Source organism: Deinococcus puniceus (assembly GCF_001644565.1).
Taxonomy (GTDB): domain Bacteria; phylum Deinococcota; class Deinococci; order Deinococcales; family Deinococcaceae; genus Deinococcus; species Deinococcus puniceus.
In genome coordinates this window covers 2,817,038-2,874,150 of sequence record NZ_CP011387.1, presented here as the reverse complement: position 1 = coordinate 2,874,150, position 57,113 = coordinate 2,817,038, and the positions used below count along the sequence as shown (strand labels likewise).

52 protein-coding genes and 1 tRNA gene (1 of these 53 cut by a window edge) are annotated in these 57,113 nt (G+C 64.7%); 28 read left to right on the top strand and 25 right to left on the bottom strand.

All coding sequences use genetic code 11. The features are described from left to right. From SU48_RS13345 to SU48_RS13335, 3 genes are all read left to right on the top strand, one after another. Positions 1–107, top strand: partial view of a manganese-dependent inorganic pyrophosphatase gene (locus SU48_RS13345; RefSeq protein WP_064015671.1) — the final stretch only. Its footprint begins 856 nt before the window's first position; only the last 107 of its 963 coding nucleotides appear in the window; its start codon lies beyond the left edge, outside the window; it ends in the stop codon at positions 105–107. Then, the gene (locus SU48_RS13340) at positions 82–1,374 is read left to right on the top strand and encodes a bifunctional folylpolyglutamate synthase/dihydrofolate synthase (RefSeq protein ID WP_407919262.1); all 1,293 of its coding nucleotides are present in this window, start codon (positions 82–84) and stop codon (positions 1,372–1,374) included. The genes SU48_RS13345 and SU48_RS13340 overlap by 26 nt, the downstream gene beginning before the upstream one ends. 209 nt (positions 1,375–1,583) lie before the next feature. After that, complete coding sequence (locus SU48_RS13335; protein ID WP_064015670.1) at positions 1,584–3,125, top strand: carboxypeptidase M32; 1,542 nt, start codon at positions 1,584–1,586, stop codon at positions 3,123–3,125. A 71-nt stretch (positions 3,126–3,196) separates the two neighbouring features. On the opposite strand, the gene SU48_RS13330 is transcribed toward SU48_RS13335, so the two are convergent. Further along, a complete protein-coding gene (locus tag SU48_RS13330; RefSeq protein ID WP_064015669.1) occupies positions 3,197–3,448 on the bottom strand; it encodes a hypothetical protein in 252 nt (83 codons plus the stop codon). 313 nt (positions 3,449–3,761) lie between these two features. Between SU48_RS13330 and SU48_RS13325 the strand changes: the two genes are divergently transcribed. Further along, positions 3,762–4,151 (top strand): helix-turn-helix domain-containing protein, encoded by a 390-nt coding sequence (locus tag SU48_RS13325; RefSeq protein WP_019010554.1) that lies wholly within the window; start codon positions 3,762–3,764, stop codon positions 4,149–4,151. Positions 4,152–4,519: 368 nt separating this feature from the next. Here SU48_RS13325 and SU48_RS13320 read toward each other — a convergent pair whose 3' ends face one another. The 9 genes from SU48_RS13320 to SU48_RS13280 form a co-directional block, all read right to left on the bottom strand. Next, positions 4,520–6,241 carry a bactofilin family protein gene (locus tag SU48_RS13320; RefSeq protein ID WP_064015668.1) on the bottom strand — a complete coding sequence of 574 codons (1,722 nt, stop codon included), beginning with the start codon at positions 6,239–6,241 and terminating at the stop codon, positions 4,520–4,522. Positions 6,242–6,315: 74 nt separating this feature from the next. Continuing rightward, a complete protein-coding gene (moaC, locus tag SU48_RS13315; protein WP_064015667.1) occupies positions 6,316–6,825 on the bottom strand; it encodes a cyclic pyranopterin monophosphate synthase MoaC in 510 nt (169 codons plus the stop codon). Beyond that, the gene (locus tag SU48_RS13310) at positions 6,825–7,427 is read right to left on the bottom strand and encodes a YceD family protein (protein ID WP_064015666.1); all 603 of its coding nucleotides are present in this window, start codon (positions 7,425–7,427) and stop codon (positions 6,825–6,827) included. Before SU48_RS13310 ends, moaC begins: the two co-directional genes overlap by 1 nt. Before the next feature lie 77 nt (positions 7,428–7,504). Further along, the gene (locus tag SU48_RS13305) at positions 7,505–8,065 is read right to left on the bottom strand and encodes a peroxiredoxin (protein WP_064015665.1); all 561 of its coding nucleotides are present in this window, start codon (positions 8,063–8,065) and stop codon (positions 7,505–7,507) included. Positions 8,066–8,474: 409 nt separating this feature from the next. Then, the gene (locus SU48_RS13300) at positions 8,475–9,536 is read right to left on the bottom strand and encodes a glucose-1-phosphate thymidylyltransferase (protein ID WP_064015664.1); all 1,062 of its coding nucleotides are present in this window, start codon (positions 9,534–9,536) and stop codon (positions 8,475–8,477) included. Between the two features lie 126 nt (positions 9,537–9,662). Continuing rightward, positions 9,663–9,737 (bottom strand) — tRNA-Glu (locus SU48_RS13295). Between the two features lie 229 nt (positions 9,738–9,966). Then, positions 9,967–11,373, bottom strand: a complete 1,407-nt coding sequence (gene lpdA, locus SU48_RS13290; RefSeq protein WP_064015663.1) for a dihydrolipoyl dehydrogenase — start codon at positions 11,371–11,373, stop codon at positions 9,967–9,969. Between the two features lie 192 nt (positions 11,374–11,565). Further along, positions 11,566–12,588, bottom strand: a complete 1,023-nt coding sequence (locus SU48_RS13285) for a FecCD family ABC transporter permease (RefSeq protein WP_064016058.1) — start codon at positions 12,586–12,588, stop codon at positions 11,566–11,568. Positions 12,589–12,656: 68 nt separating this feature from the next. Further along, positions 12,657–13,532: an ABC transporter substrate-binding protein gene (locus tag SU48_RS13280; protein WP_064015662.1), complete on the bottom strand. Its 876-nt coding sequence runs from the start codon at positions 13,530–13,532 to the stop codon at positions 12,657–12,659. 555 nt (positions 13,533–14,087) lie between these two features. Here SU48_RS13280 and SU48_RS13275 point away from each other — a divergent pair. Continuing rightward, positions 14,088–14,915: an ABC transporter ATP-binding protein gene (locus SU48_RS13275; protein WP_407919261.1), complete on the top strand. Its 828-nt coding sequence runs from the start codon at positions 14,088–14,090 to the stop codon at positions 14,913–14,915. A gap of 360 nt (positions 14,916–15,275) precedes the next feature. On the opposite strand, the gene SU48_RS13270 is transcribed toward SU48_RS13275, so the two are convergent. Next, on the bottom strand, positions 15,276–16,160 hold the full coding sequence (locus SU48_RS13270) for an EamA family transporter (protein WP_064015661.1): 885 nt from the start codon (positions 16,158–16,160) through the stop codon (positions 15,276–15,278). A gap of 43 nt (positions 16,161–16,203) precedes the next feature. Between SU48_RS13270 and SU48_RS13265 the strand changes: the two genes are divergently transcribed. The 5 genes from SU48_RS13265 (at position 16,204) to SU48_RS13245 (ending at position 21,008) form a co-directional block, all read left to right on the top strand. Further along, the gene (locus tag SU48_RS13265) at positions 16,204–16,545 is read left to right on the top strand and encodes an NAD(P)H-dependent oxidoreductase subunit E (RefSeq protein WP_064015660.1); all 342 of its coding nucleotides are present in this window, start codon (positions 16,204–16,206) and stop codon (positions 16,543–16,545) included. Positions 16,546–17,137: 592 nt separating this feature from the next. After that, positions 17,138–17,827, top strand: coding sequence for a winged helix-turn-helix domain-containing protein (locus SU48_RS13260; protein WP_064015659.1), 690 nt, complete (start codon positions 17,138–17,140; stop codon positions 17,825–17,827). Continuing rightward, on the top strand, positions 17,824–18,804 hold the full coding sequence (locus SU48_RS13255; RefSeq protein WP_064015658.1) for a sensor histidine kinase: 981 nt from the start codon (positions 17,824–17,826) through the stop codon (positions 18,802–18,804). The genes SU48_RS13260 and SU48_RS13255 overlap by 4 nt, the downstream gene beginning before the upstream one ends. A 139-nt stretch (positions 18,805–18,943) precedes the next feature. Next, positions 18,944–19,588 (top strand): phosphate signaling complex protein PhoU, encoded by a 645-nt coding sequence (phoU, locus tag SU48_RS13250; protein WP_064015657.1) that lies wholly within the window; start codon positions 18,944–18,946, stop codon positions 19,586–19,588. 85 nt (positions 19,589–19,673) lie between these two features. Further along, on the top strand, positions 19,674–21,008 hold the full coding sequence (locus SU48_RS13245; RefSeq protein WP_064015656.1) for a GH1 family beta-glucosidase: 1,335 nt from the start codon (positions 19,674–19,676) through the stop codon (positions 21,006–21,008). A gap of 13 nt (positions 21,009–21,021) precedes the next feature. Here the strand turns inward: SU48_RS13245 and SU48_RS13240 are convergent, their stop codons facing one another. Continuing rightward, positions 21,022–21,522, bottom strand: a complete 501-nt coding sequence (locus SU48_RS13240; protein ID WP_231881635.1) for a YbaY family lipoprotein — start codon at positions 21,520–21,522, stop codon at positions 21,022–21,024. A gap of 109 nt (positions 21,523–21,631) precedes the next feature. Here SU48_RS13240 and SU48_RS13235 point away from each other — a divergent pair, with 109 nt between their 5' ends. After that, the gene (locus tag SU48_RS13235; RefSeq protein WP_064015654.1) at positions 21,632–22,303 is read left to right on the top strand and encodes a DNA-3-methyladenine glycosylase family protein; all 672 of its coding nucleotides are present in this window, start codon (positions 21,632–21,634) and stop codon (positions 22,301–22,303) included. Positions 22,304–22,403: 100 nt separating this feature from the next. Here the strand turns inward: SU48_RS13235 and SU48_RS13230 are convergent, their stop codons facing one another. Then, on the bottom strand, positions 22,404–23,393 hold the full coding sequence (locus tag SU48_RS13230) for a carbohydrate kinase family protein (RefSeq protein WP_231881634.1): 990 nt from the start codon (positions 23,391–23,393) through the stop codon (positions 22,404–22,406). Further along, the gene (locus SU48_RS13225) at positions 23,357–24,202 is read right to left on the bottom strand and encodes an HpcH/HpaI aldolase/citrate lyase family protein (protein ID WP_064015653.1); all 846 of its coding nucleotides are present in this window, start codon (positions 24,200–24,202) and stop codon (positions 23,357–23,359) included. The genes SU48_RS13230 and SU48_RS13225 overlap by 37 nt, the downstream gene beginning before the upstream one ends. 323 nt (positions 24,203–24,525) lie before the next feature. Here SU48_RS13225 and SU48_RS13220 point away from each other — a divergent pair, with 323 nt between their 5' ends. Beyond that, positions 24,526–25,686 (top strand): prepilin peptidase, encoded by a 1,161-nt coding sequence (locus SU48_RS13220; protein WP_064015652.1) that lies wholly within the window; start codon positions 24,526–24,528, stop codon positions 25,684–25,686. Positions 25,687–25,777: 91 nt separating this feature from the next. Here the strand turns inward: SU48_RS13220 and SU48_RS13215 are convergent, their stop codons facing one another. Then, entirely contained in the window at positions 25,778–26,332 is a 555-nt protein-coding gene (locus SU48_RS13215) for a VUT family protein (RefSeq protein WP_231881633.1), read from the bottom strand. Positions 26,333–26,691: 359 nt separating this feature from the next. On the opposite strand from SU48_RS13215, the gene SU48_RS13210 reads away from it, so the two are divergent. The 4 genes from SU48_RS13210 to SU48_RS13195 all read left to right on the top strand — a co-directional run bounded on the left by SU48_RS13210 (position 26,692) and on the right by SU48_RS13195 (position 29,440). Further along, on the top strand, positions 26,692–27,096 hold the full coding sequence (locus SU48_RS13210; RefSeq protein ID WP_064015650.1) for a Fur family transcriptional regulator: 405 nt from the start codon (positions 26,692–26,694) through the stop codon (positions 27,094–27,096). Positions 27,097–27,323: 227 nt separating this feature from the next. Beyond that, positions 27,324–28,013 (top strand): hypothetical protein, encoded by a 690-nt coding sequence (locus SU48_RS13205; RefSeq protein ID WP_064015649.1) that lies wholly within the window; start codon positions 27,324–27,326, stop codon positions 28,011–28,013. A gap of 66 nt (positions 28,014–28,079) precedes the next feature. After that, entirely contained in the window at positions 28,080–28,757 is a 678-nt protein-coding gene (locus tag SU48_RS13200) for a MarC family protein (RefSeq protein ID WP_082869778.1), read from the top strand. Positions 28,758–28,849: 92 nt separating this feature from the next. Continuing rightward, positions 28,850–29,440, top strand: a complete 591-nt coding sequence (locus tag SU48_RS13195; RefSeq protein WP_231881632.1) for an HNH endonuclease — start codon at positions 28,850–28,852, stop codon at positions 29,438–29,440. A gap of 106 nt (positions 29,441–29,546) precedes the next feature. Here SU48_RS13195 and rdgB read toward each other — a convergent pair whose 3' ends face one another. From rdgB to SU48_RS13170, 5 genes are all read right to left on the bottom strand, one after another. Then, positions 29,547–30,185: an RdgB/HAM1 family non-canonical purine NTP pyrophosphatase gene (rdgB, locus tag SU48_RS13190; protein WP_064016053.1), complete on the bottom strand. Its 639-nt coding sequence runs from the start codon at positions 30,183–30,185 to the stop codon at positions 29,547–29,549. 917 nt (positions 30,186–31,102) lie between these two features. Next, positions 31,103–33,673, bottom strand: coding sequence for a polynucleotide kinase-phosphatase (locus SU48_RS13185; protein ID WP_064015648.1), 2,571 nt, complete (start codon positions 33,671–33,673; stop codon positions 31,103–31,105). Positions 33,674–34,068: 395 nt separating this feature from the next. Beyond that, positions 34,069–34,812 (bottom strand): bifunctional demethylmenaquinone methyltransferase/2-methoxy-6-polyprenyl-1,4-benzoquinol methylase UbiE, encoded by a 744-nt coding sequence (ubiE, locus tag SU48_RS13180; RefSeq protein ID WP_064015647.1) that lies wholly within the window; start codon positions 34,810–34,812, stop codon positions 34,069–34,071. 257 nt (positions 34,813–35,069) lie between these two features. After that, a complete protein-coding gene (locus SU48_RS13175) occupies positions 35,070–35,501 on the bottom strand; it encodes a GNAT family N-acetyltransferase (protein WP_064015646.1) in 432 nt (143 codons plus the stop codon). Continuing rightward, a complete protein-coding gene (locus tag SU48_RS13170) occupies positions 35,498–36,688 on the bottom strand; it encodes a BioF/Kbl family PLP-dependent acyltransferase (protein ID WP_064015645.1) in 1,191 nt (396 codons plus the stop codon). The genes SU48_RS13175 and SU48_RS13170 overlap by 4 nt, the downstream gene beginning before the upstream one ends. Positions 36,689–37,039: 351 nt before the next feature. Here SU48_RS13170 and SU48_RS13165 point away from each other — a divergent pair, with 351 nt between their 5' ends. The 3 genes from SU48_RS13165 to SU48_RS13155 all read left to right on the top strand — a co-directional run bounded on the left by SU48_RS13165 (position 37,040) and on the right by SU48_RS13155 (position 41,521). Continuing rightward, a complete protein-coding gene (locus tag SU48_RS13165; protein WP_064015644.1) occupies positions 37,040–37,774 on the top strand; it encodes a roadblock/LC7 domain-containing protein in 735 nt (244 codons plus the stop codon). Next, on the top strand, positions 37,771–39,438 hold the full coding sequence (locus SU48_RS13160) for a hypothetical protein (protein WP_231881631.1): 1,668 nt from the start codon (positions 37,771–37,773) through the stop codon (positions 39,436–39,438). Before SU48_RS13165 ends, SU48_RS13160 begins: the two co-directional genes overlap by 4 nt. 133 nt (positions 39,439–39,571) lie before the next feature. Further along, on the top strand, positions 39,572–41,521 hold the full coding sequence (locus tag SU48_RS13155) for a coiled-coil domain-containing protein (RefSeq protein WP_064015643.1): 1,950 nt from the start codon (positions 39,572–39,574) through the stop codon (positions 41,519–41,521). A gap of 74 nt (positions 41,522–41,595) precedes the next feature. Here SU48_RS13155 and mutY read toward each other — a convergent pair whose 3' ends face one another. Beyond that, on the bottom strand, positions 41,596–42,645 hold the full coding sequence (gene mutY, locus SU48_RS13150; protein WP_064015642.1) for an A/G-specific adenine glycosylase: 1,050 nt from the start codon (positions 42,643–42,645) through the stop codon (positions 41,596–41,598). 200 nt (positions 42,646–42,845) lie between these two features. Here mutY and SU48_RS14235 point away from each other — a divergent pair, with 200 nt between their 5' ends. Both SU48_RS14235 and dnaX read left to right on the top strand, forming a co-directional pair. Beyond that, positions 42,846–43,052: a hypothetical protein gene (locus SU48_RS14235; RefSeq protein ID WP_157451175.1), complete on the top strand. Its 207-nt coding sequence runs from the start codon at positions 42,846–42,848 to the stop codon at positions 43,050–43,052. Next, positions 43,049–45,466, top strand: coding sequence for a DNA polymerase III subunit gamma/tau (gene dnaX / locus SU48_RS13145; protein ID WP_064015641.1), 2,418 nt, complete (start codon positions 43,049–43,051; stop codon positions 45,464–45,466). The genes SU48_RS14235 and dnaX overlap by 4 nt, the downstream gene beginning before the upstream one ends. A gap of 222 nt (positions 45,467–45,688) precedes the next feature. Here the strand turns inward: dnaX and SU48_RS13140 are convergent, their stop codons facing one another. Next, positions 45,689–46,144, bottom strand: a complete 456-nt coding sequence (locus tag SU48_RS13140; protein WP_064015640.1) for a hypothetical protein — start codon at positions 46,142–46,144, stop codon at positions 45,689–45,691. A 153-nt stretch (positions 46,145–46,297) separates the two neighbouring features. Here SU48_RS13140 and SU48_RS13135 point away from each other — a divergent pair, with 153 nt between their 5' ends. Both SU48_RS13135 and SU48_RS13130 read left to right on the top strand, forming a co-directional pair. Beyond that, positions 46,298–47,974 (top strand): family 10 glycosylhydrolase, encoded by a 1,677-nt coding sequence (locus tag SU48_RS13135; protein ID WP_064015639.1) that lies wholly within the window; start codon positions 46,298–46,300, stop codon positions 47,972–47,974. A 45-nt stretch (positions 47,975–48,019) separates the two neighbouring features. Then, entirely contained in the window at positions 48,020–48,517 is a 498-nt protein-coding gene (locus SU48_RS13130; RefSeq protein ID WP_064015638.1) for a flavin reductase family protein, read from the top strand. A 75-nt stretch (positions 48,518–48,592) separates the two neighbouring features. Here the strand turns inward: SU48_RS13130 and SU48_RS13125 are convergent, their stop codons facing one another. Further along, entirely contained in the window at positions 48,593–50,014 is a 1,422-nt protein-coding gene (locus tag SU48_RS13125; protein ID WP_064015637.1) for a DR2241 family protein, read from the bottom strand. 272 nt (positions 50,015–50,286) lie between these two features. On the opposite strand from SU48_RS13125, the gene SU48_RS13120 reads away from it, so the two are divergent. The 5 genes from SU48_RS13120 to SU48_RS13100 all read left to right on the top strand — a co-directional run bounded on the left by SU48_RS13120 (position 50,287) and on the right by SU48_RS13100 (position 55,393). Next, positions 50,287–50,712, top strand: coding sequence for a hypothetical protein (locus SU48_RS13120; protein ID WP_064015636.1), 426 nt, complete (start codon positions 50,287–50,289; stop codon positions 50,710–50,712). 315 nt (positions 50,713–51,027) lie between these two features. Continuing rightward, the gene (locus SU48_RS13115) at positions 51,028–52,113 is read left to right on the top strand and encodes a M20/M25/M40 family metallo-hydrolase (RefSeq protein ID WP_064015635.1); all 1,086 of its coding nucleotides are present in this window, start codon (positions 51,028–51,030) and stop codon (positions 52,111–52,113) included. Positions 52,114–52,267: 154 nt separating this feature from the next. After that, positions 52,268–53,650 carry a S41 family peptidase gene (locus SU48_RS13110; RefSeq protein WP_064015634.1) on the top strand — a complete coding sequence of 461 codons (1,383 nt, stop codon included), beginning with the start codon at positions 52,268–52,270 and terminating at the stop codon, positions 53,648–53,650. A gap of 275 nt (positions 53,651–53,925) precedes the next feature. After that, a complete protein-coding gene (locus SU48_RS13105; RefSeq protein ID WP_157451174.1) occupies positions 53,926–54,333 on the top strand; it encodes a hypothetical protein in 408 nt (135 codons plus the stop codon). A gap of 241 nt (positions 54,334–54,574) precedes the next feature. After that, entirely contained in the window at positions 54,575–55,393 is an 819-nt protein-coding gene (locus SU48_RS13100; RefSeq protein ID WP_064015632.1) for a VC0807 family protein, read from the top strand. A gap of 66 nt (positions 55,394–55,459) precedes the next feature. Here the strand turns inward: SU48_RS13100 and SU48_RS13095 are convergent, their stop codons facing one another. Next, positions 55,460–55,987: a hypothetical protein gene (locus tag SU48_RS13095; protein ID WP_157451173.1), complete on the bottom strand. Its 528-nt coding sequence runs from the start codon at positions 55,985–55,987 to the stop codon at positions 55,460–55,462. Between the two features lie 49 nt (positions 55,988–56,036). After that, entirely contained in the window at positions 56,037–56,771 is a 735-nt protein-coding gene (locus SU48_RS13090) for a metallophosphoesterase family protein (RefSeq protein WP_064015630.1), read from the bottom strand. Positions 56,772–57,113: the final 342 nt, after the last annotated feature.

Genomic DNA, 57,113 nt, shown 5'->3' with positions numbered 1-57,113 from the left:
TGGAAACTGTGGGGCAGGTGGCCGACCTCGGCGCACGCATCAGCCGTAAAAAGCAGGTTGTGCCCGCGCTGGAAGCCTATTTTGCCCCCGGAACTCCGTCTGTCTGAGCCAGCCATAACCGGACTAGATTGGCTGTTTGCCCGCCAGCGGTTCGGCATTCATCCCGGCTTGGGGCGGGTGCGGGCACTTTTGGCGCTGCTAGGCGATCCACAGCAGGCTTACCGCGTGGTGTTGGTGGGTGGTACCAACGGCAAGGGCAGCACCGCTGCGACGTTGGCCGCCATCTTAGAAACGTCCGGCGAGCGCGTGGGCCTCTTTACCAGCCCGCACCTGACCCACTTTGCCGAGCGCTTCCGGGTGGCGGGTGAGGACTTGCCCAACCAGACAGTGGCCGAAGCTCTGGCACGGGTGCGGCCCCACGCCGAGGCTGTAGAAGCGTCTTTCTTTGAGATCGTGACCACCTTGGGTTGCCTGCTGTTTGCCGAAGCAGGCGTTACGCTGGCCGTGATGGAAGTGGGCCTCGGCGGGCGGCTGGACGCCACCAACGCACTTGACCCGGCCCTGAGCGTCATCACCAATGTGGCGCTGGATCATACCGAGATTCTGGGCGATACACTGGCCGCCATTGCCGCCGAGAAAGCTGGGATTCTGCGTGCTGGGCGGCCCGCTGTGAGTGATGTGGCTGCCGGGTTGCGGCCCATTTTGGAAGAAGAAGGTGCAGATTTGTGGGCGCTGGGTGACGTGCAAACGCAGTCTGTAGGCTGGGAGGGTTGGGCAGTGACTTTGCCGTTGCCACAAGGCCAGAGCCTGCGCTTCCGTACGCCGCTGCTGGGCGCACATGGGGCCAGAAACGCGGCTCTGGCTGCCTTGGCCGCCCTCCGTTTGGGTGTAACTGAGTCGGTCATTCGGCAGGGGACGGAAGCAGTGGAGTGGCCGGGGCGCATGGAGGTCATCCCGACTGTTGCGGGCGGGCGCGTGCTGCTGGACGGCGCACACAATCCGGCGGGGGCGGAGGCGTTGGCTGCCGCTCTGAGCGACTTGTTGCCCCAACTGGGCTTACAGCGCGTGCCGTTTATCTTCGGGGCCGCTGCCGATAAGGATCTGGGAGGGGTGGCAGAAGTTCTGCGTCCACTGGCCTCGCGGGTCATCCTGACGCGGGCGGTGCTGAGTCCCCGCGCCACCCACCCCGCTGCTCTCGCCCCGCTGTTTGAGGGCTTGCCCGTTCACCTCACCGACTCTCCCGCCGAAGCTTTAGCTTTACTGGAAAGCCTGCAACAACCATTGGCGGTGGTGTGCGGCAGCCTCTATCTGATCGGAGAAGTGCGGCCCTTGCTGCTGGGCGGGGCAGGCGAGGAGCGGGAGCGGTGGCAATGAGCACGCGCCACAGCATACGGATTCCGATTGAACAGTTATGAAATAACTGCGAAATCCGACTGGAAGGAGAAGGAAAAGTACGGATTCCAGAATGGAGTTAGCTTTCGGTGCTGTCCCGGAAGATAACGGAATGACCGGGATCCGTAGCAGAAGCCGAACTGTCCGCCATTTGGCCTAACTGCCGCCCGGACACGCTACCCTGAGAAGCCATGACAACCTCATCCCACACGGCTGATGTGACCACTCCCCCTACCGACTCACCGGAACTGGCCTTGCCCGAACTGAAACGCCGCCTTGGGCAAATCAGTGACCTCGGCGCGGCGGCGGGCCTGATGTCTTGGGATCAGGAAACGCAGATGCCGGACGAGGCGGCGCGGGTGCGCGGGCAGCAGATGGCGACGCTGGAAGGGCTGGCGCACGAGATTTTTACCGACGCCCGCACTGCCGAACTGCTGGCTGCGGCAGGCGAACCCGCTGACCCCACCGACGCGGCCATCGTGCAGATCACGCGCCGGGATCACGGCAAGGCCACCAAACTGCCCACCGAGTTTGTGGAGGAAATGTCCCGCGCCCGCAACGAGGCGCACCATGCGTGGGTGGACGCCCGCAAGAACAGCGAGTTTTCCACCTTCGCTCCGCACTTGACCACCATGATCGATCTGGCGCGGCGGCAGGCCGACTTTCTGGGCTACGAGGCCCACCCCTACGACGCCCTGATGGACAACTACGAGCCGGGCATGCGGGCCGCACACGTCAAGACCGTGTTTGCCGACCTGCGTGACCGCACGTTGCCGCTGCTGCGCCGCATCGTGGCCGCGCCCGACGCCGCCGATTACAGCGTGCTGACGCGCCCTTTTGCCCCCGAAGCCCAGAAGGCGTTCGCATGGCGCATGGCGGGCGAGGCCTTCGGCCTGAAGTCCGACTTTGCGCGGCAAGATGAGAGCGCCCACCCGTTCCAGACCAACTTCAGTCGCAGCGACATCAGAATCACGACCCGCGTGGAACCCTACTGGCCCGCCTGCCTGTTCGGCACGTGGCACGAAACCGGGCACGCCATGTACGAGCGCGGCGTAGGCCAGCGCTGGGAGCGCACTCCGGTGTCTAGTGGCACCAGTTTGGGCGTCCACGAGAGCCAGTCGCGCATGTTCGAAAATCTGCTGGCCCGCTCGCGTCCGTTCTGGAACCGCCATTTTGCGGCGTTGGCCGAGGCGGCTCCCGAAGTCACGGCGGGCCTAGACCCCGAAACGCTGTACCGGGCCGTCAACCGCGTGAATCCCAGCCTGATCCGTGTGGAAGCCGACGAAGTGACCTACAACTTTCATGTGATGTTGCGCTTCGAGCTGGAATTGGCCTTGCTGGAAGGCAGCCTGAACGTGGCCGACTTGCCGGAAGCGTGGAACGCCAAAATGGGCGAGTATCTGGGCCTGACACCGCCCAACGACGCTGAGGGTGTGCTGCAAGACGTGCACTGGTCTGCTGGACTGATCGGGTATTTCCCCACCTACACGCTGGGCAACCTGCTGAGCGTGCAACTGCTGGAAGCCGCCCGCCAGACGCCCGAGATCGCAGCGGGCATAGATCAGGCCGAGTATGGGCCGCTGCTGGCGTGGCTGGCCGAGAACGTGCATCAGCATGGCCGCAGCCTCTCGCCCGAGCAAATTACGGTGGCTGCGACGGGCCGCCCACTGACCGCCGACCCGTATGTGGCCTACTTGCACGAGAAATACGAGGGGATTTACGGGCTGAGCTAACTTTGGGATCAAGCGAAAGGCCAGAGCCGGGACTGTCCCACGCTCTGGCCTTCCGCTTATTTCCGTTTGAGTCAAACGGCGTGCTTGCGTTCGACTTGTGTGATCAGGTAAGCGCGGCTGGCACTCAGCCACGTTTGGGCCAGCGCGGTATGCGGGTGCTGACGCTCGCGCAGGGCGTTGGTGCCGAGGCTCAGTTGGCGCTCGATGCGGCGCACGGCGCTCAGGCCACCCTCGTTCTCAGCCTCGATCAGGGTGTTTTTAACGGTGGTGGGATGCACAAAACCGACGCGAATGCTTTCAGCAATGGTATCAAGGGCACGCATAGAGGTACTCCTTCCAGCGGTATGGACGCTGCGAGGCAATCGGGTGATGCAGATGGGGCAGAAATGGGGAGCGGCGAATCCTGTTCTTAATTACGATAATAGCAGAGCGGCTCCGAGCTGGCAAGAAGCATGAGGCCACATTCTGTATTGACCGTAGCGGGAAGCGGTGTTACACTCCGATCAAGGATGCCTGATTCTGCTCACAGGCAAATGCTCTCGCCGCGCCTTTTCAAGCGACCGCATCCCCAGGCAACCCGTGCTGTACGGCTCGAAAGGCCCACCAGCACGCACGCCGCAGCCTAGGAGGTGACATATGAAACTGCACGAACGACTACGTGAACTCCGCAGTGAACGCGGGCTGCGGCTCAAGGACATTGCCGAGACCGCCGGAATCAGCGTTCCGTACCTCAGCGATCTGGAGCGCGGGCGCACCAACCCCAGCCTAGAAACCCTGCAAACGCTGGCCGGAGCCTACGCCATCACGGTTCACGACCTGCTGGAAGGCGTCGAATTTTACGGCGCGTCCACCGAAGGAGCCTTGCCCAAAGGTCTGTCTGACTTGGTGGCCGACCCCACGCTGGGGCCGCAAATCACGCCCGATTGGGTTCGCACCCTCTCGCGCATCGAACTGCGTGGCAAGCGCCCCCGCGATAAGCAGGACTGGTACGAAATCTACCTGCACCTGAAACGCATCCTGAACTGATCCAGCCGGATTGGTGTTGGGATTCCGAAAAATGAAGAAGGGCCAGACGCTCAACGCTTCTGGCCCTTCTCGTGTTGGGGTCTGGTATCTGGCATATGGGGGCTTGGTCTAAGGGTCAAGGGTCTGAGGGAGGGCAATCGCTGCGCTCACTACCCCTCACCCCGCTGTTTCACAGCGCCCCTCTCCCACAATGGGCGAGGGCAACAGACAAGAGCTTGGTGTTACTCCCTCTCCCTTGAGGGGGGACTCGCAGAGCTGCGCAGCAGTGGGTTGGGGAGGGGGTGAATGAACAACGCGATTGCCCTTACGCCCTTGCTTAGACCCTCAGACCCTTGACCCTTAGACTGCCTCCCACTCAAAGCTGAGACTTACGCCGCCTCTACCCACCCACCTTCCGGCTTGGCGACTCCCTGCCCCCGTGTCAGCAGGAGGGTTCCCGCGCCCCACGTCCCGCCAATCAGCGCTAACACGAAAGCCAACGTGGGGGCGCTGAGGCAGGCGGCAAAGCTGCTGAGGCCAACGAGTGCCCCAACCGCGTCGGGAACAGGCAGGCGCACCCGGTAGGCCACCGCACGGCCCAAGTCGTACACGCTGACGCTGAGGCCGGTGGCAATCAGCAGGGCCGCGAGGGCGGTGGCGATCAGGGCGGGGCCAAGCATTCCGGCCAGCGCTAGGCCGAACGCGGGGCCAATGAGGGCCGCCAAGGCCAATACACCTAGGGCCAGCGTGCGAACCGGGGCGTGACGCTGCCGCCGCGCCAATGCCGGAGCCATGCCGCCCACGAACAGCAGCAGCAGCACGCTGCCAGTGAGCGTGAGGAACACTTGCGGCCACGCGGCAGCGCCCAGCCAGCCCAGCACCGGGCGGAAGGCGGCGGCAGTGGCCATGCCGAGGCCCACTGGGGGCGGCGTTTGCAGGGCGCTGCGGTCTCCGGGGGCGCGGCCCAGCAGGGCGTTCACGCGGCCCGTGACCTGTGCGCCGGGATCGCGCTGCACGTCGCCCAACAGGGTTACGACTTCACCGCGCACCACCGCGTTGGCGGTCAGGGTAATCTGGCCGCCCACCGCGATCACGTTCCCGGCAACTGGCCCATTCACGGTCACATTCTGACCAAAGGTGACGCCGCTGCGCCCCGCCATACCGAACATGGCAGGCACAGTCAGCACGGCAGACAGGGCAAACGCCGCCGCCCCGAACCGCTGCACGGTGGGCCGGGGCCGCCACGTCACCAGCGCACTGGTGACCAACAGCAGCGCCAGCCCCACGCCCGCCAGTGGTGACACCTGCGCCAACAAGGTTTGCAGCACCAGCGCCCCCGCCGCCAAATTGGGCCAAGCCGAGGTGATCGCCAGTAGAAGGAGGCCCACCAGCAAGGCCGACACGAGCAGTAAGGGCGCGGGATTGCTGGCCTGCGGTTGCGAGATGAACGCGGCGGCGGAAGGGGCAGGTTGAATGGCTGGTGCTGGAGCAGGTGCAGCTTGAAGAGGCGGTGCAGCAATCCGGGCCGTCACTGGTGCAGCCACGGACGGCGCGGCGGGCGGCAAGCTCTGGCCCAGGCGTGCCGACGCTGCCACATCCGAAGCAATGTCGGCGGCGAGGCTACGGGGCAACGTGGCCGGAGTGAGCCAGCGCGAAGCCTGAATGTCCTGCATCACGTCGGCAGCGATGCTGCGGGGCAAGGATGGCGGAGTGTCAAGCACCGCACTGACGCGCACGGCAGACGCCACCGCCGCTGCCACCGATTGGGGCAGGGGAGGGGGAGCCAGTTGGCGCGAGGAGGCGATGTCGCTGGCGACTTGTGCGGCCACCGAATGGGGGAGGGCAGAAGGCTGTAAGCGCAGGCTCCAGCCGATGTCCTGCGCGACTGCTGGGGCCACGCTGCCGGGAATGTCCGGCGGGTCAAGCGTAGACAGCAGGCCCGTGATGTGGGCCAGTGCCGCCCGCGCCGCCTGCACGTCAGGATTGTTGGCGAGGGCGTCCAGTTGTGCGCGGTCTTGCGGGGCCAGTTCGCCCTCTGCTTCAAGGTGCAGCAAGTCCAGCCACGCTGGAAAGCTGGCCGCCAAGAGTGGGTTAAGATGCTCCGCGCCCATACGTTCCCTCTACGTTAAAAGACCGGTGAAGGTTCCCAAGTCGGTTCGGCAAGCTGTCCCCTCTAACCGGACAATCAGCCGCCGAGGTCTGCCGCCCTATAGTCGCCGCTCTTGCCGCCCGTTTTGGTCAGAAGTCGCACGCCCGTAATTTCGATGGCTTTGCTGGCCGCCTTCAGCATGTCGTAGACATTCAGGGCGGCCACCGTCACGGCGGTCAGGGCTTCCATCTCTACTCCGGTGGGCGCAGTGGTTTTCACCGTTGCCACGATTCGCACGCCACCCTCTTCCAGAGTGACCCGCACATCGGCCCCCGTGACCGGAATGGGATGACACAGCGTAATCAGGTCGGCGGTGCGCTTGCTGCCGCTGAGGCCTGCCAACCGCGCCACCGTCAGGGGATCGCCTTTGGGATTGGTTCCCGCCTCTAGCGCGGCGCGGGCCTCGGCGGGCAGACGCACCCAGCCCTCGGCGGTGGCCGTGCGGGTGGTGGCCACCTTGTCCGACACGTCCACCATGCGCGGCAGGCCGTCTCGGAAGTGTGTGAGTTCAGGGGGTGTCAGTTCATGGGAGCTGGAATCGGCCATCAATCGTCGGACAACTTCAGGTCGCGCAGGGCCGCGAACGGGTTCTGGCTGGCATGCGTGGTGCCTTCGGGAATGCCCAACTGGTCGTCAATTTCTTCCACTGGAACCTGCGCCATGTGCTCGCAGGGGCCTTCGTTCAGGTCGTGGCCGCAGACTTGGCACAGGCCTTTGCAGGCCTCGTCGTGCACCACACTCAGGGGCGCGGCCAGCAGCGTCGTTTCGGCCAAGTACGCACTCAGGTTCAGGTCGGGGTCGCCAAACACCAAGACTTCCTCGCCCGTGTCGGCCTCTTCCAAAAAGGGTTCCTGCACGGCGGGGTCGTAGCGCATCAGCGTTCCCAACTCTATTTCCAGCGGCACATGCACTTCACGCAGGCAGCGGGCGCATTCCATGATCAGGGTCGGCTCAAAGGTGCCCTGAAGGTACAGTTCATCGCCCTCAAGGCTGTTGATTTCTATCTCGAAGGGCGCAGGCTCGGCAAACTGGAGGGTCTGCGACTGGTCGCCCTGCAAGTAGGTCAGGTGGTCAAGTTCGCCTTCTGCGTGGGCGTCGCCCGCCGTGCGCAAGAGGGAACCAAGGTGAATCCGGGGCGTGTCACTCATCCCCGTATGATAAGCCGCGCCGCCCCGCCTGACCGGAAGCTGCACACGATACGGCAGGCCAGAAGACTTAGGGCAGCTTAGGCTGGCTGCTGCCGGAGCCAGCCCATCATGTTGGCAGCATTCTGGTCGGGCGGAAAGACTGGGTAAAAGACCTTCTCGATCAGCCCGTCTTTGACGATCAATGTCACGCGCCGCAACAGGTGTTGCCCTTCCACCTCAAAAGTAGGCAGCCTCAGCGCCCGCCCCAGTTCGCCCGCCATATCGGAGAGCAGGGGAAAAGGCAGGTGCAGGCGGGCGGCGGCCTCGGCTTGCTGCGGCGTGGTTTGGGTGCTGAGGCCGAACACCCGTGCGCCAAGGGCTTGCAGCTCGGCGTGATGATCGCGGAAGGCGCAGGATTGCGGCGTGCAGCCCCTCGCCCCCGGAATGCTGTCCCAATCTTGGGGCGAGGGCACTCCCGGCGTGCCAGTGCGCGGATAGATGTACAGCACGGTGCGTCCAGCCAGCGCCGAGAGATCTACGTCGCGGCCAGCGGTGGCATGCAGAGACACCGCTGGAAACGTGAGGCCCGTGAGATGGTCACAGGCCCCATCATCTACAGGCACAGGCAGGTCTATAGGCAACTGATGAAATTCGGTCATTCGGCAGTAGGCTAGCGGGTTTGTTGGGGTGTGGCTGATTGTGGTGTAAAAGGGCGTTTCTGGGGGCTTGATCTAAGAGTCAAGAGTCTAAGGAAGGGCATTCGCTGGCGCTCACTCACCCCCTCCCAACCTCCCCCCTCAAGGGTGAGGAGCTAAACCCCCAACACCGCTACCTCAAATCGTTCCCGGCCAATTCCGTGTGAGGCCGTCGTCCACGCAGTGGGCGGGCCAATTCCAGCTTAAAAACGACTGGCAGTTCCGCTTCAGGTGAACGATTCAGCCGAGTGTGGAGGCGACAAGATCACTCCTCCTCAGCGGAGCGACAACTCCCCTGACCCCTTTGGGGGCGGGGGCTGGGGGGTCGGGGAGTCCAACGTGGGACAAGCCCAATCATCTCAATCCAACCCCCTTACGCCAACTCCACCAAGCTCGCGTCCGAAATGGTCAGCTTGTGCGTGCGCGGCAATGTGCGCCCGCCGCGTACCTCGGCCTTTACCCCGATCAGGCAGTCTTGCAGGCGCGTATTCAGATGCTCGATGCGGGCCTGCGCGTCTATGACGCTGTGTTCCACTTCCGCCATCCTGACCACTGTGCCGCTGCCGATGCTGGTAAACGGCCCGATATAGGCGTCTTCGATCAATACGTTTTCGCCCAAGAGGACTGGCCCCACGATTTTGCTCCGTACCACTTTTGAGGAAGCCGGAACAATCACGCGGCCTGTCAAGCGGGATTCGGTGACCTCGCCCTGTACGTCGGATTCGATGCGCTCCAGCAGCAGGCGGTTGGCGTCCAACAGGTCGGCGGGGCGGCCCGTGTCTTTCCACCAGCCTTCCACGCGCTGGCCTACCACGCGCCGTCCACGCTCGATCAGGCCCTGAATGGCGTCCGTGATTTCGTATTCGCCGCGTGCAGAAGGCGGCATGCCGTCCAGAACCTCAAAGATTTCGGGGGTGAAGCAGTACAGGCCCGCCACCGCGAGGTTGCTGGGCGGCACTTTGGGTTTTTCCACCAGACGCTTGATCTGGTTGTCGCCGTCCAGTTCGGCCACGCCAAACGCGGTGGGGTCGGCCACCTGCACCAGCGCAATGAGGGCCGCAGGACGGCTCTGGGCAAAGGCCTCGGTAAATGGTTTCGCGCCGTGCTCGAACAGGTTGTCGCCCAAATACACGCAAAAATCGCTGTCACCTACCCACTCCCGTGCCGTCAGCACCGCGTGGCCCAGCCCCAACTGTTCACGCTGGTCAATCATGGTGATCTGCATCTCGGTCAAATCCACCAGTGCATGCCCAATCTCGGCGCGGGTCGCATCCGAAACGATGATGCTGACTTCCGTAATGCCCGCCGCCTGAAGCGTGTGCAGCGCGTGAACGATGATCGGCGCACCCGCCACAGGCAGCACGGGTTTGGGGCGCGTAAAGGTCAGCGGACGAAGGCGCGTGCCCAGTCCGGCGGCGGGAATAATGGCTTTCACCCCGGAATGATGTCACAGGGCACACGGCGCGGCGCGGAGGGTCAACGTATTTCAAAGTTAGGCAGAAGAGCCACATACCCAAACGCCCTAAAAAGCAAAAACCCCCGCCGAGGCGGAGGCTTAGGTTGGTGACCCCAACGGGATTCGAACCCGTATCGCTACCTTGAAAGGGTAGTGTCCTAACCGTTAGACGATGGGGCCACACCACTTCAGTTTGCTCGGCGCAGGCACAGACCAGTTTGATCCATGCTTAAAGCTTCGCTGACTGCCTCTCAAGGCGTCCTTTCGGACAGGCGGAACTATAGCGTTATAAAGGTGAGAACGTCAACCCCACCCGCAGGCAAGCAGAGCCAAAGACACAATCTGGGCGCGGGCGCTTCGGACTTAGGGGCCACAAAGACCCTGTTTCCCGAATGGCCCGCGCCCCGGTTTACATGTGCAGGGCGCGTTTGCTGACGGCCAGAGCGGCTTCCTTCACCACTTCCGAGAGGGTCGGGTGGGCATGCACCGTGCGGGCCAAATCTTCACTGCTGCCGCCGAATTCCATGATGGCGACCGTTTCTCCGATCAGTTCGCTGACGTTGGGGCCAACCATATGCACCCCGAGCAGGCGGTCTGTCTCGGCGTCGGCCACCACTTTCACGAAGCCGCGAGGGTCGCCGTGTCCGAGGGCGCGTCCGTTGGCACTGAAGGGGAACTGGCCGGTCTTGACCGTGTGGCCCTTCTCTTTGGCCTGCTTTTCGGTCAGGCCTGCCCACGCGATTTCGGGGCTGGTATAGATCACCCACGGAATCACGTCGTAATTCACGTGTCCGGCCTGTCCGGCCAGCATTTCGGCCAAGGCCACGCCCTCTTCTTCGGCCTTGTGCGCCAGCATCGCGCCGCCGATCACGTCCCCGATGGCGTACACGCCCGCCAAGTTGGTGCGGTAGTGGCTGTCTACCTTCACGAAACCGCGTTCATCCAGCGCGAGGCCCACCGCGTCGGCTCCGAGTCCGGCAGTGTGCGGCACGCGGCCAATGCTGACGATCAGTTTGTCGAACTGCGCGGTTACGGTCTGGTCTTTTTCGGTGTAGGTCACGGTCACGCCCGCGCTGTCTTGCTGCACGTCCGTGATATTCACGCTGAAATGGAAGTCCAGCCCCTGCTTCTGAAACTGCTTCAGCGCCTCTTTGCTCACGGCGTCGTCGGCGGCCATCAGGAATCCGGGCAGGGCTTCCAGAATGGTGACTTGCGCCCCCAAACGACGCCACACGCTGCCCAGTTCCACGCCGATCACGCCCGCGCCGATCACGCCGAGCTTGGCCGGAACTTCCGCAAATTCCAGTGCCCCGCTGTTTTCCACGATATGGCCGCCAAACGGGGCCAGCGGTAAGGCGCGGGGGCTGCTGCCCGTCGCTACGATCACGTGTTTGGCCTGCACTTCGGTTCCGGCGGCGTTCACGATCCAGCCGTCGCCCTCTTGCCGCACCAGTTGGCCCAGCCCGTGAAAGGAGGTGATTTTGTTCTTCTTGAACAGGTAGGCCACGCCGCCCGTCAGTTTGTCTACGACGCCTGCCTTGCGGCCCAGCATCTTGGAAAGGTTCACCCGTGCGCCGTCCACTTCGATCCCGTGATCGGCGGCGTCGTGCTGAATCATCTCGAATCGTTCGGAGGAATCCAGCATGGCTTTGCTGGGAATGCAGCCCACGTTCAGGCAGGTGCCGCCCAAACTGCCCTTGCCGTCGCGTGTAAATTCATCCACGCAGGCGGTACGAAAGCCCAATTGCGCGGCGCGAATCGCGGCCACATATCCTGCTGGGCCGCCGCCGATGACCATCACGTCAAAAGTATCCATAACCGCCCCGGAGCCTAGCACCCGGCTCTCATGGAGATGGTGGCGCGGGGTAGTAACGGGGCGCGTTTAGGGGACTCAGGGTTTAAAGGTTGAGGGTCTGAGGTGCTGGGGATCTGAGGAAGAGTAAAGTGAGCGCCAGCGATTGCCCTGCTCAGACTCTTAGACCCTCGTCCCTTAGAAGCCCTTCTCCTCTCAGTCACTCCGCCCACGCGCCAGCAGCCACAGAAAAAACGGCCCGCCCAGCAACGTCGTGACCACCCCCACCTGACTGAGAATGGTCGTGCGCGACAGCAGATCGGCCAGCACCAGCAACGCCGCGCCCGCCAGTGCGCTGACGGGCAACAGCACACGGTGGCCCGCACCCCACACCAGCCGCACCAGATGAGGCACCACCAAACCCACGAAGCCGATGATGCCCACATAGGCCACCGCCGCTGCCGTCGCCGCGCTGGCCGCGATGACCACCAGCAGACGCAGGCGCTCCACAGGCACGCCGAGGCTGCGGGCGGTCAGGTCGCCCAGTTGCAACGTGTCTAGCGCACGGGCCAGCGCCATCAGCACGCCGCAGCCGATGACCGCGTAGGGCAAGATGGTCAGCACGTCGCGCCAGCCGCTGAAGCCGAGGTCGCCCAGCGTGTAGGCCAGTACTTGCCGCGCCCGGTCTTCTCCGCGCAGGATCAGAAAGGTGGTAAACGCGCTGAGGACGCTGCCCACCACCACACCCGCCAGAATGAGGCGCGTGGGCGGAAAGCGCCGCCCCTCCCGCGAGAGGGCCAATGTAGTGCCCACCGCCGCCAACGCAAAAGCCAGCGCCGACAGCGGAATGCTGGAGCGGGGCCAGCCTGCCACGATGCCCACGGTGGCCCCCAGCGCCCCGCCACTCGCCACGCCCAGCAAATAAGGATCGGCCAGCGGATTGCGGAACACGCCCTGAAACGCCGCCCCGCACACCGACAGGCAAGCCCCAACCACAAGACCCATGACCACGCGGGGCAGCCGAATCTGCCACACGATGATGTCGTTGCCGCTGAGTTCGGCCCCGCTGCCGAGGCTCAGCACCCCGCGCCACAGCGCCCCCAGCACCTCGGCAGGCGGAATAAAGACGCTGCCGAGGCCCACCGCCAGCACGATAGAGGCCAGCAGCACGGCCAGCAGCGCCAACGTGCGGGGCAGCAAGCGGCGGGGCGGGAGTGTGGTGGAGTGTGGATCGTGGATCGTGGTCAACGGCAACGCCCCCCCTGTTCGCACTCACCACGCAAGCCCCCCCCCTCACGTCGTTTCACCTACTTGAACAAGCCCGGATGCACCAGCTTCGCCAGCCCGCGCAACGCTTCCGGCAAGCGGGGGCCGGGGCGAGACAAGATGGTGCCCAGTCCGGCGGGCAAGTCCAGCACGCGGCTTGTTTTGACTGCTGCTGTGGTATTCCAGCCGGGGCGGGCGGCCACCGTTTTGGCATCTACACCCAAGATCAGTTGGGGGTTGGCCTTCACGATAAATTCGGGATCCACTTTGGGAAAGTCGCCCATGCTGGCCGGAATGATGTTGCGTGCGCCCGCTTTGGTCAGCAGCACGCCCATAAACGAATTCGGGCCGATGGAATACGGCGTGGGGTCTATCTCGTAGTAAGCGGTGGGCTTCTTCACCACGTTCTTGGTCAGAATCTCGATCCGGGCGATGTCTTGGCGCATCTTCAGCACCAGCGCTTTGGCCTGCGCTTCCCGGTTCACCAAGCGGCCCAGCACCAGCGTTTTGCTGAACACTTCGTCGTAGGTTTCGGGGTTGACGGCCATGACCGTAATCCCCGCCTGCGCCAGTGGCTCGGCCAACTTGCCGTACTGACTGATCAGCACCAGATCGGGCTTGAGGGCCACGATGGCTTCTATGTTGGGGTTGTACAGGCCGCCCACCTTGGGCAATTTGGTCACTTGCTGCGGGTAATCGCTGTAGTCGTCTACGCCCACCAACTTGTCGCACGCGCCGATGGCACACAGCGTTTCGCTGGAACTGGGCAGCACGCTGATAATCCGTTTCGGCTCGGCCTTCAGGGTCACTTTGCGGCCCAGATCGTCGGTGATGGTGAGGGGGTAGGTGGTGGCCGCAGCCGAGGCGGAGAGGGCCAAAGCAGCGGTCAGGGTGGTCTTGATCAGTACAGTCTTCATGGTGGATCTCCCTTGTGGGCAGTCCTCCGCAGAATAAAAAGACGCCCCGCAGTGGGGGCGAAAAGTGAACACGTCCGGGGCCGCTGCCCACACAGGGGAGCCTTGCCCTAGGCGTCCCTCCTTCCGCGAGAGGTGTGGCCGCATGCCCGCACGCTCTGTCTGGACACTGGATGTCTTCTGACGGGGCGCGGGGCATGGACAGGCAGGGTGTTCGGACTTCGCCGCCGACTAAGAAACCGGGGCGTTACCGTTGCGCGACAGTGCCGGACTGTACTGATTCCTCAGCATTCACCGGACTTCCCCCACGCCTATCGGGGGCAGTATACGGCGGACTGGGGATCAGGGTGCGGTGTCTAAGGGTCAAGGGGCTGAGGGCTTAAGGTGTTGGGGCGGGGGCGTCGCTGAACTGCCCCCCTGCTCCGCAGCGCTGCGAGCCTGCCCGCTTTAGACGCAGCAGGGGAAGGGTGAGACGGATTCCGTATGATTCCCGGACAGCGGCCCTGCTGATCTACGCCGCCTGTGCCTTCGACCCTTAGACATCGCCCCACAAGCGAGGTGAACCACATCCCCCACATCCAAGCGATACAACCCCATACCCTTGAAGCCTACGCCCTCCACGTCCGGGCCGGAACCTTTGCCGCCGTGCAGGACGTGAGCGCTACCTTCCCGGCAGGTGTGTTCACCGCCGTCATCGGCCCCAACGGTGCGGGCAAAAGTACCCTGCTGCGGGCGCTGCTGGGCCTCAGTCCCCCCGAACGCGGCGAAGTGCGGCTGCTGGGGCGCAAGCTGGCCGACTGGCCCCGGTCTGAGCGGGCGCGGACGCTGGCCTATCTGGCGCAGGGCGAGGCCTTGCCCGAAACGGCGCAGGTGCGCGACGTGGTGGCGCTGGGCCGGGGCGCGGGCGCGTGGCGCTGGGGCCTGATCCCCGCCCGCCCGTGGACAGACGCCGACGAATCCGCCGTGACCGACGCGCTGACCCGCACCGATACCCTCCGGTTCGAACACCGCCGCGTGTCCGAATTGTCGGGCGGCGAACGGCAGCGGGTGTCGTTGGCACGGGCGCTGGCCTCGCAGCCCCGGTTTCTGCTGCTGGATGAACCCACCAACCACCTAGACCTCGCCTACGCGCTGGACGTGATCCGCTACGTGCGCTGCGAAGTGGCCGGGGGCTTAGGCGTGGTAGCCGTACTGCACGACCTGAATCTGGCCGCCCGCGCCGACGCTTTGGTGCTGCTGCATGAGGGCCGCGTGCTGGCGGCTGGCCCCCCCGAAGAGGTGCTGACGCCCGCGCTGCTGCACACGGCTTACGGCATTCACGCGCAGATCATCCGGCACGATGGGCGGTTGGTGGTGCTGCCGCAGGACGGAGTTCAAGGCGTCTAAGGGTCTAGGGTCGAAGGGTCTAAGAAGGGCATGAAGGCAATCGCTGGTGCTCATTTCCCCCTCTGCTAGCGCAGCTCTGCGAGTCCCCAGCCCTCCCCCCTCAAGAGGGAGGGAACAAAAACCCCGATACTGCCACCACATATCGTCCCCGCCCAAATGCGTGTGAGGCCGTCATCCGCGCAGCGGGTGGGCCAATTCCAATGTCAAGACGACTGGCAATTCCGCTTTGGGTGAACGGACAAGCCGACTTGAAACGCGACAAGATGAATCCTGCCTAGTGCAACGACCACTCCCCTGCACCCTTTGGGGGCGGGGGCTGGGGGGTGGGGGAGTTTAACGTGGGACAAACCCAACAATCCCTTACCCCTGCACCGCCCGCCAGCGCCCTAACCACACGCCCCCGAACACATGCACGATCAGGCCCACGAACACCAACGCCGCGCCCAATACCTTGAGCGGCGGAAAGGTTTCTTGAAAATAGAGGGCGCTGCTGAGCATGCCGAACACAGGCACCAACAACGACAGCGGCGCGACCCGGCTGGCCCCATGCTGCTGAATCAGCCAGTTCCAGATGCCGAACCCCAACACGGTATTGAAGTAGCCCATGAAGGCCACCGCCAGCCAAAAGCCGGGGCCGCTGCTGGTGAGGGTGCGGCCTACCGCGTCCCAACCGCTGGTGACGCCCGCCAGCAGCGTGAGGGGAAGGGGCGGAATCAGGGCCGACCAGACCACGAGGCTCAGCATGTTGGCATTGCCCGCCGACCTCACGAAGATGTTACTGACGGCCCACCCGCCCGCCGCAACCAACACCAGCCCGAAGCCGATGAGGCTGGTCTGATGATCGGCCAACAGGCCTATGACGCCCATGCCCCCAAAGGCCAGCGCCATGCCCAGCACCTGATTTGGCCCCAGTTTTTCTCGCAACAAAGCCGCCGCCAGCAGCGCGGTCAAGAAGGCCTGCATCTGCATCAGCAGGCTGGCGAGGCCCGCGCTCATGCCCAGCTGAATGGCGAGGTACAGCAGCCCAAACTGCACGACGCCCACCGCCAAGCCGTAGCCCACCAGCAGTTGCCAGCGCATGACTGGGCGCGGAATGAAGAACACGGCGGGCAGCGCGGCCAACGCAAAGCGCAGCGCGGCCACCAACAACGGCGGGGCGTCCGTGACACTGAGCTTGATCACCACAAAATTCACGCCCCAGATGAAGGTAATCAGCAGGGCCAACAGCAGGCTTCGGAGCGGCATTGCACCCAATCTACCCCCGCCCGTGCCGTTAGCCTAAGCATCTATGTCTGGCCCCCTCTACTTTTCTACGCGCGGACACCTGTTGGTCTGTCAGGGCCAAAGCTGCCAAACGCGGGGTTCTGCGCTGCTGCACCGCGCCCTCTGGAACGCTCTGGAGCGCGAATCTTTGGCCTACTACAAAAAAGGTGGCAGCCTGCGCCTCACCGAAAGCGGCTGCCTCGGCGCGTGCAGCTACGGCCCGACGCTGTGCGCCTACCGCACCAAGCCGGAGGGCGGCCTAGAAGAAGGCTGGTACGCCGCCACCGATTTGCCGCAAGCCCTGAGTGTGGCCCGCGCCATACACGCCGGGGAAGCCTTACCGGACGGGGGGAAGTACGGGCCGTAAAGGGCGTTTCAGGGCCGAGGGCTTGGGGACGGTCTAAGGGTCTAGGGTCGAAGGGTCTAAGGGTCTAAGGGTCTGAGGAAAAGCCGCAGTGCGAATAGCTGCTGCGCCTTCTACAGCAAAGCTAAGTCTGTCTGCTGGCTTGCTGCCACGCCTTCCCCCACCCCCCAGCCCCCGCCCCCAAAGGGTGCAGGGGAGTTTGTCGCTCCGCTCGGGAGGATTGATCTTGTCGCGCCCAGACCCGGCTTGTTCGTTCTTTTGAAGCGGAATCGCCAGTTTCCTCTGAACTGGAATTGGCCCGCCCACTGCGTGGACGACGGCCTCACACGGACAGGGGCGGGAACGGTGCAGGCTGGTTTTTTGCGCGCTTTCCCGTGAGGGGGCTGAGGACTCGCAGAGCTTCTTGATCAGAACGGACTGTCATCGTGAACGGACGCGCATGGGCACGCCTGACCGCTGCGAAGCAGAGGGGGTGAGCAAGCAACGCGATTGCCCCTCCGCCCTTCCTTAGACCCTAGACCCTTACACCGCCCGTCATACCCCTGAAATCCCCCTCCCTGACACCCGCCTGACCTGACACGGCAGAATGAGGGCAATGAGCCACGTTGTTGTGATTGAAGATGAAGGCACGGTTCGGGATGTCCTGCGCTTTCATCTGGAGCGGGCGGGCCTGCGCGTCACGGCTTTTGAATCGACACGCGGCACCGAGGAAGCGCTGGCGCAGGCCGACGCGTTGGTGCTGGACTGGATGCTGCCGGGAGAAAGCGGGCTGGGCTTCCTGCGCCGCTTGAGAGGCGACCCCGAACTGCGCCGCCTGCCCGTGCTGATGCTCACCGCCCGCGCCGCCGAGGCCGAGCGGGTAGAAGGGCTGGAATCCGGAGCAGACGATTACCTGACCAAACCGTTCAGTGCCGCAGAATTGGTGGCGCGGGTGCGTGCCCTGCTGCGCCGCACCCTGCCCGATACGCCCCAGACGCTGACCAATGGCCCCCTGACCGTGGACATCAGCGCCGCCGAGGCCCGCATGGGCGGCAAACGCCTGAACCTCACCCGCCGCGAGTTCGATCTGCTGGCCTTTCTGACGCAGCACGCGGGCCGGGTCTACTCGCGCACCGAACTGCTAGACCGCGTGTGGGGGGCAGATTTCTTGGGCGGAGAGCGCACGGTGGATCAGCACGTGACGCAGCTGCGGGCACATTTGGGCGACGATCCTACCCGGCCTGACTTTCTGGAAACGGTGCGCGGCAAAGGCTACCGGATGCGGCCATGGACAGACGCCGCATGACCCCGCAAGCCCGGTCAGAAGGTGATCTGCCCCAAGGCGATCCCGTGCAGGGCGCTTGGCTGGACGCCCTGCCGCAAGCCGTGTTGCTGATCGAATCGGGCAGCGTGACCCGCGTGAACGCCGCCGCCGCCCGCTTGTGGGGCGTGCCGCAAGACCGCGCCGCCGGACGCCCGGTGCTGGAAATCGTGCGGCGGCATACGCTGGAAGCCCTCGCAGAGCGCGGCGGCGAAATGGAGCTGGAGGTCAGCGGGCGCACCCTGCGCTGCACCGCCACCCGCGACGGCGTTCACAGCGCCCTGATCGTGGAGGACGTGACCGACCACCGCCGCCGCGAGGCCGAATTGCGCGAGGCCACCGCGGTGCTTTCGCATGAATTCCGTACCCCGGTGGCTGCCCTGCGCGGTGTGCTGGAGGCGCTGGAATACGACATGCCCACCGACCTGGCCCAGAACTTTGTGCGGCAAGGGTTGCAGGAAACCGAGCGACTGGCCCGGCTGGTGGAAGACCTCGCGGTAGGCTTCCGCCCCACTCGCGCCCGCACTCTGCCGCTGGCCGAGGCCTTTGCCCGCGCCGAACGCCTGCTGGGCACCGATCTGAGTGCGCGGCAAGCCACCCTGACCTTTGGGCAAGACCATCTGGTGCGGGCCGACCCCGACAAACTGCTGCAAGTGCTGCTGAACCTGATCGAGAATGCCCTGAAATACGGCCCCAACGGGCAGCCCATTCATGTCCGCACTGCCGAGCGCGGCACGTGGGTCGAGGTGGCGGTGCTGGATCACGGCCCCGCCATCTCGGATTCCGAGAACCTGTTTCGCGCCCATACACGCGGGCAAGGGGCCACCGGGCAGGGCAGCGGCATGGGGCTGTATATCGTGAGGAGCATCGTGCATGGCTGGGGCGGGCAGGCGTGGGCCGAGCGCGAAGGCCAGCAGAACGCCTTTTGCTTTACTCTGCCGGGTGTAGCAGGCATCGGCTGACGCAGCCCTGACCCGGATCTGCCCCGCCAAATGGTAAGTTTTCTCTCATACGGCGTGTAGTCTTGCCCGGAGCCGCCCGCGCTGCATCCCCCTTCCCCTTTGTTCCGGCTTTCCCCGGACTGTTCTTCAGGAGTGCCCTATGCGTGAAGCCCTCGAATCCGACCTCCGTGCCGTGCTGAACGGCGCACTGAATATGCTGGGCACTGTGGAGCGCATGTTGCCCATCGCCGCCGACATCCTGCTGCACGAGCGCACCGAGCGCTTAGAGGAAATTCGCGCCCTAGACCGTGAGGTGGACGCGCAGGAAGCCCAAATCGAGGCCGAATGCCTGCGGATTATCGCCCTGCATCAGCCGGTAGCCCGCGACCTGCGGATGGTGGCGCTGATCCTGAAGAGCCTGAGTGACATCGAGCGCATGGGCGATTACACCGTGCACGTTGCCAAAGACGGCTCGGAATTGGCTCAGGCTCCGGCCCTCAAGCGCTACGTGAATCTGGCCCGCATGCTGGAACGCCTCGGTGAAATGAGCCAAAACCTCCGCACCGCCCTCGCAGACCGCGACGTGACCCGCGCCGAAGCGACGATTGGCATGGACGACGAAGTAGACGACCTGTACGAGCAGATTCAGCGCGAACTGGTCACCTACATGCTGGAAGACCCGCGCAACATTTCTAAGGCCCTGATGCTGATGCGCGTGGGCCGCAGCCTAGAGCGCGTGGGCGACCACATGGAAAACATCGCCGAGCGCGTGCGCTATTGGGTCACCGGGCAGCGGGAAGCATAAGCCGAAAGAACACCGCACTCCCCAGAATCGCCGCCCTTCAGTGGGCGGTTTTCCATTCACCCGCTCCCCGCGCTACCCTAACCCCATGAGCGATCTTCCGGCGGGATTCGTGTGGGGAGCAGCGACGGCGGCCTATCAGATCGAGGGAGCGGTGGCAGAGGGCGGACGCGGCGCAAGCGTCTGGGACACCTTTTCCCATACGGCGGGCCGGATCAAGAACGGCGACACGGGCGACGTGGCCTGCGACCATTTCCACCGCTACAAGGAGGACGTGGCGCTGATGAAGGAACTGGGCCTCACGGCCTACCGCTTCAGCATCGCTTGGCCCAGAGTGCAGCCCGAAGGCCGGGGGCGCACCAACGCGGCGGGACTGGCCTTTTACGACGCCCTCACCGACGAACTCCTGAACGCGGGCATTCAGCCTTGGCCCACGCTGTTTCACTGGGATTTGCCGCAAGCCCTGGAAGACGACGGCGGCTGGCTGAACCGCGACACCGCCCACCGCTTCGAGGACTACGCCTTTGCGGTGGGCGAACAACTGGCAGACCGCGCCGCCGGATTCATGACCCTGAACGAACCCTTCGTGGTGATGGCGCTGGGCTACATGCTGGGCATTCACGCGCCGGGGCATCAATTGGGGCTGGCGGGCGGCTTCGCTTCGGCGCACCATCAGTTGCTGGCACACGGCATGGCGGTGCGGGCCTTGCGGGAAGCCGGGGCGCGGCAGGTGGGCATCGCCAACAACTACGCCCCCGCGTGGCCCGCCACCGACCGCGACGCCGATCATGAGGCGGCGGCGCAACTGGACGCGCTGCACAATCACCTGTTTACCGATCCCCTCCTGCGCGGTCAGTACCCGGCGGCAGTGCTGGACTTGGTGAGTACCCACGCGCCGGAGGCCCTGAACCTGATTCAGTCCGGCGACCTCGCCACCATCGCCGCGCCACTGGACTTTTTGGGCGTCAATTATTATCAGCCTGACCACGTGACCGCCGACCCGCAGTCGCCCTTTGGGGCCAAAGTGGAAGGCGTGCCGGGCCGAGAGCGCACCCATTTCGGCTGGTCAGTGGTGCCCGAAGCCCTGACACAAACGCTGACCGACCTGAAAGCCCGCTACGGCGACGACTGCCCGCCGATTTACGTGACCGAAAGCGGCTGTTCTCAGCCCGATGTCTTGATAGATGGCCGTGTGCGCGACGAGGCCCGCAGCCGCTACCACGAGGCGCATCTGGAGGCCGTTGCCGCCGCCATTGCGCGTGGAGCCGACGTGCGCGGCTACTTCGCGTGGAGCCTGATGGACAACTTCGAATGGGCCGAAGGATATTCGCAACGCTTCGGGCTGGTGTACGTGGATTTCGAGACGCAGGAGCGCACGCCCAAAGACAGCTTTCACTGGCTGAAACGGCGAATCGGGGGGTGAGGCTCAGCCCTCCTCAGCGGACGCGAACCACCTTCACGTCCAGCACGGCCCGGTTTCCGGTGGGCAGTTCCGTCCGGGTGTCGGTCACGTACAAGAGTTTGCCGTTCTTGTCGGTCACAGTGGCCCGCACCGCGTAACTGCGGCCCGCCGAAAAGCGCACCGGGTTGTACACCATCTGGTAAGAGGCGGGCAGGCGCGGCGTGCTGAACTGGATTCTGACCAGTTGCTTGGAAGCCACGTCTTGCAACGACACGTCTTCGATGACCACCGTAACCGTGCTGCCTGCGGGCAAGGCCGTTCGGCTGGGCGTCAGCACCTGCCCGCGCAACTCGCGCCAGCCTGCCGGAATACTGGCCGCTGTACTGGAAGAAGCGGCGCTGGGCGTGGGGGCTGGGGCAGGGCGAGAGATTGGAACCGGGCGGGTAATGGTCATGCCGCCGATGGTGGTCTGGGCCGAGGCTCCGGCCAGCAGCAGGACGGCGAGGGCGGGCATCAGGGAGCGTGAGAACTTCATGCCTCTATCCATACCTGATAAATGTGATGGGAAGATGACTGGGTGTGTAGCCCGGTTGAACACAGCGACAGTTTAAACAGGGCTTTCTTCTGGCCTGCACAATACACAGATGCCCGAAGCTCTGCCTTTGCCCGACCTGCCGCTCACCGACCATGCGGCGGCGCTGCTGCACCTCTCGCGTGACCCGCTGCTGGCCCAAGTCATCGCCCACGTGGGCAGCCTGCCTGTACTCGTGCCCACGTCCGACCCGTTTGGCACGCTTATTCGCAGTGTGAACGGGCAACAACTGAGCGTGAAGGCGGCGGCCAGTATTCACGGGCGACTGGTGGCCGCGCTGGGTGAGCCTGATCCCCAGACAGGCCTTCCCCTCACCATCACGCCAGAGGCTTTGATCGCCGCAGACGGCGAAACCTTGCGCTCGTTCGGGCTGTCTTGGGCCAAAGTTCGAACGGTGCAGGCCTTGGCCGCCGCCGCGCTGGATGGCCGGGTGGATTTTGCCCACCTGTCTACTTTGCCCGACGAAGCCGTGATTGCCGCCCTGATTCCGCTGCCCGGCATAGGCCGCTGGACGGTGGAAATGTTCCTGATGTTCGCGCTGGCCCGCCCCGACGTGTTCAGCATGGGCGACCTCGCGCTCCGGCAGGGGCTGGCGAGACTACACCCGCACACGCCGCCCGCCGAGGTGCTGGCAGGCTGGGCACCGTACCGCACGCTGGCCGCCCGATACGTGTGGGCCGAAAACCACCGCGTCAAGGGGGGCGGGGAGCCGGTGGCGGGGTAGGAGTGTGGAGAAGTGAGGTCAATCTCTAGGCTTTTGCCAACGTTCACAGCTAAAAACCTTGATCTTTCTGCCCACCCGCGCTTTTCCCACGATCTACTTTCTACTTCCCTTCCAGCCTCTCTAACACCGCTTCCCGCGTCATGGTCGGAGAAACCGTATGGGTACTTTCCACCGTCAGGGCGGCGGCGGCGTGGCCCTGACGGGCGGCTTCGGCGGGGGCCACGCCTGCCAGCAGTGCAGCGAGGTAGGCCGCCAGCATCGCGTCTCCGGCTCCGGTCACGTCGGCGACTTTGGCGGGAATGGTGGGAAGTTCGGTGTAAGTTCCGGGCATAGAGAGCAGGCTGCCCAACTGCCCACGCCGCACCCACACGGTGTCAATCCCCTGTGCGTGCAGCTCCTCTGCGGCGGCCCGGATGTCGGCCACGCTGTCCGGCACGTCGCGGCCTACGAGTGCGCCGAGTTCCAGCAGATTGGGCGTGATGGTATGCGGCGGAAATCCGGCCTGAATACACGACTGAATTTGCAGTGCTTTGGGCACACTCACTGGCTCGAACGCCACCGGGATTCCTGCTTCGGCGGCCAACTTCATCAGGTGCAGCAACGTAGCTTCTGTGAGATTGCCGTCGGCCACCACCCACGTCGCGCCGCGCAGCACGGCCCGGCGGTCATGCAGGGTGGTGGGGGTCAGCACGCTCAGCACCGTCATGTCGGACACGGCCACCAGCAGTTCGCCCTCATGGTTCAGCGTGGCCATGTACGTGCCCGTCAGGTGTTCGTTGACCCGCATCACAAAGCGCACGTCTACGCCCGCCAGCTTGGAGTCGTCCAACAAGGCGTCGCCCAGACTGTCGCGGCCCACCGCACTGACCAGCGACACCGCCACGCCCAGCCGCGCCAGATTCTCGGCGATGTTGCGGGCCACGCCGCCTGCGGTTTGGGTGGTCAGGCCGGGGTTGCTGGTGCCCAAGATCACCGGGGCCAACGTGTGTGCCTTCAAATCCACATTTGCGCCGCCCACCACCACCACGCGGGCCGGAGCTGGGGCGGGAGCGGTCAAGAGGTTGATTCCGGTTGCGTCTGCTGTGCCCACAAGGTCAGGTTATCCCGTGCCGCGTCCACGTGCATCTGTTCGACTAGCGACCCCCTATAGGTGGCCACGCTTTTGCCCTCTGCGCGGGCGGTTTCCCACGCACCCAGCAGGGCGCGGGCTTCGTCGGCCTGTGCAGCGGTCACGCCATACGCGGCATTGGCCGCCGCGATCTGGCCCGGATGAATCACCGTTTTGCCCGCGAAGCCCAGCATTCGGCCCTGAGCGCATTCACGGGCCAACCCTTCCCCATCGGTAATGTCATTGAACACGGCGTCCAGCGGCACTTTTCCGGCGGCGCGGGCGGCCAGCACCACCGCAGACAGGGCGTGCAAGAGTGGCAAGCGTTCGGGGTGCGGCCCAGTTCGCAGGGCGCGGGCCAAATCGTTTGCACCCACCAATAGGCCTGCCACACCCGGTACGGCGGCAATGGCAGCGGCGTTCAGCACCCCGGCAGGCGTTTCGATCATGGCCCACAGCGGCAGGCCCAAGCTGAGGGCGGCCACAGCACGGGCGTCCTCGGTTTTGGGCAGCACCAGACCCGCCGCGCCCGACAGCAACGCCATTTCCCGGTCTGCGTGTTCGTGTTCGGTACCCAGTCCGTTCACGCGCACCAGCACCGGCACGCGCCAGCCGCCCGCCCGCAGTGCCAGCCGCACATTCTCCCGTGCCTGCGCTTTGGCTTCGGGAGCCACCGCGTCCTCCAAGTCCAGAATCACGGCGTCCGCGCCCAGTCCACGCGCCTTCTCTATGGCCCTCGACTTGTCGCCGGGCACATACAGCACGGAGCGCCACACTATTGAGGCCGTCATTCGGGCTGGGCTGACTTGCGGGGACGGCGGGCAGCTCTGGCCGCGCTGGACGCCAGCAAGAAGGGCAGCAGGGCCAGCAGGAACTTCAGGGGGCGGGGCATACGGGCAAGTGTAGCGGGGCCGGATGAACTGGGGGAGAGAAGGGAGGGCCGGAGCGGAGCGGCATTCACAGGGCTGCATCCACTGAGCCGGAATCACGTTCATCAGCACAAGGGGCCAGAGAACGAGAAGCCTGTGCCGTCACCATCTGAACAGGCCTTTCAATCCAGCTCCACTTCCGCCCTGACAGACCCGTGTGACGCCCCTTCCCCTACACTTTCCGGGTGAATCTCGACGTCTTCGTGGTGGTGTGCGCCGCCGTGTTCGGCCTGCTGGTCGGCTCGTTTTCCAATGTGCTGATCTGGCGGCTGCCACGCGGCGAAAACATCGCCTTTCCGCCCAGCCATTGCCCGCATTGCGACCACGCCCTGAAACCCCTAGACCTCGTGCCTGTGGCCTCTTGGCTGGCGCTGGGGGGCAAGTGCCGCTACTGCCGCGCTCCTATCAAACGGCGGTATCCGGTGGTGGAATTGCTGACGGGCCTCGGCTACGGCGTCATCGCGGCCCTGTTTCCGCTGGCGGTCTACGGCGTGGGCACACTGGGCCTGATGGTGCTGTTTACGCTGCTGCTGGTCGCCAGCGCCATAGACCTCGACACCTATACCATTCCCGACGAACTGACCCTGCCCGGCGTGGCGCTGGGGCTGGTCTTCGCCTTCTTCGGGGCGCGGGCGGCGGGGGCCGAATACAACCTGCCCAACTTGCCGGAAGCCGTGAACGGAGCGCTGCTGGGCGCGGGCCTGTTGGTCAGCATAGACCTGCTGGCTTCGTGGGTGCTGAGGCGGTTTAAAGAACGCCAATACCCTGATTTTCCCATCGGCTACCAGCAGATTGGGCTGGCGCTGGCGGCGGGGGCGTGGCTGGGGCCGTGGTGGGGCGCGGGCGTGGGCCTGCTGGCGGTGGGCATAAATCTGGCGGCGCGGCGTGTGGTGCGTATTCCCGAACTGCTGACCATCGGCGGCTTTCTGGTGAGTGTGATGCTGGGCAGCGCAGGCTACGGCATGGGCCTGATTTTGATGGTGCAGGGCGCACTGGCCGCAGCGGGCGCGGTGTCGCTGGTGGCGGGCCTGTACTGGTGGATTCAATTTCTCCGCACAGCCAAAGCCGATGCACCCGCCGAAGACGATGCCCCCTACGACCCCAGCGCGATGGGATTCGGCGACGTGAAACTGGCCGCCGTGATCGGTGCGTTTTTGGGCTGGGAGCGCTTATTGGTGGCGGTGGTCGTGGCTGTCTTCGCTGGAGCCTTGTTCGGCGTCGTGCAACTGGCTCTCAAAAGCGAAAACCGCGTCAAGTTCGGGCCGTATCTGGCCCTCGGCGCAGTGGTGGCCCTGATCTGGGGCGCAGCGATTGTGGAGAGCTACCGGGGAATGCTGGGACTCTAAAAGCAAGATTCAACCGCATCAAAAACCTGCCCCCGCCAAGGCTGATGCTGTGGCGGGGGCAGGTTCTTTCAAGTTCAGACTTCTTGCAAGTTCAGACAGCTAGCCGCGCCCCCCGGCGTACCCGGAAGGCGAACACGGCGGCGATCAGGAACTTGGCGAGAATATCGGCATAGATGATCTGCACGATCTGGCCTGTGGGCATGTCGCCCCAGAAGGCCAGCAGGTTAAAAATCACGCTGTCCAGCGGCACACTCACAGCGTTGCTGGCCAAGACCCGTGTCCACCAGTTGCGGTGAATGAGGCGCTGATACACGCCCGTATCGGCCAGTTCTCCGATCAGCAGGGCCAGAAACGACGCCCCGATAAAGCGCCAAGGCGTCTCGGTAACGAGGGCGAACAGCGTATTGACCAGGAGCGCCAGCGCAATGGCGATATACACGGCCCGCAAGCCCCCCGCCCGGTGAATGCGGTCACGGAGGGTAAATACCGCCGCGAAGAAAATGGTGCCTACACTCAGCAGGCCGTACACAGGCAGCGGAATAAAGGTATTGAGGGTCAGGTTGGCGAGCAAAATGCTCAGCGCGTACAGGGCGATCAGTAGCAGGGGCAGACCAGTCAGGGCCGCCATCGTGGAACTCTTTCTCATACAGCCTCCAGCCGCAGCGACAACACAGGTCACGGGCAAGCAAAGAGCCTAGCAGGAATAGGGTAGAGGAAAGGGGAAGCGGCCCCGTTGCGCGGCACTGCCCCGACTCTCTGGCCTACTGGGGCAAATGGGATGTGGGAGGAGGTGGGTCAGCGCAGCGAACGGTGTTCTACACGCACCTTGCAGCAAGTAGCAAGCCCATATCAAACATGGCCTAAGCCAAGATAGGCCACCCTGGACGCCTTTTCCGGCTGATCTGGTCAGCCAAAAACAGCAGCGCCCCAGCATCTTAGACCCTCGACCCTTAGACCTACTCCCACATCCCATTTGCCCCGCTTCTCATTTGCTATTCTTCCTCTATGACGATGGTGCGGCAAACCCGGCAACGGCAGGCGGTGATCGAGGTGCTTCAGGCCTCGCGTGCCCACCCTGACGCGGCGTGGATTCATGGCAAGGTGCGGCAATCGCTGCCCAGCGTGAGCCTCGGCACCGTGTACCGCACCCTCGACGCCCTTGTGCGCGATGGCGTACTGCTGACCATCGAGCGGGCAGGGCAGGCCACGCGCTACGACTACAAACACGGCGGCGAGTATCACCACCACGCGGTTTGTCGGGGCTGCGGCGCAATTTTCGATGTGGACGCGGCGGCCATTCCCAGCATTCCGGCGGCGGCCCTGCCCGCAGGATTCTCTGTGACCGAAGTGCGGCTGGAATTTATGGGCATGTGTACGGGCTGCGCGGCCAAAACAAGTCAAGACGGCTGAGCGACATTCAACGGTTACGTGTAAACCCCCCAGTCTGCTTTGCAGCCAGCCCCCCTTAGAGGGGAGCGCAACTGCTTCTAGTCCCCACCTCTAAGGGGGGGCGTTGCGAACGCAACGGGGGGGTTCACCTTCCACCTCAACTTTCCAACCTGCCCCCAACCCATACAGGAAGCAGTCATTTCCCGGCCTGCCCATTTGTCCCCGCCTCGCCGCGCTAGCCTCCCCCCATGAGTCTGCCGCTTTCTCCTGCTCCCAATGAATTTCCGTCTTACCGAATGGCGGAATTTCTGCCTGCCTTCCTGTTGGGCTGGGGCATCGGTGCGGCGCTGGTGTTTGGGGTGCGGGCGCTGGGCGGGGCGCTGCTCACCGATCCCTGTCAGGGGCACACGCTGCTGGCCCTGATCATGCCGCTGGTGCTGGGGCCGGGTGGACTGGGCTTCACGGCCTTCAATTTCCGGCGGCCCAAACGGGCGGCGCTGGGGCTGGGGCTGGTGGTGGCCTCGCTGATGCCTGCGCTGTCAGTCGGAGCGCGAGACATCGGGGCACTGCGCGGCAGCGGGTGTGCGGGCGGCTATGTAGTGCTGTCGGCCTCGGGCGGCCCCACTGACCGCAGCTCCTCTATCAGCACCCTCAGCCTGCGCGTGGGCGAGTCCCGCACCCTGTCGGGCCGGGTCGGAGGCTACACGCCCAGCACGCATCCGGGCCTGTTTACGCTGGCCGCCGACAGCAACACCCCCGGCATCACCGTGCAGCTCCCCAAAACGCAGGTGCGGGCAGGCGAAGTGTTCCCCGTCACGGTCAGCGTCAAAGCAGGTACGGGCGTGAACAGCTACACGGTGGGCGTGCAGGCCCGCCAGATCGTAGACGGCAAATCGGTGGCGGCGGTGGGCACGCTGGAAGTCAACGCCCGGCCCTGAGTGTTGGGCCTATGTCTCAGCCTGGGGTGACGCTTCCGTGACGCCCTTGGGGGTACGCTACGGGGCGTGAATGTGGCCGAACTGTCCAGCATCAGCTTGCAAACCTTCCTGACCATGCTGGTGGTCATGGATCCGATTGGCCTCGCCCCTATTTTTATCGGGCTGGCAGGCAACCGCCCCGCCTTCGAGCGCCGTCGGGTGGCCCTCAAAGCATCGGTGGTGGCAGGCATCATCATCTTGCTGTTCGGGCTGTTCGGGCGAGAACTGCTGGAGCATCTGGGCATCAGCCTCAGCGCCTTCCGGGTGGCGGGCGGCATCCTGCTGTTCCTCATTGCGCTGGACATGGTGTTCGCGCGGCCCAGCGGCTCCAAGGAAACGCCGGAAGAAGAACAGGAAGCCCAAGAACGCCAAGACATCAGCGTGTTTCCGCTCGCCATACCGCTCATCGCTGGCCCCGGCACGCTCGCCAGCATCATGATTCTCGCCAGCGACGCACACGGCGACGGCCTGCTGCTGGGGGCAGTTTTTGTGGTCACGTTCGGGGTGCTGCTGCTGTGTTACCTCGCCCTACGCTTGTCGGGTCAGATTGCCCGCGTGATTGGCCTCACCGGGGTGCATGTGGTCACGCGGGTGCTGGGCGTGCTGTTGGGCGCGTTGGCCGTGCAGTACGTGGCCGATGGGGTGCTGGAATTCATGCGCGGCGGTCTGAAGATCACGGGTCTGGGGCTGCCGGGACTGACCTGAGCATTGGCCTGATCTCGCCCCACTTTCTCCCGTTCAGCTAGGCCAGCGATAAGCCACCCGGCGCACCAATTGCTTGACAACTGCGCCGTATTATGCGGGGCATGAACACCCCGACGAGTGGGATCAACACTGTGAATGGAGGAGAAGAAGCGGTCAGACCGCCCACCCGCGTTGCGCCTGACCTGAACGCGCCGCGTGTGCTGGTGCTGAACGCGTCCTATGAGCCGCTGCATGTCACGAGCGCCAAACGCGCCATCACACTCGTGCAGTACGGGGTGGCCGAGGTGCTGGAAGACAGCAGCGACGTGGTCAGGTCGCCCAGCACCACCATCAACGTGCCCAGCGTGATCCGGCTGCGCCGGTATGTGCGCCGTCCCCGCGTGCATCCGGTGCCCTTCAACCGCCGCAACGTGCTGCGCCGCGATACCTTCGCGTGCCAGTACTGCGGCTCGCCCGACGACCTCACGCTCGATCATGTGATGCCCCGCTCGCGTGGTGGGCGGCATAACTGGGACAACGTGACCACCGCGTGCAGGGTATGCAACCAGCGTAAGGGGAGCCGCACCCCCGACGAGGCCGGAATGCACCTGCGCACCCGGCCTCGCGCCCCAACCTTCGGCGTGTACGCGCATGGGCAGTTTGCACACTGGCAACCGGGGTGGGCCAAGTACATCGGGAAGTAGGTGGAACGTAGATCGTGATTAAAAGGTGAACAGCACGGAGGGGCAGACCAATTGGCTTGCCCCTCCGGTTTGGGTTTGACCTTTCTACGATCCGCCCACCACGTTCCTATTCCAGCCTCGTCACTTCCCGCTCCGGCTCTCCGCCCTTATGCGCTTCCATCAGTGCGGCCAGTGCCCGGCCCCGGTGACTAATAGCGCGTTTTTCGGCCACAGTCATTTCGGCCAACGTGCGGGTTTCGCCGTCTGGCACGAACAGGGGATCGTAGCCGAAGCCGCCTTCCCCGCGTGGGCCTTCCAGAATGACGCCCGGTACTTCTCCCCGGTAGGACTCCAAATGGCCGTCTGGGTAGGCCAAAATGACCACGCTCACGAACTTGGCGCGGCGGTTGGATTTCCCACGCAGGCGCTCCAGCAGGTACATATTGCGGTCTAAGTCGGTGGGGCGGTTGCCGTAGCGGGCCGAATACACGCCCGGTTCGCCGCCGAGGGCTTCCACTTCTAGGCCCGAATCGTCGGCCAGCGCGGTGCGGCCCATCGTGATGGCGGCGGCGCAGGCTTTCATGGCGGCGTTTTCTTCGTAGGTCACGCCAGTCTCTTCGGGCATCGGGAAGGCTCCCATGCTGTCCAGTTGCCAGTTCAGGTCGCTCAGGGCTTCTTCTATTTCGCGGACTTTTCCGGCGTTTCCGGTGGCCACCACAATTCGTTTGCGGGTGGGGGCAGTGGTGTTGGTGGTGCTATCGTTCATCATCTCTCCGAGTGTAGGCGAGGCCGCCGCCCCTGCGCGTGAAGTTTCGTGGGCGAGGCCCTGCGGCGGCACTCCCCCCATCAGGGGGCCTAACAACGGAATATCGGCCCGCACACGCCATTGCTGCTCGCCTGCCCGCCGCTCGAACAGGGTCACCCCCGAGTAACTCTGGGTCTGAAAAGGAGCCATCCGCGCTTCCAGTTCATGCCGCATCCGTTCGGGGTCGTGGCCGCTGTAGGGCTGCGCCAGCGTAAAGTGCGGCTGCCAAGAATCCAGCCCACGGGGGGTGTGCAGTAGTTCCATCCGGGCCTGCTCGTGCGGGCGGGAATACTTGCCTTCCCGCACTTCCCAGTCAAAGGGCGAGGCACTCACGTAGGGCGCGAGGCGGGCCGAAAGCAGCGTGTGCAGCACGGTCAGCGCGGGGCTGGCGTTCAGGCGCTGCACCCAGACTTTGCCGTCTTCCCACGCTTCTACCCGGCCCCCGGACAGGCCCAAAAAGGCCCCCGGCGAGAGGCAAGCCACGCACGCCCGAACCTCGGCTTCTATGTCGGGCCAGTTGGCGGGGTCGGTGCTGAACGCCTCCGTGACCGTCAGGTGAAAGCCGTAGGGTTTGGCGTCGGTTTGCCAGTCCGGGCGCATGAATTCAGGCATCGGCACCGGCTGGCCCGCCCGCACGTCGTAGCCCAGCAACCCCGAACCCACCCGGTACAGGTCGCTGACCGCCGGGGGGCACAGGTACACCGCAAATTTCGTTTCCTGATCGGGGTGGCCGAGGAGCACAGGCTGAGGCGGGCCAGACGGTTGGGTTCCGGCTGAATCTGAAGTGGACATGAAGAAAGTCTAACGTCCGCTTCTGACTAAATTGGGACGGCGGCGGTATTGACCAGCGAGGGCCAACGCCTCAGGCAGAGCAGGCCCTACAACCGGGCGTCTATCGGGTCACTTTCCAGCGCCAAAACACCCAGTACGCATTCCTGAATGCTGGTGCTGACCGCACCCTCTGCCAGCCGCGCCAACCCTTCCAGCCCCAGATGGAATTCGCGCAGGGCACGCGCCCGCTTGGCCCCCAACGCCCGCGCCCGCAGCCGGTTCAGGTTGTCGGGGCGGGTGTATTCCGGGCCATAGATGATCCGCAAGTATTCGCGCCCGCGCACTTTCACGGCGGGTTGCAGGCTGCGGTTCTCGGCATCCAAAAAGGTGAGCGGCTTGACCACCATGCCTTCTCCACCCGATTCGGTCAGGGCGTACCACCACGCTTCGGCGTCGGCTAGTGCTGCCAGATCGCTGAGGTTCACCACGCGGAAATCGGTGCGGCCAAACAGCCCTGCATCAGCGTCGGCCAGTTTGCCCAGCGTGTTCAGATGCCACAGATGATCCCTGTCGGTATGCACCGTTCCTTCCGATGCCAGCAGGTGAAAAGGCCGAATCTGTACGTCGTCCACGCCCTCGACCCGGCGCACATAGGCGCGGTAGGCCTCGCGGTAAGCGTGCAGGGCGGCGGCACGGTCTTGGATGCTGGTCTGCAAGTCGGTCACGTTCAGCCCACGCTCTGCGGCCTCCGCCAAAACAGCGGCGGCAGCGGGCAGCACGGCATTCCCGGCAGCTCCTACAGCGGCGTATTGCCCGCGCAGCAGTTCTCCGGCCTTCAAACTCCACGGCAAAATTTCGGCATCCAGCACGGCCCAGTCCGATTTCAGGGTCTCCCACAGGCCCGCAGCGTCGGCGGCGGCGTGGGCGCGGGCCAGAACAGGAGCTTCCCAGTCCGTCTTCTCGCCAGCGAAAAAGGCCCGCCCGGTGCGCGTATAGATTCGGCCTGTACTGTCTGGCGCACCCTCTATTCCGAAGACTCGCCGCGCCGCTTCCCCGGTACGCGCCAGCACCAACACGGCGCGGCTGCCCATGTGCTTCTCTTGGCAAATGACGTTTGTTACGCCCTGAGCGCGGTAATACGCCCACGCCTCGGCGGGGTGCTCCAGATAATTGGTGCGGCTGCTGGTTTCCACCGGACTCATGGTAGGCGGCAAATACACGCCCCAGCCGGGTTCTATGCCAAAGCGGCTCCACAATTCTACAGCGGCCATGCGCTCGCCACCCTTCACCAAGATTCCGCCGAAGGTGCGGGTCTGAATTTTCCCCGGCTGACTGAAGGTGGCGAGATCAAAGGCGGCGATCTCCTCGGCCTCAGCTTCGGCCAACGGGCGCGGGGGCACGGCGTACTGGGCATGGGCGGGCACGCTGACCAACTCTTGTTCGGGGTAGCGCAGGGCAGTCAGTCTGCCGCCAAATGCACAGCCGGTGTCTATGTCGATGGTGCGGTTGACCCACACCGGGCGGGCCACCGGGGTGTGGCCGTAAATGACCTGCGCCGCGCCCTTGTAGCTGCGTGCCCAGTCGCGGCGCACCGGGAGGCCCAGTTCGTCTTTGCTGCCGTCCACGTCGCCGTACAGCGCAAAACTCCGCACCCGCCCCGAACTGCGCCCCTGATACTGCTCCGGCAAGCCCGCGTGCGCCACGACTACCCGCCCGCCGTCCAGCACGAGGTGGCTCACGAGGCGTTCGATGAAGGTCTTGACCTCCCGCTTAAAGTCCTCGCCTGCCTCCTCCAGTGCGGCCAATGTTCCGTCTAGGCCGTGTAGCGCCCGCACCGCTTTGCCGTCCAGCGCCCGCTTCAGCTTTTCATCGTGGTTGCCGGGGACACACAGCGCCGCACCCGTCTTGACCATGTTCATGACGAGTCGCAGCACGCCAACGCTGTCCGGCCCCCGGTCTACCAAATCGCCTACAAAGATGGCAGTGCGGCCCTGCGGCGGCGTGAAGCTTTCGCCGTCTGGCACGTAACCCAGCTTTACCAGCAGGTCGCGCAGTTCGGGCAGGCAGCCGTGTACGTCGCCAACAAAGTCGAATGGCCCGGTCAGCTCGCGGCGATTGGTGTGCAGGGGCACGCGCCGCACGCGGGCCGTGTCTACTTCCGCCTCCGAACGCAGCGCCCACACGTGCCGGAACCCCTCTTTGCCCAGCCCGCGCAGGGTACGCCTTAGCTCGGTCACTTGCCGCACGATGACCGACGCCGGAAAGTCCCGGTCTGTGCGGGCCGCGTGCCGGGCTTCCAGCGTGCTGCGCGGCAAATCCAGCACAATCGCTACGGGAAACACGTCATGCGCCCGCGCCAAGTCCACCAGTTTTTGGCGGTCATTTGGGCGCACATTCGTCGCGTCTATCACGGTCAGGCGGCCCCGGCTCAGGCGCTTGCCCGCTATATAAAATAGGCTGTCGAAGGCGTCGGCAGTGGCTTCCAGACTGTTCTCATCGTCGCTGACCAATGCGCGGAAGGCGTCGCTGCTCAAGACCTCCGAGGGTAGGAAATGCCGCGCCGCGAAGCTGCTTTTGCCCGCCGACGACGCGCCGATCAGGGCCACGAGGGCCAATTCGGGCAGGGCGATGTCAGTGATGGTGGGCGTATTTGCAGCGGGAGTAGGGGTGTCGGTCATGCGGGAACCTCAGACCTGAATCCTTGCACATGCGGGGGCGGCGGGGCATGGGCTAGGTGGCTGAGGGCAGCACTTTGGCTCATGGAGGGCGATAGGTTTTTTGCGCTTGTCCCACGTTTGCATCCCCCACCCCCCAGCCCCCTACCCCCAAAGGGGGCATGGGGAGTGACGCTCCGCTGAGGAGGATTGATCTTGCCGCATTCAGACTCGGCGGAATCCCTCGCCTGAAGCGGAATCGCCAGTTCATTCCAAAATGGAATTGGCCCGCCCACTGCGTGGACGACGGCCTCACATGGATGGGCGGGGACGGTGTGGGGTGGCGGGGTCGTGGGCTGTTTCCTCACCTCAAGGGGGGCATCGCGGAGCAATGGGGGGTTCGCCCGTGCAGCCTGTCTCTACCCCTTATCCCCCACATGAATCGCCGCAATGCCCGCGCTCAGCAGCTTGAATCTTGTGTGGAAGCCGGTGGCCCGCATCAGGCCTGCCAAGCGTTCGGGGTCGGGGAAGGCCAGCACGCTTTCGGGCAGGTAGGTGTAAGCCCCGGCATTCCCGCTGACCAGCGCTCCGATCCGCGGCAGGATATGGCGGAAATAGAAGCGGAACACGCTCCCGAACAGGCCCGCACGCGGCGGCGGAAACTCCAAGATGACCAATCGGCCACCCGGCGTGAGGACTCGGTGAAACTCGGCCAGCCCGCGTGCATAGTCGGCAAAGTTGCGGAAGCCGAACGCACAGGTAATCACATCGAAACTGGCGTCGGGGTAGGGCAGATTCAGGGCGTCGCCCTCTTCCAGCACGATGTCTATCTGGCGGGCTTTGGCCTTCACTCGGCCAATCGCCAGCATTTCGGGCACGAAGTCGCTGCCGATCACTTCGGCCCCCGGCGCTGTGGCTTTGAGTTCCAGCGCGAAATCTGCCGTGCCCGTCGCCACATCCAGCACCCGTGCGCCTGCACCGTTCGGGTTGCTCAGCGCCAAGGCTTCGCGGGTGGCCTCCCGCCGCCAAGAGCGGTCTATACCGAGGCTCAGCACCCGGTTCAGCAGGTCGTAACGGGGCGCGATGGAAGCGAACATGGCCTGCACGCCCGCGCCTTTATCTTGCTTGTCTCCGACGGGTGGCATGGACGGCGGGGAAGTCATATGGGCCTGATGATAGGCGCGGCGGGCGGGGGCGTGTGGCCCTGTGTGGATTCTTGAACGCGCCGATCTTTATTTATGGCTCTCTGACTCGGCAGCGTTTGGTGGGAGCCAAGCCGCAATCTAAGTTCCCGGCAAAACCCCCAGTCTGCTTTGCAGCCAGCCCCCGCCAGTCAAGGGGAGCGCAAAAGCAGCTGTCCTCCCCTTTAAGGGGGGGCGTTGCGTCAGCAACGGGGGGGTCTACTCACCACCTCCGCCGCTCACTTCAACCGGAGCAAGCCCGCCGCCGTACTCTGGAACCCGCACCCAGCGTAAAACTCGCTCAGGTATGGTTCAAAATCTACGTGCAGCCATTCCACCTGTCCAATCTGGGTGGCTCCGGTTCGGGCGGCCTCGGCAGCGCGGCGCACCAGTTGGGTGCCGATCCCACGCCTCTGCCAGTTGGGATGAACCGTCGTATCCAGCAAAAAAGCGTGAACGCCGCCGTCCCACGCCACGTTCACGAAGCCCACCAACGCCGCGCCGTCATGCGCCGTGACCCAAGTCAGGCTGCGCTCCAGCACGGGCTTCCACCAAGAGCCGTCATCCTGCCCGCCCCACGCGGCTTCCCGTAGCTTGCCCAAGTCGGCCAATGCCAGCTCTGCCCGCACGCGGTAACTGATTGGACTGTGGTTGAGGGGGTGGGCGCTCATGCCCCGATGATGCCCAAGCCCTTGCCCACCCGTTGATAGGCTCCCAGCGCGAAATCGAGGTCTTCTTTGGTGTGTTCGGCAGTGACGATGTTCCGAATGCGGGCCAGTCCTCGCGGCACAGTGGGAAAGCCTAGTCCCACGGCAAAGACCCCTTTTGTAAGCAGGCGGCGGCTGGCCTCGAACGCGGCTTCCGGTTCGCCAAACAGCACGGGCGTAATGGGCGTCTGGCTGCCCATCGTGTCAAAGCCCAACGTCGCCAACTCTGCCTTGAAGTAGCGCGTGTTGCTCCACAGGCGCTCCATCAGGCTGGGGTCGCGCACCACCAGTTCGAGGGCCGCCGCCAACGCACCCACCACCGCAGGCGGCTGGGCCGTCGAAAACAGGTAGGGCCGCGCCCGGTTGATGAGGAGTTGGCGCAGGTCGCCGTGACCCGCCGCGTAGCCGCCCACCGCGCCCCACGCCTTGCTCAGCGTGCCCACCTGAATCACGTCCTCTGCACCCTCCAGCCCAAAATGATGCACCGTGCCGCGTCCGTCTGCGCCCAGCACACCTGAGCCGTGCGCGTCGTCCACATACGTCACCGCGCCGTGTTTGCGGGCCACTGCCACCAGTTCGTCCAGCGGGGCGATGTCGCCGTCCATGCTGAACACGCCGTCTGTGACCACCATTTTCAGACCCTCGGTGTCGTTTTCACTCAGCACGCGGTCTAGGTCGGTGGGGTCGCTGTGCTTGTAAATCTTTTTGGTGGCTTTGGTCAGCCTCAACCCGTCAATGATGCTGGCGTGGTTCAGTTCGTCGCTGACCACCACGTCGCCGGGTTGCAGCAGGGTGCCCAGCACGCCCTGATTGGTCGTGAAGCCGCTTTGCAGCACCAGCGCACTGCCCGTGTGCTTGAAGGCGGCCAGTTGCGTCTCGAAGTCTTCATGGATTTGCAGCGTTCCGGCGATGGTTCGCACGGCCCCCGCACCCGCGCCCCAAGTCTGCAAGTACTCGGCGGCCCGCGCCTTGATGTCGGGGTGGTCGGCAAAGCCCAAGTAATTGTTGCTGGCGAGGTTCACCACGTCCACGCCGTCCACGCGGGTGCGGGCACGCTGCGGGGCTTCAAGCACGCGGGGGCGAATCAGCAGGCCACTGTCTCTCAGGGCAGAAAGTTCAGTACTCAGGCGGGCCGAGAGGGTCGTGGACATGACAAACAGTGTAGGGCGCGGAGTGGGGGATCGTCCGGTTCGGGCAGACGCACAGGCCGCAGCGAGCTGAAGCGCTGCTTCACCGGTCAGCTAGACTTGGAGGCAATCCGCAGAACGGGAGCTCGATTCTTTGTGATAAATGCTCTAAAAGTGCCGCTGGTGAGACAAAAATGTAAGGTGGACGCACCTATACTCGCGTGAGGATTTCTCACGTTGCTCACTTGTGCCGCTCCGGACGGAATTGACGCTCAGGGTGTTTCCTTCTGCTGATGCGGCGCAGTTACAAACCGTCCAGCCTCGCCTGACACTGGTTCCTGTCCTTTCCCCACCCCTTCCTCTGAGGTTCTTTCCATGACGAACGCCGTGTACTCCATGATTGTGCGTGCCCTTGCGGGCAGCGTTTCTGAACGTGCTGCCGAAACGATGCTGCGGGCCGCGCTGCGCGAACAGAACCTGACCTCGGAAGGCGTCAGTGCCCTAGAGATGCAGCGGGTCTTGTCGGGGCCGCTGCTGAACCGGTTGTCCGTGGTGTTGCCTCAGGCCCGCGCCCGCGCCGAGCTGAGGGCGCTTGCCAGCCGACTAGAAGTGCAGTACCCCAAAGCGCCCACCCTGTTTTCTGAAACGATTCCGGTGGCGATGTGGGACGAGGGAGCAGCCATGACGAATACCGGTACCCACTGGCAAGAACCCTACGACCTCAATGCAGACGATTTCGAGTTCGACGACCCCGATTACACCGGGCCGGTGGGCGTGCGCGTCTATGAGTTGGGCACCACCAGCGGTCAGGACGATGTGATTCTGGACTTTGCCCGCATGCAGGGCGTGATGGGCGTGATGGTCTGCCGCTCCACAGGCGAGGTGTTGCGCGTGCGGGCGCTGCGGGACGCCGCCGGACTCAGCGGTGTGGTGGCGGCCACGGCCCTGCTGTTTCAAAAACGCGCCCTGACCCTGATGTCGGCGGACTTGGGCGGTCAAACGGTGTGCATGAGGCCGCTCGGCCAGTACTGCGTAGCGGTGGTGGCCGGGCCGCAAGTGAATGTGGGCCGCCTGTTAACCGAACTCAGTCAGATTCAGGTGGCGCTGTGAGCGTGAAGCCGGGTTCCGGGCTGGGTGGGCCGCGTGGCTGGCCGAAAGCCTTTGCCCCCGTCGCTGGCCCTCTGCTTCTGGCGGTGCTGGGCACGGCTGGCGCACAAGACTTGGGAGCATACAACGCCGTTGCCCGCAGCCTAGACGCCGCCTACGAGGCGCGGAATACCAGCGCGGCGGCGGCACTCACGCAGCTAGACCGGGCCTCCGAAGCCATGAAGCAGCTTGATCCGACGCTACGCAACCGCCAGATCGCGGGCGGCATCAGCGACGCCTTGACGGGCGCACGCGCCGCACTGGCCCGCACCCCCGCCGAAGTGCAGGCGCAGATTTTGCTGGCACGTGGCCTGATGCGCCGCGCCCTGCAAGACCAGACCCTGACCCTGCTGGCGGGCGCGTCTGCCAACGGGGACGCCCAGCTGCGGGTACTGGCGCGTGAATTTGGCCTGAGTGCGGCGGGCGCGCAGGCCCTGACCGCCGACGCGCGGGCCGGACGACTGGAGCGCGTGGCGTGGCGGTTGCAGCGTTCGGCGGCCCAGAATGTCAGCGCGGCCCTCGCGGCGGCCCGCCCGGTTCGCAGCGGCGCGGCTTATCTGAATCTGGCGCGGGCTACCGGCTGGTTTACGGTGGTGCAAAACGCGCAGGGCGTGGGCACGCTCACCGTCACGCAATTTACCGATGCCCTCGGGCAACTGACGGCGGGTGATACGGCGGCGTTGGGCCAGTCCCTGACCGCGCTCCGTAGCGGTACGGCGAGCCTGAACCGTTCGTTGGTCACGGCGGCCAGCACGGTCAGCACCCCGCCGCCCTCTACGCCCCTGCCTCCTCCTGCCACCCCGGCTGCCGACCCTGACCCTGTTGATCCTGCACCGACGCCTGCTGCACAAGGTTCGCAGGGCACGCAGACGGGGCAGAACGGGGCGGCACTGGGTGGGGCGGCTCAGAGCGGGACGGCGCAGGGCATGGACGGCGTGTACGGCGCACTCGGACGCGCGCTGAACGCCGCCAGCCACGCCGACGGCCCCACCGTTCGCACGGCGCTCAGTGCGGCCAACTCGGCCCTCGCCCGTACCCCCGAGGCCGTCCGGAGCGACAGCGGCTACAGCGATCTGGTGCAAGACCTGACCGCTGCACAAGACCGGCAGGCGTTGCGGCCCACCGATATTCAGGCCCTGATCGGCGAGGTGGGTAATCTGGAGCGGCGGGTGGCCGGAGAGCCTGTCAGCGCCCTGAACGCGGCGTCGGCGGGCGTGGCCCGTTCGTTTGGCGGCTGGCTGCGGGTGGGCATTTTTGCGCTGCTGGCGCTGCTGGCCTTCGTGCCGCTGTACCTGCTGAACCTCGCGTTCGGGGGCCGCAATACCTACTGGCGGGCCATTGCCGGAGGGCTGGTGCTGCTGCTGCTGCCCCTATTGCTAGAAGGGCTGATGGGACTTCTGGGCGCTATCGGCGACGCGGCGGGCGTGGGCTTCCTGCGCTCGGCCACCAATTTCACCCTCACGCAGGGCGCGTATGGGCTGCCGCTGTGGGCGCTGACCAGTGCGCTGGCGATTGGCCTGACTGCCTTCGGATTCCGGGGATTGTGCGAACAATTCGGACTGATCGGCAAGCATACGGTGGCCGAAAATGCCACCCACCAGAGCCTCGACTGGGATGAAGAAGTATGAGGCAGACGCGGCAGGCCGCCCTGCTGACGGCCGATGCTAAGACGAGATCTGTAATGACCGTATCTGCAATGACTGTATCCGTAATGACGAATGCTGCAAAGACAGCGTTGGGGCGCGGCAGTAGGCTGAGCCTATGAGTTCTTCCGCCTTGCACCGCCTGCCCGTGCGGATGTTGGGTGACCTGGTGTCGCCCCGCGCCCTGGAACGCATTGTTCTGGACGCCGCACATGCCCGCAACACCACCCCGGAACGGCTGGACGCCGCGACCATGGAAGACATTCTGAAGCGCGAGGTGTTTAAGCGCTTGCAGCTCAGTGTCCCGGCGGCTCTGGCCAAACGGCGCGTGTCGGACGTGATCGAGCAGTTGTCTAAGACCACGCAGGAGCGGGCGCTGCCCAGCTTTGCAGAGAGCGGCGTGGCCGAACTGGAAGAGGGGGCCAAGCGCTTTGGGCTGTACTTCGACTGGCCCGAAGCCCAGCGGTTGCGCGGCCTGTTGGGCGTGGCGCGGCAAGAAGAAGAGGCGGGCAAAGACACCGCCTTGCTGGTGCAAGAAGGCCAAGACCTGATTGCCCGCATGGAGCGCCGCCTGCAAGAAGGTTTGGTGTCTCAGGCGCAGGATTTGGCCGAATTGCAGGCGACCTTCCGGCGCGTAGAGGCGATGGGCGGCAAAGACGTGCGCCGCTTGGAGAACCTGATCACGCAGCTGGCCGACGCCCAGAAGCAGGGCACGCTGCTGCCCGCCGAGGTGGAACGCGCCCGCAATATCACCTTCAAACTGCGCAAGCAACTGGAATCTTCGGTGGTGCAGACCCTGACCGCCGAAAGTCTGGGAGACGCGCCCCAACAGGCGGCGGTGTCTGCCGAGATGCAGGCCGAGGTGCAGGCGCGGGTGCTGGCGCTGGAACAGGAACACGCGGCCCGCCAACTGGCCGATCTGGGCCGCGAGTTTGGGCCGCTGCTGCACGCCCGCGCCGACCTAGACGCCCGCCACAGCAAATTGAAGAACCAGCAGCACGGCGGCTCGCTCCTGCCCGAAGCCGTTGACGCTTGGCGTGCCGAACTGGAAGCGGCCCGTGACGCGGCGTTGAGGGTGCAACAGACCGAACTGGACACCATTGCCGCCCAGATTGCCGGTTTGCCCAATACGGCGTCGGTGCAGGCCGCCCGCCTGACACTGGACGTGGCCCGCATGACCTTATCGGGCGGCGGACTGGCCACCGACGAGCTGCGCGAACTGAGCGCCACCCTGAACGCCCTGACCAGCCCAGACCTCGATCAGGCCGCCGCAGAACTGCTGCTGGAGCGCCAGCGCGAACTGATGGACGTGGAACGTGCCGCCCGCGACGTTCCGGGCGCAGACATGGACTTGGCCCCCGCACTGGAGGCCGCCCGCGCTGCACTGGCACGCGGCGAGGACGTCGACCCGGCCAACCTCTGGACGCTGCTGGAACGCCGGATGGGCGAGGCTGCCCAGCAACGCGAGGATTTCGACGCCCGCGCCGACCACGTGGTGAACGAATACGATACGGTGCGCCATTTGGCCGGAGAAACCACCCAGCGTCTTGGCCGTTTGGCCGAGAGCCTGCGTGCCCAGCGCCGTCTAGGCCCGATGTCTGCCGATGCCCGCGACAACTACGCCCAGACCTTGGCCGACGCCGAAGCCATGCTGCAAGAAGCCCGCGCCGAATACCGCGCCGCGCAGGAAGTCACCTCTACTTTTGGGGCCGATGCCCTGAGCGGCTTGCTGGACGTGTTCGACTTCGGTGGAGGGACGGGTGGAGAAGGCGGTGCGTTCGGAATGGAAGCGGCACTTCCGGCCTCCGCGTCTGCGTCCCCACGCCCCAACGACGCCTGGCTGGTGGGCGGCGGCGTCATTGTAGAAGGCGTGCACGACGCCGGAGCCGTGCAACTGGCGAGCCTGCTGGATCAGGCCAGCGCCCTCGGCCTGCGCCATCTGAGCGCCAAAGACAGCGCCTTTGCGTGGGTGGCCCAGCAAGACGCGCAGGGCCGCTGGCGACTGGCCCGCGCCCGCGACGAAGCCAGCCTCAGCTTAAACGCCGGGCGCTGGGTGGCGGGGGGGTAGGGGAGAACGCGAGACTTTCCTTCTCTGAACTGAAAGAACGTCGTGGCTCACGCTGCGACGTTCTCTTTGTCTCTTCATTCCACCCCAAACAACGATCCCCGCCGCGCTGCCAGTAGCCCCAACGCTTTGTGATCCAGCCGCGACAGGGCGGCGTCCTGCACGGGCGTCCGGGCCTGCCCTGATTGGGCGGCGTACACGTCCAGCACGATGCGGCGGTGGGTCATGCTGTGCGTAACTGTGCCCAGCAAAGCCCCCGGCGTGGCGTTTAGGCGGGCGCATAGGCGGGCCAAAGCTTTTGCACCCGCCTCATCCGGCTCCCGCAGTTCAGACGGCAAGCCCATTAGACCGCCCAGCAAGGCTCCTTCGCGGCGTTCCAGCACAGCGTGTTGCTCGTTGCCGATCAGGACGGCCACCGCCCCCACATCCCGCACCGCTGCCCGAACTTTGGGAGCCGGAAAAGCTGTCGGCTCGCCACTGGCCCGCGCCTCACACCACGCGGCCAGCGGGCACACCTTGCAACGGGGCGCTTTGGGCGTGCAGATGGTGGCTCCCAAGTCCATCACCGCTTCGTTGAAGGCTCCGGGGCGGCTGAGGTCGAGCAAAGCGTCGGCCCGCGCCTGTACCCAAGGTTCAGTGGGCAGGCGTTCGCCGTAGAGCCGCGCCAGCACGCGCCGCACGTTGCCGTCGTTCACGGCCCGCCCCTCATTGAAGGCGAGGCTAGCTACTGCCGCCGCCGTGTACGGCCCGACTCCCGGCAAGGCCAGCCACCCCGCATAGGTGCTGGGAATGCCGCCCGCCACCATCATGCCCGCCGCTTTGTGCAAATTGCGGGCGCGGGCGTAGTAGCCGCAGCCTTCCCACGCCTTCAGCACGGCGTCTATAGGTGCTTCGGCTAACGCCTCTACACTCGGAAACGCCGTCAGAAACCGCTCGTAATACACCAACCCCCGCGCCACCTGCGTTTGCTGAAGCAGGATTTCGGCCACCCAGACACGGTACGGATCGCGTGCACCTTCTTCGCCCAAGCGCCAAGGCAGCGCCCGCCCATGCTGGTCAAACCACGTCAGCAGCGCCTGTTGCACGGCGGGAATGGGAAGAGCTTGTTGGGCTAGGGCGGCGTTCACGGGTTGAGTGTAGAGGGGCAGGCCGGGGGTTTCCGTGATGGAAGGCGGAGGGTAAAAGCTGTTGTCCTCCCCTCTCCTGCAGAGCTTTTCAAGTCTAAGGGGGGGGCGTTGCGCCAGCAACGGGGGGTTCACCTTCCGCCTCTCCGCCCAATCCCGCCTACCTCACCCCGCCCGCCGCCGCCCCGCTTTAGACTGTGCAGGTGAATGAATTGTGGGGGCAAGGGTCAGTGCAACGTGGTCTGTGGTCAGAAGAAAAACGCCGCCTGCTGGGGCCAATCTCGGCCCTGAGCCTTGCCCCACACCCCACACTCCACACTCCAGATGCCCCCGCTGATACGGCCTCCGTCCAACTGACCGGACTGAATTCCAGACAGACGGGATTCAACCCGGATGAGGCCCCCCGATGAGCGCCATTTATCAGCGGGCGCGGCCTATTCGTTGGGATGAAGTGGTGGGGCAAGAACATGTCAAGGATGTGCTGAAAGCTGCGCTGGAACAGGGCCGGGTGGGGCACGCTTACTTGTTTTCGGGGCCGCGCGGCGTGGGCAAAACCACCACCGCCCGCCTGATCGCCATGACCGCCAACTGCACCGGGCCACTGCCTAAGCCGTGCGGCGAGTGCGAATCGTGCCTGAGCGTCAGAAGCGGCAACCATCCCGACGTGCTGGAAATCGACGCGGCCTCCAACAATTCGGTAGACGACGTGCGCGATTTGCGCGAGAAGGTGGGCCTCGCGGCCATGCGTGGCGGCAAAAAAATCTACATTCTCGACGAAGCGCACATGATGACGCGCAACGCCTTCAACGCGCTGCTCAAAACGCTGGAAGAGCCGCCCAGCCACGTTATTTTTATTCTGGCCACCACCGAGCCGGAAAAGATTATTCCCACCATTCTGAGCCGCTGCCAGCACTACCGTTTTCGCCGCCTGACGCCTGAAGAAATTGCCGGGAAATTGGCAGGTTTGGCCCAGAAGGAAGGCATGAACGCCGACGCGGACGCCCTGCACCTGATCGGGCGCTTGGCCGATGGAGCCATGCGCGACGGCGAAAGCTTGCTGGAACGGATGCTGGCGGCGGGCACGGCGGTCACGCGGGCGGCGGTAGAAGATGCATTGGGCTTGCCCCCCAGCGAGCGCGTGCGCGGCATCGCCTCGGCCCTGATGTTGGGCGATGCAGGCGGCGCGATTCAGGGCGCAGGCCAGCTTTACCGCGACGGATTCGCGGCCCGCACGGTAGTCGAGGGCTTGGTGGCCGCCTTCGGGCTGGCCCTGCACGCCGAACTGGGCTTGGGCGGCGAGAAGATGGACGGCGCAGACGTGCCCCGGCTGCTGAAGCTGCAAGCCGCGCTCGATGAACAAGATTCCCGCTTCGCCCGCTCCGCCGATGGTCTGAGCCTAGAACTCGCCCTCACACACGCGCTGTTGGCCGCCGACGCTGGGGGCAGCAATGCTGGGGCCAACGCGGGGCGCACCCAAACCTCTGCCGCCGTTCCCACCGACGTGACCCAACGCCTGAACCGTCTGGAAAAGGAATTGGCGGGCCTGAAAGCGGGCGGAGCGCGGGCGGCGGCTTCCGGCCCTGCGGTGGCCGACTTCGATCCGGGGGCGCGCCGTAATCCGGGGCCGACGCCTGTGCGCGAAGCCGTCAATGCGGCGCTCAATGACTTGGAATCGGGCGATCTGGAGGCCCCCGCGCCAGCCGCCTTGCAGGGCAGTTGGGCCGAGGTGACCCGGCAGGCCAGCATGCAACTCCGGGCCTTTCTGAAGCCTGCCCGCACGCATGCCGAAGCTGGATTTGTCAGCCTGACTTACGACGATAAGAACGCTTTTCATGCCAAGCAAGTGGTGAGCAAATACGATGAGTTGGCCGCGCTGGTGCTGCGGGTCTTCGGCCCGGTGGCGTTTGAATTGGTGACGCCGGAAGGCACGAAGCGGCAGAAGATGGGCGCTGGTGGAATAAATACTGGGGCAATGGGCACTGGCGCAGTGGCTCAGGCTGTTTCGACTCCGGCTCCAGCCCGCGCCAAAGCTCCTGCCTCCACTCCAACGCCCGCCATTCCGCCCGCTTCCGAAGTGCCCGCCTTCCAGCCCACGCGCAGCCAGCGCCCGGCCAGCAACCCAACCCCTAGCAACCCAGCCAGCAGCAACCGGGGGCCAGAGTTTGCGCCGATAGACCCGGTCAATTCAGCTCCGGCCCCGGCTTCCGCGCCCCGTGCTGCCCCAGTTGCCACGATGGAACCGCCCGCTGCTGCCCCCGCGCCAGCCCGCGCCCAGGCCCAGCGTCCTCCGCAGCGTTCCAGCCCCGACGATGTGGCCGCCGCGCCGCTGCCCACCGCCTCTCCCGCGCCTTGGGAGGCCGAACACGCCGCCGATGCGCCGCCCGCGCCCAGCGATGCAGGAGGCGGCGACAGAATCACGCCTGTGGGGGCCAGCCGCGAGCTGTATATCGTGGAGGCTATTACCGAGGAACCCGACTGGGGCGATGTGGGCGGCGAGTTTCAGGACAGTCCGGCTCAGGCTGCGAGGGCGCAGGCCAACGCCGCTCCGCCCTCATTGGACGACGCGCCCTACGCCTCCTTCATGCCCGAACGCCCGGCCCCGACGACGCGCCCCGACCCTGCGCTCAAGCTGACGCCGCCAGAACCGAAGGCCACGCCCCTCAAGGCTGCGTCTGGCCGTCCTGCCGACATCCGTGCCCACCCCATGTACGAGGAAATAAAAGGCAGATTTTCGGGCCGCGTGCGCGAAATAGGTAAAAACCGCAACCCCGCGCCTGTGGTGGCGGAAACCGACGGCGACGATGAGGAAGTGGGCGAGGTCTGATCGCAGCAAGAGGAGCGGGAAGCTTGGCTGTGTGCCTTGCTTCCCGCTCGTGCATTACTTCGCCGGGTTCATACGGACTCCGCTTGATTCCTCCACAATCGGAACTTCACCGCTTGCGGCTCCATATCGCGTAGCCCGTACTTTTTTCTACTCGCTCACTTCGTGCTGTGCCAGTCCGCTCGGATTGAATCTCAAAAGAGAAGGATTCAGTCGGAATCCGTATCAGATGTCGGCGCACAGAGGAATCACGCTGGGCGTGGCGCTCTCGTGAATGTTGATGTAGGCGGCGTCTTTCAGGTCTGCGGTGGCCTGAAAACCCTTGATGGTCAGCTTGCCGTCGGCGTCGCTGGTAAAGGAAGCGCCGCCGATGAGTCCGCCCACCACAGGGCCGCCCGACGTGCAGTCGTTGGTGCTGCCGGTGGCCGTGCCCTTGGAGTGAAAGTGGGCGATGTAGTCGGTTTTGGCTTTCAGGCCGGTGGCCGTCAGCACAGTGCGGCGGTCTCCGCCCGTCACGTCTACGTACACGGCCGTTCCGGCGGCGGCAGTGTAGCCACTCGCAGCCGTGGTGTTCAGCTGACCTGCAAAGTTTTTGCTGACGCTGGTGCCCACCACGTTGGGCTGGTTGCAGGCGGAAAGGGCGAGGGTGCTGACGGCGGCCATCAATGCGATTCGTTTCATGGAACTACCTCCTGTAATTGACTTGTCGGTAAGCTATCACGGAACTTCAGAAGGCGTGTGCAGGAATCTGTCCAGTCCTGCCGCCCCCCGAGCGCACACCCCCGGCTCTTCATGCTTGCCCAGCAGCGGTGCGCTAGCCTGAGCGCCGAACCTATGCCCCCCTTCCAACTCCCGCGCCGCGCCGCCGCCCTTGTCCTCTCTCTGGCGTTGGTGCTGCCCAGTGCCGAGGGGGCGCTGACCGTTCCCCCGGCAACTCCAGCGCCCGTGCCTGCTCTGCCCGCTGTCTCCCCGGCTGGCCCCCTCACTGTCCCTACAGACGCGCCCAAACAGCCTGTTCCGGTGACTGCCGAACCCACGCCAACTGCAGGCGTCGGCGTGCGCGGGCTGTGGATAGATGCCTTCGGGCCCGGCCTGAAAACCTCGGCGCAGGTGCGGCGCATGGTGGACGCCGCCGCCAAAATGGGCATCAACACCCTGTTCGTGCAGGCCATTCGCCGCGCCGATTGCCTGTGCCGCCGCTCCAGCCTGCCCGTCATCACCGACGCCGACTTGCAACCGGGCTTCGACCCGCTGGAAGCCGTGATCCGGCTGGCCAAGCCGCGTGGTATGCGCGTGATCGCGTGGGCCAGCGTCACCGGAGTTGCCAACGCTGCCGTGCCCAACAGCAATCCGGCGCATATTTCGCGCACGCACGGGCCGAACATGGGGGCGCAGTCGTGGTATTCCCGCCGCCCCGACGGCACCTACTTGGAAGGCAGCGATGCGTGGCTGGACGCGGGCATTCCCGCCGCCGCCGACTACATGGTGGCGGGCGTGGTCAGTCTGGTCAAAAACTACGCCGTAGACGGCATTCAGCTAGACCGAATCCGTTACCCCGACGGCGGCGTCTGGGGCTACGATCCCAAAGTCATCGCCCGCTTCAACGCCGAAACCGGGGCCACGGGCATTCCTGCCTCTGCCGATCCCGCGTGGCTGGACTGGAAGCGCGATCAGGTCACGGCCCTCGTGCGCCGCACCGCGCTGGAAGTGAAGGCCGTGCGCTCCAACCTATGGGTCAGTGCAGCCACCATCACCTACCTGCAACCGCCGCGTGCGGGCGATCTGGTGTCGTTCCGGCGCACCCGCACCTACAACGACGTGCTGCAAGACTGGCCCACGTGGATGCGCGACGGCCTGATCGACCTGAACGTGCTGATGAACTACAAGCGCGACGGCGTGGCCGACCAAGCCTCGTGGTTTGACGGCTGGAACGCTTTTGCCGCGTCCATGCGCCCCCGCGCTGATGGCGGTCAGGCCGAACTGGCGGTGGGCACGGCGCTCTACCTGAATTCTCCAGCGGTCATCGCGGCACAGGCCGCCCGCGCCGTGAATTCCGGGCTGGGCTGGGTGGGCTACTCCTACCGCACCCCCACCGTGGACGTGTACGGCGGAAAATCGACCACCGCGCAAGGTCTAGAGGTCATCCGCGCCCTACTGACCACCCCCGGAGCCGCGCTGAACGTGCCCACTCGCTGGGCCGCCAGCCCACCCACTACACGCGGGTTGCTGGGCCGGGTCACGGGCGTTCCGGTGCTGGGCAACCGCGTGGTAGAAGCCCTGCAAGGCGGCGAAGTGGTGGCCCGCTCTCTCACCGACGGCAACGGGTATTACGGCTTTGCGGGCCTTAAGGCAGGCAGCACCGAAATCCGCGTGAGTGGGCAGCGCTGGGTGGATACCATCCCTGCACGCGGCGTGGTGCGCCTGCCCAACCTGCTGGTGCGCGATCTCCAACCTGTTCCGGCGCTGCCACCTGCAAAGATTGCACCCGTGGTTACACCCGCTCAGCCCTGAGCTTCCCCTCTTAAACTCACCTGCCTGCCGCGTTACACTCCCCCCATGACCCTTCCGAATGCAGAGGCCGAAGGTGGCCTGACGCCGTTTGAATTCCGCCAGACGCTGGGGCGATTTGCCAGCGGCGTCACCGTCGTTACCACGCTAGACGGCCAGCAGCGCCGGGGCATGACAGCCAGCGCCTTCGTGTCGGTCAGCCTCACGCCGCCGCTGATCTTGGTCAGCGTGGATCACCGCGCCCACATGCACGAAGTCTTGGGCCGCGTAGGAACCACCCGCTTCGGCGTGAATCTGCTGAGCAGCACCCAGCGCCACCTTTCCGACCATTTTGCCGGACGCCCCGGCCCCGAAGAAAGTGTGCCGTGGTTCGAGCATGAAGGCCTGCCCCTGATCGGCGGCTGTATTGCCCAGTTGGTGTGCCGCAAGCATGAAGTGATCGTGGCGGGCGACCATACGTTGTACCTCGGTTTCGTGGAATACGCCCGCTACACCGACGACGATCCGCTGGTGTATTTCCGGGGCCAGTACCACGAGTTGGGCTAAAACCGGGAGAGGAGGGGCCCAATTCCTCAGCGCCTCTCCTCTCCAGTTCTGACCACAGTTTCGGTCTATTCCTGCTCAGTGACTATGCCCTGACCCGCTCCCCCGCTTGCCACTCACTTCTTCGCGCACTTCGGCCACCAGGTAGGTGCAGGCTTCGGCGCACGGAATGGCCCCCGGTACACCGTCGAAGAAGGTGCGCGGCAACTGCTCTGAGGCCCACAGGCGCGTGCGGAGGCACCCGCTGCACACGTCCTCGGCCACATGCTCCACCTGTTCCGGCGTGGCTTTTTGCACCTTGGCATAAATCCCGGTTTGGCGGCGGGCGGTAGTGGCCCAGGGCGTGGCCCGTAGCGCGTGTTGCTGGTGCGCGTAGCCTTCTTCCACAATCGCCGGATACAGCGCGTGCATGGCGCGGGGCAAATCGGTTTCGCTCAGCACAGCACGCCAGCCACGCGGCAGATTGCGGAGGGTATGCACCGGGCGGTGGTGGCCGCCCTCGTCGCGCCGGGTGTGGTCGCGCAGGCCTTCGGGCGTCACGGTGGTGGTCAGGTCGCCGCCGGGAATGCCCTCATCAAGGGCGTGGCGTACCTCGAACATGCCCAGTTGCGGCGTGATCATCACTTCGCCCACACGCATCCCGCGCCGCGCCATCGTCATAAAGGCGGCCCACGCTTGGGCATGCAGCCGGTCTTCGTCGCCGCCGCGTCCGCCCGTGCCGCGTGCTTCCTCGGCCAGTTGCAAAATCACTTCGGCAATGCGGGCGTGCGTGCCCACTGGGCGGGCGTAATACACGGTCTGCGTGCCGTGTGGGTTCTGGGGAAAGACGGTCACGGCCCCCGTCAGGCCCATATCTTCGGGGATGGTTTCCAGCGTGTGCCAGCCCTCGGAGGCAAAGAAGGGCACCACCACCACACGCGGCGCACGCACCCGCTCCGGCCAGAGGCCCACCTTGGGGTCTTCATCCAAAAACAGGGCTTCCACTTCCGAAAACAGGCCCGTGTGCCGCAGCCGCTCGGCGTTTTCGTACACCACGCGGTTGCTGTTTTCGTTGCGCGTCGTGCCGTGGCCCAGCACCACCAAGGCGGTGGGCGGCGTGCCTTCATCGCCCAGATCGGGCAGGGCTTCCCGCGCCCGCTCCAGAATCACGTCGGCCATGCTGGAATGCACGCCGTAGGGCAGGGTATAGCGCACGGTTTTGCCGCCCAGCACGCGGGCTACGCCTTCGGGCGGCACTGGCCCTTGGTGGCCTAACCCCATCTCACGCGGGATCACCGTTTCGGTAAAATACCCCTCGCTGATGAACATGGGAATGACCGTAACATCCGTGCTGGCAGTAGTTTTCAGCACTTGCCGCAGAGAGGGTTCTTCTTTCCAGTACCCTTCCACCACTTCATCAAAGAGGCCGCGCTCGCGAATCAGTTCGGCGTACCGGTAGACCGCGCCCGCCGACTCGCCGTTGAGGTGGGAACCATGACCGATCAGGACGAGAGAACGCATACGCCTGTCACTCTAGCGCCGTGCAGAGCGCCGAATTGTCCCTCTTACTGAGTTTTGAGCACTTGTGCCGGGGATGGTGAACTGGCGCAGGTGCGCCGTCTCCGGCTGGCCGACCCCACGCGAGCTTCAGGCGCTGTAAAGCCTACACTTAGTGTCTCCTCACCCATTTGACCGGGCGGCTCCGTAGCGTAAGGAGCGCACACAGTTTGTTGGTGCCGTGCCGCTCGGCAACCTGCCGACCACGCCGCCGCACTTCCTCAGGAGGTTTCACCATGTTCTTTCAACAAAAAGACCGTCACGAGCAGATGGCCCGCCTTGATCCCCGCGACACCAACGCCGACGGTGTGGTCAGCCCGCAGGAAGCCGCCGCCTACATTCAGGATTACCTGCAAAACGCCTCCCCACAGGAGCGCGACGAATTGCTGCGCGGCTACATGTCTCAGATGACCCCTGATCAGCGCCAGCAGATGGGCGACGCGATTGTGCAGAGCAACGCCAACCCCGTGCAGAGCGTGCGGGCCGACGATCCCAACGACCTCGCCGACGCCTTTACCCGCACCGCGCAGGCCCCAGCGCAAGATGGCCGCAGCCCGCTGGAAGCTGCGTTCGGTCAGGGCGGCATGCTCGGCAACCCGATGGTGAAAGCCGGATTGGTGGGCCTCGCCGCCATGATCGGCAGCAAGATGCTGCGCCGATAAAGTCCAATCACATTTGCCCCCAGCCCGTGTGGTTGGGGGTTTTGCTTGCGTTGGCGCGGTACGTTGGAAGGTGAACCCCCCCGTTGCTGACGCAACGCCCCCCCTTAGACTTGCAAAGCTCCGCAGGAGAGGTGGGGACACAAGCTGTTGCGTTCCCCTTAAGAGGGCTGGCTGCGCAGCAGACTGGGGGGGTTCCCCAGAATCTCAACCTGACCCTCCCCGCCTTCCTTCCCTGCTCCCACATCTAAAGCAACCCCCAACGCCTGACCACGCGGCTTACTGTTTTTGCGCCCGCACCCGCTAGAATCGCCCCTAATGCCTCTGTCGTACCTCCCGCGCATAGCGCAGACGCCTGCCCCCACCTTCGATGAGGGGGCGCGGGCCGATCTGATGACCCAGCTGTGGGAAGAATTGGGGTTTGCCTGCGAGCGCGATGAAGTGGGCAATGTCCTGACCCGCATCACGCCGCCCGGCACCGAGGGAAAGCCCGCGCTGCTGCTGGCGGCCCATTTGGATACGGTGTTCGCGGCAGGCACCGACGTGACCGTGCGCGACGAAAAAACGCGGCTGGTGGGGCCGGGGGTGGGCGACAACAGCGCCAGCCTCGCGGTGGTCACGGCGCTGCTGGCCGGGTACGCGGCGCAACCGGTGGCCCTGCGGCGGCCCCTGTGGGTGGCGGCCAACGTCGGAGAAGAAGGGTTAGGAGACCTGCGCGGCGCGAAGCATCTGCTGGCCCGACACCGGGCTTCGCTGGGCGCGTTCGTGGCGGTAGACGGCTACTTGGGCATCGCGGTCACGCGGGCGGTGGGCGTGCGGCGCTACCGGGCCACGTTTATCGGGCCGGGGGGCCACTCGTGGGGCGATCAGGCTCCGAGTGCGCTGCACGCGCTGGGCCTCGCCATCGCGGGCCTGTACGCCCTGCACCGGCCCAATACGCCGCGCACCACGCTGAATGTGGGCCTCGCGTCGGGCGGCAACAGCGTCAATTCTATTGCGGCCAACGCCGAGCTGCTCCTTGATCTGCGTTCGCTGGATGCCAAGGCTCTGGCCGAACTCGATACCCGCGCTCAGGGCGTGCTGCACAGCGCGGCGCGGGAAGCGGGCGTCAATGTGCGTCTAGAGCGTGTCGGAGACCGTCCGGGCGGTGACTTGCGCTCCGGCCCCCTGCTAGACATGGCCCACGAAGCCGCCCGCGAAGGCCGTATGGATCTGCGCCTTGCCTCCAGCAGCACCGATGCCAACGCCGCCGTGCCACACGACTTGCCTGCCATTGCAGTGGGCGTATACCGGGGCGGCAATGCCCACCGCGAAGACGAGTGGGTGCAGCACAACAGCCTCACACCGGGCCTGCGCTTTCTGCGCCGCATGGTGGAGTTGTATCAGCACCGCCCGCTGTCCTGAGCAGATTTCCACAGAGGTGATCCGGCCCCGCCCAGCCGCTCCGGTCTGGAAGGTGCGCCCGCCAAAAGTACCGAATCACACGGGTTTTGTGTAACCTGTGCGGGGATTGCTTCCCACCCATTTCCCATCTGTTCAGAGCAGAATAAGGGTCAATATGAAGACTCCGCAGCGCCGTTCCCCAAGCGCCATCAGGTCGGCGCTGTCTCCCGCTCTCAAGCTCTCGCTCTCCCTGTCGCTGATGTTCAGTTTGCCCGCACTGGCACAGCCCGGAGTGGGCCGCTCTTCGGGGCAGTTTTCTGGGCAAAGCGCCGCCGCAGTCTCGCCCGCACAGGCCGTGTTCGATCAGGTGAACCGCCTGCTCCAAAACTCGTATGGTGGCCTGTCTACCGTAGACCGTGTGGGCCTGACCCGCGACTATCAGACGAGGCTGGACGCCGTGTGTGCGCCCACGCCAACAGACTGCGCCGCCGAAAAAGCTTACCCGGTCATAGAGGCCGAACTGACGGCGCTGGACGATGAGCACACCTTTTTTCAGAATCCGGAAGATTTTGAGGAATTCGTGGCGAGTGCCACAGGCGGCAACCGCAGGCAGTTTGGCGTAAAACTGGCGCTGCTAGACGGGCAGCAGCGGGTGGTGCTGGAAGTCGTGCCCAACAGCGTGGCCGAGGCCGCCGGACTGCTGCGCGGCGACGTGCTGAGCACCCTTGACGGCAAGCCTTACACCTACGACGCCCTGCGTTCGGCGCGGGAAGCGGGGCGGCCCATCGCTCTGGGCGTCAGCACACGCGGCGTAGAGCGGATCGTCAACCTGACTTCACAGGAAAGCAGCACCCGCGATCTGCCCCGCATCAGCTACGTCGCTTCGGCCACAGGTGCCGAAGACGTGGCTGTGCTGCGGATTCCCACCTTCATTTCGGGCGGCGGAGTGGCTCAGGGCGTGCATGATCTGGTGGGGCAGGCACGGGCGCGTGGCGTGCGCGGCGTGGTCGTGGATTTGCGCGGCAACGGCGGCGGCAGCCTCAGCGAGTGCGACGGCGCGGTCAGTGCCTTCGTGCCCAGCTTTACGCGGGTGGCCCGCAGCGCCGAGGGCAACAGCCGCACGCTGGTCAGCCGGGGCGCAAGGGTCGAAGCAGGCCGGACGAGCGGCATCGTGACCAATCCGCAACTCTGGACGGGGCCGCTGTCTGTGCTGGTCGATGGTGGTAGCGCCTCATGCAGCGAATTCTTCGCCTTCGAGATTCAGAACGCGGCGCGTGGCCCCGTGCTGGGCGAAGTCACGGCGGGCGTGGGCAACACCGCGACCCGTGTGTTTCCGGTGGGAGAAGACGCCGCGCTGCAACTGACCATCCTGAATTACGCCAAGCCAGACGGCACGCCGTACCCCACCCGCCTGACCCCGGATATTGCCGACGAGCAGGATGAGGCCGACATTCGCCTGCTGACCGAAGGCCGGGACGAGCTGCTGAATCTGGGCGTCAAGGCACTGGACGGCGCTCCGATGCTGTCTCAAGACCGCGTGCAGCCCGGCAGTCCTTAAATACAGTTCTTAAGCACAGTTCCTAAACGCGGGCGCTGACTTCAGCCCCAAAGAGTACCCCCAGTGGGGGAGGCGTAGCCGTCAACTGCGCCTCCCTCACCATTTGTAAAGGGCGGTGGGACGCACCTTGACAGGAAACATACGGCCTTTCAACTATATAACCACACAGTTTTTTGGGGCGATATAAAGACCGCTTTTGACTCTGGGGGTAGCCCCAAGGGTGGGAAATTGCACAGCCACTCCCTCCGCTGCCTGACACGATGCCTCTTGTGGACATGCTCCTTCCTGATTTGCGCACCCTTGCCGCCCCGGAGATGGGCGCACTGCACCGCGTGGCTGCAACGGGCAGTGAGAACTTTTACGCCGGATACCGCAGTATTCTCGGCAGTGGTCTGCCAGATCAGCCCCGGATTCATATGTCGGTGGCGCACGGCACCCAAGATATTCAGTGGCTGCGCGGCGATTCGCCCAACTTGCTGCTCCACCTGATGCACTGGGCCGCCCGCCGCAACCACCGGGTACGCTTGGAATTGGTCAACGAATTTGATGAAAACGGGGATCAGAGTGTGTACGAAGCCAGTCTGCACGGCGGTATGGTCATGGCCTCTGCCCGCGCCCTCGATCCCCTGAGCGCCCTGCTGCGCGTACTGGTGCAGGCCGAACACAGCGAACGCGCCGCCTAGAGCCGTTCTCCGTCACATTGACCCACGTCGTTCGGAGACAAGACGAGGGAGCGAGCAACTCTGGGTCTGAATCTCTTGCTGTATGGCACGCCTTTGGGTCATCGCGGAGGCTGAGGCGGCAGACAGAGCAGCGCAGGCCCTCAGCCCATGCCACCACTCCATTTCAGTCCCTCACTTCATTACCGTGTGAGGGTCAGATTCCTCTCGCCGCGCCCTCTGCCGGAATGAGAGAATAGGGCCCATGTCTGACCCTACTTCTTCACCCGCGGTGCCGCCAGAATCTCCACCGAAAGCACAGCCGCGTGCGCGGGTGCCCAAAACCGTCTGGGATCTGGTCTTCACCCTGCTCATTCCGATCCTGATTCTGAGTCCCAATATTTTTGGCAGCGGCGTCAGCGTGTCCGACACGGTCTTTGGCGGCGGCACCACCGGAAATATCCGCGCCTACCTGTTGGCCGCCCTGATTCCAGTGGTCTATGTACTGTGGGATTTGTTGGTGAACCGCAATGTCAGCCCGGTGGCCCTCATCGGCGGCGCTGGGGCAATCTTCAGCGGCGCATTGGCCTTCTGGTACGTGGACGGCTTCTGGTATGCCATCAAGGACAGCGCCCGCTCTTACCTCACGGGCATCTTGTTCCTCATTTCGGCGGCCACCAGCGTCCCCCTGTTCCGCGTGTTTCTGGATGCCAGCAGCATCGGAGAACCGCCCGAACACCGCGCCGCCAGCCAGCAGGCCATGCGTGACCCTGCCGTCCACAAAGGCTTGGTGTTGGGAACGGTGGTGTTTGCCGTCATAGACATCATCGGCGGCATTATCAACAGCGTCGTGAACTATCAGCGGGTGGTGGCCAAATTCGGCTCGGACGACTTTAACGGCCAGATCGCCGAGGTGAATGCGCTGATGCGGGTGCCCTCGCTGGTGCTGAGTTTGCTGGGCGTGTTTGCTGCCGTGTGGCTGGTGCAGCGTGCTGTCAAAGCCCGTTACGGCGAGGGAGCCAGCCTGTTCGAACCTGCCAAGCTGACTCAGGTCATGCGTGAAAAGGGCGAATTGCGGGCCTAAGCCTGAGCATGAGTGTTCCGCTCTGGCCTCAGTTGGGGTCAGGGCGGTTTTGCTTTTGGAGCCTGACTACCACCTACAGACGCCTTGACTGTTGGGCCAATCCACACTCATTCCGCCCACATCATGGCCGCCGATATTCAACCCTTCCCGGCCACCCCAACCCACCTTGAGGGGGCCAATTTGCTGTTCTTGCCAGCCCAACTTGAGCCGCCAATCGCGCTCGGCCAACGCATGCAACATGTTGAGTTGCTGCGCCGTCAGTGGGGCATGGCAGCGGGCCACCGTATGTCTGATGACTGCCACCATCGCCCGCTGCTGCTGAATCGAAGCGTGGGAAGTTGAAACCCATGCGGTGATGGTGTTTGGTGTGTCGCTGCCTTCCAGAGCGCCGCGTGTCAGAAACACAGCCCCAACGTTTTGAAAGATCAGGCGGTGCGTGTAGCCCAGTGTTCCCAGTTGCTCATCGGGAACCTTGATGACTTGCCGCGCTCCCGGTGTCTGACGGAAGACATCCAAGAACGTGGGGGCGTCCCGGCCACCTGCGAGCGCCAAACCGCCCAGACCAACGGTCAACCAACCAAGCTTTTGCTTCACCTCCGCAATGTAGAGGCTGGAGCAAGTGCCGAGATGACCGATTGCCGCTCTATTCCCCCGTTCTCGCTCGCCGTTTCTGGTACGCCCCGGTCAGCAGTTCCGCGATGTACTCCCGCGTAAAGGGCATGCCGCTGGCCTCCGCCGCGCCAATTTCTTCATCCCGGTCATAGGTCAGGCGCACAAACGTGGCGCTGTGGGCCGGGCTGTGGGGGTCGAATTCCAAAATCAGGTAGCAGGGGAGAGTGCTGTCCAGCGGGTTGCCCACGCTGCCGCAGTTGATCAGCGGGCGGCCCTCCACATCCAGCATCAGAGCTTCATGGACGTCGGCGTAGACAAGGGCGTCGGCGTGTTGGGCCAGTCCGTACTGGCTATTGGGCAAAAAGGCGTCCAGTTGCTCGGCAAGGCTGCTGTGTGGGTACAGGCGGTGAAACAGACCCCGGCTACTGGCATGCACGAACCGCCACCACGCGCCGCTGAACTGTTCCTCTATGCCGTAGGGCAAGGCCCCGAGGTAAGACAGTTGCCCCGGCGTGAGGCGGCTGCGCGGCCACAGGTCTTGGGGGCGGTTGGTGGCCCCGGCCACGCGGGCGTCCCAGTTGCCCTGAATCACCCGTGAGGCGTGGGCCTCCGTCCACTCCACCACTTCTTTTGGGCGCGGGCCTTTGCCCACGAGGTCGCCTAAAACCCACACTTCAGAAATACCGCGCCGCTCGACGTCTGCGTGGACTGCCAATGTTGCCGCCAAGTTGGCGTGCAAGTCCGCGAGAATGGCTAGGCGCATCATGGCGGGCAGTCTAGCCTACCCCCCCGCACCGTACCGGGCAAAACTAAAGAGAAACGGAAGATAAAGATTAGGGTTGGTGGGGTCAGGCTTGGTGGGGGCCGAGATGAGGGACTTCGAACTTCCTCACGGGCTGTTTTGGGACTTGTGGGTGGTTCGGTTCGGCAACGTTGACAAGATGGGTCTGATCAGAGCGTTCGGAAATGGCCGCGTTTTGAAGCCTGTGCAGGCGCGGGGGCCGGTGCATTCCCCTTCTGCCCGGACTCAGCCAACTCGGACTCAGCCGTGCGGTGCTGGCTTGTATAGTGGACGGCGTGCCGCCCAGCCCGCGTTGTCGTGCTGCGG

Coding starts and splice junctions, on each gene's coding strand:
- SU48_RS13335 (WP_064015670.1), top strand. CDS start 1,584: ATGACAACCTCATCCCACACGGCTGATGTGACCACTCCCCCTACCGAC.
- SU48_RS13330 (WP_064015669.1), bottom strand. CDS start 3,448: ATGCGTGCCCTTGATACCATTGCTGAAAGCATTCGCGTCGGTTTTGTG.
- SU48_RS13325 (WP_019010554.1), top strand. CDS start 3,762: ATGAAACTGCACGAACGACTACGTGAACTCCGCAGTGAACGCGGGCTG.
- SU48_RS13320 (WP_064015668.1), bottom strand. CDS start 6,241: ATGGGCGCGGAGCATCTTAACCCACTCTTGGCGGCCAGCTTTCCAGCG.
- moaC (WP_064015667.1), bottom strand. CDS start 6,825: ATGGCCGATTCCAGCTCCCATGAACTGACACCCCCTGAACTCACACAC.
- SU48_RS13310 (WP_064015666.1), bottom strand. CDS start 7,427: ATGAGTGACACGCCCCGGATTCACCTTGGTTCCCTCTTGCGCACGGCG.
- SU48_RS13305 (WP_064015665.1), bottom strand. CDS start 8,065: ATGACCGAATTTCATCAGTTGCCTATAGACCTGCCTGTGCCTGTAGAT.
- lpdA (WP_064015663.1), bottom strand. CDS start 11,373: ATGGATACTTTTGACGTGATGGTCATCGGCGGCGGCCCAGCAGGATAT.
- SU48_RS13280 (WP_064015662.1), bottom strand. CDS start 13,532: ATGAAGACTGTACTGATCAAGACCACCCTGACCGCTGCTTTGGCCCTC.
- SU48_RS13270 (WP_064015661.1), bottom strand. CDS start 16,160: ATGCCGCTCCGAAGCCTGCTGTTGGCCCTGCTGATTACCTTCATCTGG.
- SU48_RS13265 (WP_064015660.1), top strand. CDS start 16,204: ATGTCTGGCCCCCTCTACTTTTCTACGCGCGGACACCTGTTGGTCTGT.
- SU48_RS13260 (WP_064015659.1), top strand. CDS start 17,138: ATGAGCCACGTTGTTGTGATTGAAGATGAAGGCACGGTTCGGGATGTC.
- SU48_RS13255 (WP_064015658.1), top strand. CDS start 17,824: ATGACCCCGCAAGCCCGGTCAGAAGGTGATCTGCCCCAAGGCGATCCC.
- phoU (WP_064015657.1), top strand. CDS start 18,944: ATGCGTGAAGCCCTCGAATCCGACCTCCGTGCCGTGCTGAACGGCGCA.
- SU48_RS13245 (WP_064015656.1), top strand. CDS start 19,674: ATGAGCGATCTTCCGGCGGGATTCGTGTGGGGAGCAGCGACGGCGGCC.
- SU48_RS13240 (WP_231881635.1), bottom strand. CDS start 21,522: ATGAAGTTCTCACGCTCCCTGATGCCCGCCCTCGCCGTCCTGCTGCTG.
- SU48_RS13235 (WP_064015654.1), top strand. CDS start 21,632: ATGCCCGAAGCTCTGCCTTTGCCCGACCTGCCGCTCACCGACCATGCG.
- SU48_RS13225 (WP_064015653.1), bottom strand. CDS start 24,202: ATGACGGCCTCAATAGTGTGGCGCTCCGTGCTGTATGTGCCCGGCGAC.
- SU48_RS13215 (WP_231881633.1), bottom strand. CDS start 26,332: ATGAGAAAGAGTTCCACGATGGCGGCCCTGACTGGTCTGCCCCTGCTA.
- SU48_RS13210 (WP_064015650.1), top strand. CDS start 26,692: ATGACGATGGTGCGGCAAACCCGGCAACGGCAGGCGGTGATCGAGGTG.
- SU48_RS13205 (WP_064015649.1), top strand. CDS start 27,324: ATGAGTCTGCCGCTTTCTCCTGCTCCCAATGAATTTCCGTCTTACCGA.
- SU48_RS13195 (WP_231881632.1), top strand. CDS start 28,850: ATGCGGGGCATGAACACCCCGACGAGTGGGATCAACACTGTGAATGGA.
- rdgB (WP_064016053.1), bottom strand. CDS start 30,185: ATGAACGATAGCACCACCAACACCACTGCCCCCACCCGCAAACGAATT.
- SU48_RS13185 (WP_064015648.1), bottom strand. CDS start 33,673: ATGACCGACACCCCTACTCCCGCTGCAAATACGCCCACCATCACTGAC.
- ubiE (WP_064015647.1), bottom strand. CDS start 34,812: ATGACTTCCCCGCCGTCCATGCCACCCGTCGGAGACAAGCAAGATAAA.
- SU48_RS13175 (WP_064015646.1), bottom strand. CDS start 35,501: ATGAGCGCCCACCCCCTCAACCACAGTCCAATCAGTTACCGCGTGCGG.
- SU48_RS13170 (WP_064015645.1), bottom strand. CDS start 36,688: ATGTCCACGACCCTCTCGGCCCGCCTGAGTACTGAACTTTCTGCCCTG.
- SU48_RS13165 (WP_064015644.1), top strand. CDS start 37,040: ATGACGAACGCCGTGTACTCCATGATTGTGCGTGCCCTTGCGGGCAGC.
- SU48_RS13155 (WP_064015643.1), top strand. CDS start 39,572: ATGAGTTCTTCCGCCTTGCACCGCCTGCCCGTGCGGATGTTGGGTGAC.
- dnaX (WP_064015641.1), top strand. CDS start 43,049: ATGAGCGCCATTTATCAGCGGGCGCGGCCTATTCGTTGGGATGAAGTG.
- SU48_RS13140 (WP_064015640.1), bottom strand. CDS start 46,144: ATGAAACGAATCGCATTGATGGCCGCCGTCAGCACCCTCGCCCTTTCC.
- SU48_RS13135 (WP_064015639.1), top strand. CDS start 46,298: ATGCCCCCCTTCCAACTCCCGCGCCGCGCCGCCGCCCTTGTCCTCTCT.
- SU48_RS13130 (WP_064015638.1), top strand. CDS start 48,020: ATGACCCTTCCGAATGCAGAGGCCGAAGGTGGCCTGACGCCGTTTGAA.
- SU48_RS13125 (WP_064015637.1), bottom strand. CDS start 50,014: ATGCGTTCTCTCGTCCTGATCGGTCATGGTTCCCACCTCAACGGCGAG.
- SU48_RS13120 (WP_064015636.1), top strand. CDS start 50,287: ATGTTCTTTCAACAAAAAGACCGTCACGAGCAGATGGCCCGCCTTGAT.
- SU48_RS13115 (WP_064015635.1), top strand. CDS start 51,028: ATGCCTCTGTCGTACCTCCCGCGCATAGCGCAGACGCCTGCCCCCACC.
- SU48_RS13110 (WP_064015634.1), top strand. CDS start 52,268: ATGAAGACTCCGCAGCGCCGTTCCCCAAGCGCCATCAGGTCGGCGCTG.
- SU48_RS13105 (WP_157451174.1), top strand. CDS start 53,926: ATGCTCCTTCCTGATTTGCGCACCCTTGCCGCCCCGGAGATGGGCGCA.
- SU48_RS13100 (WP_064015632.1), top strand. CDS start 54,575: ATGTCTGACCCTACTTCTTCACCCGCGGTGCCGCCAGAATCTCCACCG.
- SU48_RS13090 (WP_064015630.1), bottom strand. CDS start 56,771: ATGATGCGCCTAGCCATTCTCGCGGACTTGCACGCCAACTTGGCGGCA.